Source organism: Flavobacterium lipolyticum (assembly GCF_020905335.1).
In the GTDB taxonomy this organism is placed as follows: domain Bacteria; phylum Bacteroidota; class Bacteroidia; order Flavobacteriales; family Flavobacteriaceae; genus Flavobacterium; species Flavobacterium lipolyticum.
This window is the reverse complement of record NZ_JAJJMN010000001.1, coordinates 1,903,161-1,960,831: the sequence shown is the minus strand read 5'-3', so window position 1 is coordinate 1,960,831 and position 57,671 is coordinate 1,903,161. Positions and strand designations below refer to the sequence as shown.

Sequence of the window (57,671 nt, the reverse complement as noted above, 5' to 3'; positions counted from 1 at the left end):
TAACAGACGCTATTATGATGACATTACTTTAAATCAGGTTTTCCAGATTGGTATTAGTTACACGTTCAAAGTAAAATAATTTAAATCATGAACAAAAGAAATTTAATAATTATCGTATTGGCCTTGTTTGCCGTAACAAGTTCACAGGCACAAGTTACCTTTAAACCTGGTCTGAGAGCAGGAGCTTCTTTTTCTACATTCTCCAATACACGTTCCGACTATAAAACTGATTTTTATATTGGAGGTTTTGGTGAAATCAAATTGACTAAAATTTACACTTTACAACCGGAAATCACGTATAGCCAGCAAGGAGCGAGTAACGTTAAAACTTTTATCAGTTATAATAATGGCAATGATGTTGTGAGTTCGAAAGATTTAGAAATTGATTATCTTTCCATTGCTGTAGTCAATAAATTTACTTTAAAAAATGGCTTTCAGTTTCAGGCTGGGCCCACTTTAGATTTTAGATTACAAGACAACTTGCTTTATGAAAAATCAGATATTGATCTGGCTTTTATAATGGGTATTGGTTATAGATTACCTTCCGGATTGACTTTTGAGGCTCGTTTCAAAAAAGGAATTGTGGATGTTCTTGATAGTGATTATTACGGCAGCAACGGTAACAATAATGATTATTGGTTTAGAGATTATAATACAAATGTTAGTTTTCAAATAGGTGTTTCTTATCCTTTTGGCAAATAAAAAAAATATGGTTTTAAAAGATTTTTACAAAGTTCTTTCCGAAGAAAAAACAGGAGATTCTAAATACACAATTTCGATTCTGATCAATGAAAAACACGACGTTTTCAAAGGTCATTTCCCGGGCAATCCGATTATGCCTGGAGTTTGCATGATTCAGATTATTAAAGAACTTACGGAGTCTATCACCAAAAGTACTTTGATCATGCAGACACTTTCCAATGTGAAATTTATGGCGCTAATCAATCCCGAAGTAAATCCGGAATTACGCTTAGAACTTGATATTGTTACAACAGAAGAAGATTTGGTTAAGGTGAAAAACACCACTTTTTTTAACGACACCGTTGCGCTGAAACTGAGCAATGTGTACAAAAAAATATAACTATGAAATTAGTATTGTCATTGTTTTTATGGGTTCATTTTGTGAGTACTCCGGATTTGTCCAGCATCAGAAAAATGTATGCCGACGTCACAAAATCAGAAGCAAACGCTAAAGAATTTTCAGAAAAACTTTCTGGTATTTCTGCCAACGATGATAAAATTCTGGTAGCCTATAAAGCGGCTTCTATTTTATTGGATTCGAAATTTAAAAACCGGTTAAAAGATAAAATGGATCGTTTTAAAGAAGGCGCAAAATTATTGGAAGCCACTATAAAAAATGATCCCAATAATATCGAAATGAGAATGATTCGGCTGAGTATTCAGGAGAACGTTCCTGGAATTACCGGCTATAGAAAAAACATTAAAGAAGACAGAAAATACCTCACCGAGCATTACGCAGAGCAAAGTGCTGCTTTAAAAGAATATCTAAAAAACTTTGTTTTACAATCAAAGAGTTTCTCTGAGAAAGAGAAACAATTTGTGAAGTAGATAAAGGAAAAAAAACTCATGATACCTACTTTACCACAGCAGGAATTACTAAACGCTACAAATTTTTGTGTGATTGTACCCACGTACAATAATCACAAAACATTGAAAAGAGTGTTGGATTCTGTTTTAGATTTCACTTCAAATGTCATTATTGTTAATGACGGTTCGACCGATGAAACTTCTGAAATTCTGAAACACTATTCGCAATACACTCAGATTCATCATCCTAAAAATCTGGGAAAAGGAAGAGCCTTACGAAATGGTTTCAGAAAAGCAATCGAATTAGATTTTGAATACGCGATTACAATTGATTCAGACGGACAGCATTTTGCTACCGATATTCCGAATTTTATTGCCGAGATTCAAAACCAACCTAATTCTTTATTGATTGGGAGCCGAAATATGACTCAGGAAAATGTTCCTAAAAAGAGCAGTTTCGGAAATAAGTTTTCTAATTTCTGGTTTAAATTTGAAACCGGAATTCAACTCGACGATACTCAATCCGGTTACCGACTGTATCCTTTGAAACTCATTCCGAAACAATTTTATACCAATAAGTTTGAATTCGAAATTGAAGTAATTGTTCGCTCTGCCTGGAAAGGTATTGTGGTTAAAAATATTCCTGTTCAAATTTTGTACGATCCTGCTGAACGTGTTTCTCATTTTCGTCCGTTTAAAGACTTTACCCGCATCAGCATATTAAATACCGTTTTGGTCATTTGGGCATTGCTGTACATCAAACCCAGAGACTTTTTTAGAAAAGCAAAAAAAAAAGGTTTTAAAAAATTCTTTTTGGAAGACATTTTAGAAAGTAGTGATTCCAATTTTAAAAAATCGGCAGCAATTGCTTTGGGAATTTTTATCGGAATTTCTCCTTTTTGGGGGTTCCAAACCATCTTGCTTTTAACTTTTGCTACCTTATTTAAGCTTAACAAAGTGATTGCTTTTTTAGCTTCAAATGTGAGTTTTCCGCCTTTCATTCCTTTTGTTATTTACGGATCTTTAAAAATGGGAAGTTACTTTGTTTCAAACGATGTTATGCTAACTGCAAATGGTTCGGTTACACTCGATGATATTCAAAAAAATGCAACACAATATATCGTGGGAAGTCTTATTTTAGCATCCGTTTTAGCGCTCTCAGCAGGTCTGGTAAGTTATTTACTTTTAACCGCTTTCAGCGCGAAGAACAAAACAAAGATTACATAATGTTTTGCCACAGATTGAAAGAATTAAACGGATTTTTTTAGCCACGAATTTCACAAATTAGCACAATTTAATTGGCGAAAATTCGTGAAATTCGTGGCGAAAAAAACTGTAAGCAAAAACAATACTAAATAAACATGCATCAATATTTCTACGCCATTCATCTATTTGTAAACCGAAGAAAATCTTTATCGGTTATTCTGGCTATTTTGATCCTTTTTGTTTTTGGCTTTTTTGCCTCTCAAATTAAATTTGAAGAGGATATCACCAAACTGATTCCCACGAATGATAAAACAGATGTCACGGCAAAAGTGCTTAAACAGCTTAATTTTGCTGATAAAACTACGGTTATTTTCAAACTCGATAAAAACGGAACCGAAGACGATCTAAAAGAAATGGCAACTGCTTTTTCAGACAGTGTCACTCAGTCCTGCAAGCCCTATGTAAGCGGTATTCAGGGAAAAATTGACGAAGAAAATATTCAGGAAACCATTGATTTCGTCTACCGCAATCTGCCTCTTTTCCTGGAAAATAAAGATTACGAAGTCCTGCAAAGTAAACTTCAAAAAGACAGTATCGCGGCGACAGTTCAGGGAAATTATAAATCAATTATCGCTCCATCCGGATTTATCACGAAAGATTTTATTTTACAGGATCCGTTAGGAATCTCCTTTATCGCTTTAAAAAAATTACAGCAATTAAATATTGGTGACGATTTTACGCTTGACAATGGTTTTGTCGTGACCAAAGACAAAAAGAAATTACTTCTTTTTATTACCTCAAATCTTCCTTCAAGCGAAACCGAACAGAATACCATTTTCGCAGCAAAACTGAAATCCATTCAGGACAATCTGAATCAGAAATTCAAAACCAAAACCTCGATTCATTATTTTGGCTCCGCCCTGATCGCAGTCGCAAATGCCAATCAAATTAAGAGTGATATCATCCTGACCACATCAATCGCGATGTTTACACTGATGCTCATTTTGATTTTGTTTTATAGAAAAGTATTGATTCCGATAATTATTTTTCTTCCTACTGTTTTTGGCGCTTTGTTTGCCATCGCCTTTTTATATTTTGTAAAAGAACAAATTTCTGCTATTTCATTAGGAATTGGTTCTATTTTATTGGGAATCACCATTGATTATTCCCTTCATATTCTCACACACTACAAGCACAACAGCGATATAAAAACCTTGTACAAAGACATTACTATGCCGGTAATCATGAGCAGTTCAACAACGGCTGTTGCCTTTTTGTGCCTGCTTTTTGTAAAATCAGATGCCTTAAATGACTTGGGGATTTTCGCTGCCGTTATCGTAATGGCTTCTGCATTTTTCTCTCTTTTAATTATTCCGCATCTCTACAAACCGAAAGGAAATAACGTAGAACACAAGAAAAATGTGATTGATAAACTGGCTCATTTTTCCTTTCACAACAACAAATTTCTGATTGGTTTTTGTGTTTTAATAGTTATTGTTTCCTGCTTTACTTATAAGAATGTGGGGTTCAACAACGATTTGTCACAACTGAATTTTATTCCGACAGAAATAAAAGCGGCTGAAAAAGATCTGGAAGAAAGCACTAGCCTAACCTCCAAAACTATCTATATCGCAGCCTACGGAAATAGTATGGAAGAGGTTTTACGAAATAACACTGCCCTGTTCTCCGATTTATCAAAAGAAAAACAAAACGGCAAAATATTGAATTTTAGTTCTGTTGGCGGTATTATGCTTTCGCAAAAGGAGCAACAGCAAAAAATCGATCGCTGGAATTCGTTTTGGGACACCAACAAAAAACAGCTTCTACAAACCCAACTAATTGCCGAAGGTTCCAAACTCGGATTTAAACCTACTACTTACACCGCTTTTTTTGAGCATTTGAATTTCAATTTCAAACCCATTTCCGCACAGGAATATTTGAAAATACAGGCTTTACAGCTGAAAGAATTTGTAACCGAAAAAAACGGATTCTTCACCATTTCTACTCTCGTAAAAGTGAGTCCTGAACAAAGAGATTCTTTCGTAAAATCAACTGAGACGAAACAAAATCTGATTGCAATTGATCGCCAACAGATGAATGAAACGTTTTTCAGTACTTTAAAAACCGATTTCAACACACTGGTAAATTATTCGTTTATAGCAGTGATTCTGATTTTATTTTTCTTTTTCCGAAGACTGGAATTGGTTATTGTAAGCTGTATTCCAATTGCTTTAACGGGAATTGTTACGGCTGGGATTATGGGTGTTTTTGGACTTCAGATGAATATATTCAGCTTGATCGTCTGTACCCTGATTTTTGGTCATGGTGTCGATTTCAGTATTTTTATGACCAGCGCCCTTCAAAAAGAATACACGACCGGGAAAAACGAAATTGCTATTTATCGAACCTCTATTATTCTTGCCGTAATCACCACTATTTTAGGAATCGGTGCAATGATTTTTGCTAAGCATCCGGCCTTGCGATCTATTTCATCAGTGTCACTAATCGGGGTTTTTGCGGCCCTTATTATTACGTTTATTTTCTATCCTATTCTTTTTAAAATATTCATTTCAAACCGTTCAAAAAAAGGAAATCCTCCGTTTGTCTTACGCACTTTTATACACGGTGTCATCTCTTTTTTCTATTACGGTATGGGCGGAATCTTGATGTCGCTTTTCAGTATCACGATTATGCCGTTGCTGCCGATTAAGGAGAAAACAAAAATGAAAGCCTTCCGATACGTGATCTCAAAATTCATGAAATCGGTATTGTATTCCAATCCGTTTATTCATAAAAAGGTCGTGAATAAATTTGGGGAAACCTTCGAAAAACCGGCCATTATTATTGCCAACCATTCTTCGTTTATTGATATTTTGGCAATGGGAATGCTGAGCCCTAAAATTATATTTTTAGTAAGCGACTGGGTGTACAACTCTCCTATTTTTGGCGGTACCGTTAGAAAAGCAGGTTTTTATCCGGTTTCGGAAGGAATTGAAGGCGGAGTGGAACATTTGCGCCAAAAAGTAAACGAAGGGTATTCGTTAATGATTTTCCCAGAAGGAACGCGTTCTGAGAGCAATCAGGTCAAACGTTTTCATAAAGGAGCCTTTTACCTGGCTGAGGAATTTAATCTGGATATTATTCCTGTGGTCATTCACGGAGCTTCAGAAGCGATTCCAAAAGGCGATTTTGTCATTCATCACAGCCATCTTACGATTTCAATTCTGGAACGAATTTCTCCGGACAACGCTTCTTTCGGAAAAAATTATGCTGAGAGAACCAAACAAATGAGTGCTTTTTTCAAAGAAGAGTACCACAAAATCCGTCAACAATTAGAAGGTCCGGACTACTTCAAAAAAATGATTTTACACAGTTTCGATTATAAAGAAATGGAAATCATCCATAACGTCAAGAGCGATTTAAAAGAGCATCTGGAAGTCTATTATCGTTTAAACAAACAGCTTTCGGCAAAAGACAGGATACTCCATTTATCCAATGATTATGGACAATTAGATGTGTTACTAAGCTTGCAGGAGCCTCAGCGAAAAATAACTTCGTTTAATTTTGACGAAGAAAAACGAGCGATTTCAAAAACCAATTATTTCCTCAAAAAAAGAAAAATCTCTTATTTAGATACGCTTGAACCGGCTTTGCAAAATCAATATGATGTTCTTTTGATTTCCGATAAAAATCAAGCCAATGATCTTGAAAAAATCATTTCTCTAACTTCTACGGTAATCTTGCTCAATCCTTCTGATTTAAAAAACACTTTGATTACATTTGATTTTGAATGTGTTTTTGAAGATAACAGTATAATTGTATTAAAGAAAAAAGGAGCATGAAAGAACATTACGATGTTGTAATTGTTGGCAGTGGATTGGGTGGATTAGTCTCTTCGATTATTCTCGCCAAAGAAGGTTATAGCGTCTGCGTACTTGAAAAAAACAATCAGTATGGTGGAAATCTCCAGACTTTTGTACGTGACAAAACCATTTTTGATACCGGAATTCATTACATCGGAGGCTTAGAAAAAGGACAAAATTTGTACAAATATTTCAACTATTTGGGCATTATGGAGCATCTTAACCTCAAAAAAATGGACGATAACGGTTTTGACATCATCTCTTTTGAAGACGATCAAAACGAATATCCTCATGCACAGGGTTACGCTAATTTTACCTCTCAATTGGAACATTTTTTTCCGGAAGAAAAAACCGGTATTGAGGAGTACTGCAAAAGAATCAAAACAATTTGCGAATCTTTTCCGCTCTACAATTTAGAATGGGAAGGTAAATACGATAATGAAATCTTAGGCTTAAACGCCAAACAGACGATCGATGAATGCACCCAAAATGAAAAACTGAAAGCTGTTCTTGCCGGTTCTAATTTTTTGTATGCCGGAATTGCCGACAAAACACCTTTTTATGTTCATGCACTTTCTGTAAATTCCTATATTCAAAGTTCGTGGCGCTGCATCAATGGCGGAAGTCAGATTACCAAGCAGCTTTTAAAACAGCTTAAAAAATATGGTGGTGAATTTTACAAATACAAAGAAGTTACCCGTTTTAATGTTGAAAATAAAAAAGTAACTTCGGTAAACATGAAGGACGGGACCAATGTTTCCGGTACTTATTTTATCTCAAACATAGAGCCTAAAACAACTCTTAAAATGACCGGTGAGGAACACTTCCGAAAATCATTTTACAGTAGAGTTCAAAGTCTTGAAGGTGTAATTTCGGCGTTTAGTCTGTACATTGTCTTTAAACCGAAAACTTTTAAATACATCAATCATAACCATTATCATTTTAAGAAAAGCAGCGAAGTCTGGACCGCTCATAACTATGATGATGATTCCTGGCCAAAAGGCTTTATGGCCTCAATGAATACCTCCAAAAAACAGGAAGAATGGGCAGAAGGAATGACTTTTATTACCTACATGAAATACGATGATGTAATCCCGTGGGCAGATACTTTTAACACTACCGTTGAAGAAAATGACCGCGGAGAGAGTTACGAAGAATTTAAATCCAGAAAGGCAACCAAATTCTTAGACGAAATCGAACTAAAATTTCCGGGGATCAAAAATTGCATTCAATCCGTTCATACTTCAACACCACTCTCCTATCGCGATTATATTGGCGGGCACAATGGCAATATGTACGGATATGTTAAGGATTCGAATAATCCGATGAAAACGCTGATTCCCTCAAAAACCAAACTGGATAATTTGTATCTTACGGGCCAAAGTATCAACATGCATGGGGTTCTCGGAGTAACTATTGGAGCCGTGGTAACCTGTTCTGAAATTGTTGGTAAAGAATATTTGGTAAACAAAATCAATCAGGCATCTGAATAAAAAGCTATGAAAAACCGAATTATATTCTTTTTATTTATCGGTTTTTTAACGATGTTGGCCTCTTGCGGAACATCAAAATCAATGCGACACCAGCCTGAGATTGCCAAATACAATGCGACAAAACCTGTTGTCACTAAACTATCGGACAGTATTTTTGTTTCCGGAAAAAATTCGCTTTTAAAAAACAGACAAGGCCTTTGGGAATTGTATGCCGAAGGCGATCCGTTAGAAATCGGACTCAACACGGGTGCTTTATCAGATTCGCTTTTAAAAAAACAAGAACGTATTTTCTTCTCTAAAATACAGGATATCGTTCCGTCAAAATTTCAGCAGAAACTCCTTCGCCATTTCCTGAAATGGTACAATCGAAAACTATATTTGAATGTTCCGGAAGAATATCAAACCGAAATTTTTGGAGTTTCACAATACACCTCTCCTGATTTTAATAACATTGCACCACGATACCAGCGCAGTCTGTACCTGCATGCTGCACACGATATTGGCCATGCCTTGCAGGATTTGGCTTTAGTGGGCTGTTCATCCTTTGCAGCATGGGGAGAAAAATCGGAAGACGGAAATTTAATCCTCGGACGCAACTTTGATTTTTATGTGAATGATGCTTTCGCAGAAAATAAAATCGTGGCGTTTATCAATCCGAAAGAAGGTCACAAATTTATGATGATTACCTGGCCCGGAATGATTGGTGCGGTTTCCGGAATGAATGAAAAAGGACTAACGGTTACCATTAATGCCGGAAAATCTGAAATTCCGTTGATTGCCAAAACACCCATTTCAATCCTTACCCGCGAAATATTACAGCACGCCAAAAACATAAACGAAGCAATTGCTATTGCCAAAAAAAGAGCCGTTTTTGTATCCGAATCAATTATGGTGGGAAGTGCCGAAGATAACAAAGCCGTTCTGATTGAAGTCACCCCTCAAAAAATGGACGTTTACGAGACTCCAAACAGCAATCAATTATTTTGTTCGAATCATTTTCAGGGAGAAGATTTAAAAAACGAAAAACGCAATCGCTTCCAAATGGCCAACAGTCATTCTGAATATCGTATGGAAAAGATGAAGGAACTTTTTTCTCAAAATCCGAAAATCGATCCTAAAATTGCCTCTGAAATTCTTCGAAATAAAGAGGGTTTAAATAATATTAGTTTGGGATATGGTAATGAAAAAGCACTTAACCAGCTGATGGCTCATCACGGTGTTATCTTTAAACCTGCTACAAAACAAGTTTGGGTATCCACAAATCCGTATCAATTAGGCGAATTTGTGTGTTATAATCTGGATACCATTTTTAAAGAAAGAAAAACAGATCGCATTGTTTCCTTACAGCAAGTAAATTTAGACATTCCGAAAGATCCTTTTTTAGAAACAATAGCCTATAAAAATTACCAAAAATTTAGAGTCGAAGACCACAAATTTGATTCGTATCTGAAAAACAAAGAAACAATAAGTCCTGAATTCATACCGAATTACCAATCGTTAAACCCTGATAATTGGGTTGTGTATTACAAAGCAGGGTTGTACTTTTATCAAAAAAAAGAGTACCGTCTTTCTCAGTCCAATTTTGAAAAAGCACTAACAAAAGAAATCACAACTGTTCCTGACAAAACAGTCATTGAAAAATATTTAAAAAAAATCAAAAGAAAATTACAATGATTCCATTAATAGAAAAAAATTCTCTAGAAGAAATTAAAATTTTTCAAGAGCAGAAGTTAGCGGAACTATTACACTATATCAGTCAAAATTCTCCTTTTTACAAACGTCTTTTCGCCGGACAAAACATTGATCTTTCGAAGATTAAAACTCTGGAAGATTTACAGCATTTACCCGTAACAACAAAAGAAGATTTACAAGAGTACAACGATGATTTTTTATGTGTTCCGCAACATCAGATTATTGATTATGCTTCTACTTCCGGAACTCTGGGTGATCCCGTTACTTTTGGTTTAACCGATTCTGATCTGGATCGTCTGGCTTATAACGAAGCCATTTCGTTTGCCTGCGCCGGAATTGCCGAAGGTGATGTAGTACAACTGATGACGACAATTGACAGAAAGTTTATGGCCGGTCTGGCTTATTTTCTGGGACTGCGAAAATTAAAAGTGGGGGTAATCCGCGTTGGTGCCGGAATTCCGGAATTGCAATGGGATTCGATTTTAAAATACAAACCGTCTTACCTGATTACCGTTCCTTCCTTTTTACTGAAATTAATCGAATATGCCGAAGCACACGGAATTGATTACAACAACTCCAGCATAAAAGGCGCCATTTGTATTGGCGAACCTTTGCGAAATCAGGATTTTTCAATGAATACCCTGTCAAACAAAATCACTGAAAAGTGGAATATTAAGTTGTTCTCCACTTATGCGTCTACCGAAATGAGCACCGCTTTTACCGAATGTGAACACGGTGTTGGCGGTCATCATCATCCGGAATTGATCATTGTAGAAGTTTTAGATGAAAATAATAGGCCTGTAAAAGAAGGTGAAATTGGCGAATTGACTTTTACCACTTTAGGTATTGAAGCTATGCCTTTACTGCGTTTTAAAACCGGAGATATTGTACAACTACACAACGGTCCTTGTGCCTGCGGAAGAAATACCTTGCGTGTTGGTCCGGTGGTTGGCCGCAAAAAACAAATGATCAAATACAAAGGTACAACACTTTATCCGCCTGCGATGAATGATGTTCTGAGTGGTTTTGACAATATCGAAAATCATATTATCGAGATCTCTACCAACGATTTAGGAACCGATGAGATCCTGATAAAAATAGCCGTGAAAAATCAGACTCCTGAATTCTTACAGGAGATCAAAGATCATTTCAGAGCCAAATTAAGAGTAACCCCAAAAATTGAATTCGCTCCAAAAGAAGCGTTGAATCCTTTGGTTTTTAACCCTATGAGCCGAAAACCTATTCGTTTTTTTGATTACCGAGTTACGGTTTAAAGTTGCTAAGATACTGAGATTCTAAGGATCTAAGTTTCTCTTTTACTATTTAATAAGAATGAAAACTCAGAACCTTAGCATCTTAGAGACTTAGAATCTTTTAAATTGAACTAAATGTTGTAATTTTGCAAAAAATATTGAAGATGGTCAAGATTGGCAACATAGAATTACCCGAATTTCCTTTATTACTCGCACCGATGGAAGATGTGAGCGATCCACCGTTTCGCAGATTGTGCAAAACGCATGGCGCTGACTTAATGTATTCTGAATTTATTTCGTCGGAAGGATTAATTCGTGATGCTATCAAAAGTCGAATGAAGCTGGATATTTTTGATTACGAACGTCCTGTTGGAATCCAGATTTTTGGTGGTGATGAAGAAGCAATGGCACTTTCGTCTAAAATTGTTTCTGCCGTAAAACCGGATTTGGTGGATATTAACTTTGGATGTCCGGTAAAAAAAGTAGTTTGCAAAGGTGCCGGAGCCGGAGTTTTAAAAGATGTCGATCTGATGGTACGTTTAACCAAAGCGGTGATCAGAAGTACCGATTTACCTGTAACGGTAAAAACGCGTTTGGGCTGGGATGACAGCTCTATTAATATTGATGAAGTAGCCGAAAGGCTTCAGGATATTGGTGTTCAGGCTCTGACGATTCACGCCAGAACCCGTGCACAAATGTATAAAGGCCATTCGGATTGGTCGCACATTGCACGTGTAAAAAACAACCCAAGAATCACCATGCCTATTTTTGGAAATGGCGATATCGACAGTCCTGAGAAAGCATTAAAATATAAAAATGAATACGGTATCGACGGGATCATGATTGGTCGCGCTGCGATTGGTTATCCGTGGATTTTTAACGAAATCAAGCACTATTTTAATACCGGGGAGCATTTACCTTCTCCTACCGTAATTGATCGTGTTGAAGCGGCCAGAAATCATTTGCAATGGTCTATGGATTGGAAAGGCGAACGCTTGGGAATTGTAGAAATGCGCCGTCATTACACCAATTATTTCAAAGGAATCCATTCGTTTAAAGAATACAAACAAAAACTAGTTACTACAGACGAACCTGAAAATCTTTTCGCTGTTATGAAAGAAATCGAACAGGTTTATGCCGGATATGAGTTTGTTTAAAAAATAAAAAAAGAGGAAGTTTCATTTACATGGCTTCCTCTTTTTGCATAAAATCATTTAATTCTCAAACTCAAGAAATGCATCATTTTCAAAATAAAAAATGAATGCATCAAACAATTGATTTATGGATGGATTTTCTAATTCTTCTTTTGCATTTTCTACCACATCTTCAATACTTGCACCATCCAATGTTTCCACCCAACCCTTTTCTTTTACTTGTTTTGGCAAATATTCATCCGAGTCTGGTGCAAAATCACGACTATCAAGTGAAAAAATTCCTAAGGTATCTAAATTCCATTCGCCAGAATTTGGAGGAAGATAAAACCATTCTAAATTCTTTTCCGGATGCGATAATACCTCTCTAATACTTATTAATTCCATACTATTTTCACTTAAAATTACACCTGAACACGTTTCCATTTTCCTTTTTTGTAAAAGAAAATCCCTGCTAAAGTAATAGCCGTTTCAGCAACCGGAATTGCAATGAAAACGCCTTTTGGTCCCATATTAAAATGTTTTGCCAGCACAAATGCTAGGGGAATCTGAAACAGCCAAAATCCAAAGAAATTAATTCCTGTTGGTGTCCAGGTATCTCCCGCCCCATTAAATGTGTTGATCAAAACCATCCCGATTCCGTAAAAAATAAATCCTACACTCATAATCTGTAATGCTTCAACAGCAATGGTTTTTACCATTTCGTCATTGGTAAAAAATGAAATGATATATTCTCCAAAACACAAGGTAATGATCATAATAGTCGCCATGAAGATGACATTGTATTTTGCTGTAGTATAAACAGATTTCTCCGCGCGCTCAATTTGTTTGGCTCCTAAATTTTGTCCTACCAAAGTCGCAGCGGCATTACTCAATCCCCAGGCCGGAAGAATAAAAAACATCATTATTCTAAGAGCGGTCTGATAACCTGCCGACCCATGATCTCCTCCCGTTGTTGCTACCAGCTGTGCCAGAAAAATCCAACTGCAGGAAGCGATCACAAACTGTAATACGCCCGGTGCTGCAATTTTTACTAAGGCATTTATCTGTTTAAAATCCGGTAAGAGGTAGGACATTTTAATTTTCAAAACTCCATTTCCGTAGAACAAATGATAAATTTGATACAGGACACCAATACTTCTTCCGGTAGTGGTGGCAATCGCAGCACCAAGTAAACCAAGTGCAGGAATTTCGGCAAAACCATTAATTAGTATCGGGCATAAAATAATATTACAAATATTGGCAATCCAAAGACTTTTCATGGCGATTGCAGCATTTCCGGCACCACGGAAGATTCCATTAATCAGAAATAAAAGTGTAATACTTAAACTGGAACCAATCATAATCTGGGTATATCTAAAACCATGTTCGGCCGCGTCTACAGATGCTCCCATTAAAAGGAGAATATCTTTGGCATAGATAATTCCAAAAATGCTTAAAAAAATACTTAACACAAATGCAATAACGATGGCCTGCATTCCTGCTTTTGCAGCAGCGACGGGATCTTTTTCTCCAATACGCCTTGCTACCACTGCAGTTGCTGCCATACTTAACCCGATGTCAATAGAATATATAATGGTTAAAACCGATTCGGTTAATCCAACCGTCTGGATTGCAAAACTGCTGTGCTCCAAATGCCCGACAAAATACAAATCGACGAGAGCAAAAACAGATTCCATCATCATTTCCAAAACCATCGGAATGGCTAATAAAATGACTGCTTTTTTAATGCTTCCTGCGGTATAATCAAAAGACTCATCTCCCTGGAGAGCCTGTTTTAAAGTCGTGTAAATTTTAGAAAATAGATTTTTCTGTATGGTAGTTTCTGTCATAATAAATTAAGATAAATGATAAAATTTGTCCAAATGCAACGATCTGAACTCAAAAAACAAACGTAAGTATCCTAATTATTCTAAAAATAAAATAGGACTAAGCAGAAACTATCATATGCTGTAGATTTTTAAGACGGTAAATATAGGTAATATTTTTCTGGTAGAAATACTAATCAAGAAGCTTTTTACTCACACGGCTGCTGGCAATTAAAGAAGCCACAAAACCAAGTGATACAATAGTTGCCATCACAATAAGTACATTTTCTAAAGTAAAAACTACCGGATAGGCCAAAGTGGGTGTCAGCATAATCAGATTGTATTCTTGTTGAAGCAATACTAAAATGATGCCCAGAACAAGACCAATTATACCTCCAAAAACACTTAACAAGGTTCCCTGAAGCAGGAATATTTTGCGTAAACTGGTGATTTCTGTTCCCAGATTAAAAAGCGTTTTCAGATTGTGCTTCTTCTCTAAAATCATCATAATTAAAGCACCCACTAAATTAAAAAGGGCTACGATAATTACTAGTGTAAAGATCAGGTACACTACAATGTTTTCGGTATTGAGCATCTTATACAAAGATTCGTTAAGCTGTGCTCTGTTTTTTATAGTGATTTTATTTTTGAATATCTTTTCAAGCTGAGATCTGATCGCAGTTTCATTGGCGTTTTCTTTCAGATTGAATTCTATTCCGGAAATCTGGTTTGTTTTATACAGCAGTAATTCCTGCGTCAGACCCAAATCTGCAAAAACATATTTTGAATCTAAATCTTCACTGATGGAGTAAATTGCAACTGGTAAAACGTCTGTTTTATTAAACGCTTCTTCCGGATTTTCGATCGCTCCTTTTCCTGGTTTAGGTGCAAATATCTGTAAAGGATTTTCGAAATCAAGAATTCCTAACGAAAAATCACGAGCAATTCCATAACCAATGACCACCTGATAGGTATCCGGTTTTAGCCATTCTCCGTTAAAAAGTTTTTTCCTGATATCGTTAACAACAATATAGTTTTTGTCAACGCCTTTTAAGTAGGTTACCAGCTGTTTGTCTTTAAACAAAAACAAAACCCGTTCTTCGATAATCTTACTGTAGGAAGCAATTCCATCAATATTTTTAAGCTGAGTTTCCTGATCCGGCGTTACAAAAAATGATTTTCCGTAAGTGCTGCTTATTTTCAGATCAGGATCTATTTCGTTGGTGAACGAAAGACTGAAAACCTTTAGTCCGCTAAAAACGGACAAAACCACAAACAAAGCCATCGTTCCAACAATAATTCCCATGCTGGCAATACGATTGATGATATTGATAGCATTGTTTTTACTTCTGCTAAAAATATAACGTTTGGCTATGTAAAGGGGGAAATTCAATTTATGATTTTCTTCTTTTTTCTAAAAGATCACGGTTTTCAATTGGGTTCTCTCTGTTAGATAATGCATTATCAATCTTTTCGATATAATCTAAAGAGTCATCAATAAAAAACACCAGGTTGGGTACACGACGCAATTGCAAACGCACGCGTTGTGACAAATCGTGTTTGATTAAAGTTGTATTTGACTTTATGCCTTCTAAAGTTTCTTGAGCTTTATCCTGAGGAAAGATGCTTAAATAAACTGTCGCTACCGATAAATCTGTAGTAACACTAACTTTGGATACTGAAATTACTAAATTAGTGATTCCGTTTTTTCGCACTTCACCTTGCAAAATATCAACCAAATCTTTTTGGATGACACCGCCTATTTTTTTCTGTCTGTTTGTTTCCATACTGCAAAAATACTATTTTTAAATTTCAATCGGTGCAATTTCAAATGAACAATAGGATGATTTTTGTATTCTCGTTCACTTTCTTTCAAAAATAACTCACCTTTTAAAGAAAATTCAGCCTGTACTCTACTTGTTTCAACATTTTGAGAAATTGTAAAACATGATAAAGGTCATTTGTTTTATGTGGATTATTTCACAATTTTAATAGAAATAATACAACACTTCCTATTATGAAAAAGAGAGAACCTATCAGTCATATTATGACTAAAAGCGTCATTACTGCAAGTGAAAGTGACGACCTTAAAAAAATCGTTGAACTTATAAAACATCACTCTATCCGACATATCCCAATCGTCAGAGGCAAAGAAGTAATTGGTATCATAAGCCGCACGGATATTAATCGCCTAACTTTTGGTGCTTTGTTCGAAGGACAGGAGGAAGCTGACGAAGCTATTTTAGAAATGCTCAGTATTTCTCAAATCATGACTTCAAAGCCAAAAACCGTTTCATCCGATACCAGTATTCGGGATTTAGCTCAAATTTTAGTTATGGAGGAATTTCACGCACTTCCTGTTGTCGACAATGGCAAACTTACCGGTATTGTAACGACAACAGATGTTATGAAATATTTACTTGAACAATACGATTAACTTTAAATAAAAAACCTTTTCACCAGTCTATTTCCGGTGAAAAGGTTTTCTATTTAAGTCCTGAATCAACTTTAATATTGTACTTTTTGGAAGCTTTTTAAAAAGGGACTATTACTTTTTTTAAAACTGCTCCAGTAGAGCAAAATAGGTATAGTAATTTTAATTTCACGGTATCAAAAAGCTCCAGGGGATCGGAATGTAAATCTTTTAACCCCTCCCTTTTTATACCAAATTTTCCGCAATCCAGTCATTTTGACAAGCAAAAAAATCTTCGCTGCGATTATACAATTTTTACCAAATTTTATCCTGATAATAGAAACAACAACCTCTGACATAGCGCTCCGCTGGAGCTCATTTGTCGTGCTTGATAATTGTGCTATACCTATTAGACTCCTCTGGAGCCCAATTCGGAATTCATCTGTGGCATCTACGGCCATTTTCAAAATTATATTTATCTAGATTAATAGAAGTAACGGATAGTCGAAAATTTAAAAGCTCCCATTCAATACTATTATCTGTTTTGCAACCATCCCTCCGGATTGTTATTCGATGTATTTTGAAGAATCAAAAACTTAATGATGGTTTTTCCGGTGTCACCACTGGTTCTCACTTTTCCTATACTTTGTTTTACATTTACTTTATCGCCTTTCTCCACAAAAACCTGACTAAGGTTTTGATAAACGGTAAAATAATCTCCATGCTGAATCATAACAGCTCTGTTGATTGGAGACAAAACAATTACACTCGATACTACTCCTTCAAATACGGCACGGGCACTTGCTCCTTGTTCTGTTGTAATCTCAACTCCTGAATTATGCACCGTTAATGTCGGATAAAGAGGGTGAGGCTGATCACCATATCCTAATGAAATAAATCCTTTTTCTACCGGCCATGGTAATTTTCCTCTGTTGGCTTTAAAGTCGGCAGCTAAAATTTTTCCTTCCGGAGTCAATGCAATTTTAGACGAGGAAACCGGAGTTTTAGATGCTGTCGAACCAGGATTTTCTTTTGCTCTTTCCAGGGCAGCTTTTCTGTTGGCTTCTGCAATGGCTTCACGGATCAAACGATCAATTTGTCTGTCGATTCTTTTGGCTTCCTGCTGTTTGCTTCTCGTATCGGCAATAATTTTGTTCTTGTCCTTTTTAATCGAATTAACTAGTTTTTGCTGCTCTTTCTTTTCCGTTTCTAAACTTTGTTTTTCTTTTTCATTTTCAGCAATAATCTTCTTCTTCACAATACGCTGACCGTTCAGTCTCGCATTATAGTCTTCCAGCTGTGCCGTTTTGGATTGAATTTCCAATCCCTGGTTTTTTCTGAAATTGGTATATTGTTTTAAATATTGTGCTCTTTTATAAGCTTGTAAAAAGCTCTCTGAAGATAAAATAAACATAGCTCTGCTTTGCTCAGATCGGCTTTTGTATGATTTAAGAATCATTTTTGAATAATCTGCCTTTAATACTTCCAGTTCTTTTTTAAGTTTATTAACCTTAACCTGATTAATATACATGTCATTACTCAAAAGTTTTTCCTGTTTTGCAGTAGTATTAATCAGCTTTTCTTTCAGCTTGATTTTATTGGACTGAATTAAATAAACATTTACTGCCGATTTTTCTTTTTTCTTTACCGATTGCAGCATCTTTTCATTATCTCTAATTTCCTGCTGAATCTGAGCTTTACGCTGTTCCAGTTTTTCTTGTTGCGAATCTTGTGCCCACATAAAAGTAGTGGCACATATAAAAATTAGGCTTAGGAGAAATTTTGGCATGTTTATATTTTCTTTTTGCAAATTTACTTAATTATAACTTTCTTATAACCACTTGGCACACTGTAAGGAAAAGAAAGTTCTTCGTTAAACGAAATCGTATTGTAATTTAAACTAATATTTGTTTTTCCTTTTGGCTGAATTGCACTGATTTCAATACTTGTTGGAAGTATTCCCTGATTGAAAACCTTACTGTCGGCATAGGAAATCTGCAGGAATCTGTTTTCTGATGGCTGCGAGATCTCTTCTTTTTGCAACAGGTATTTTTCAGGATCCAAATAGAATGATTTTTTCAGATTAGAATCTTTTTCATCTTCTAAACGAAAAAGATTATCTACTATCGTTTGTGCATATTTCCCTTTTCTCAAATCATCTAAAGCTTCACCAACCAATAGGTTCTGAACTTTACTGTAATCCAGTTCTGTTCCCAGCCATTTACTTAAACTTGTAAAATCACCTTCGTAGTAGGTACCGTTTATTTTTTCGTAGTAGCTTACTGCTGTTGGCGTAATCAAAGCTTTTGCCATAGTAATACCCAGGAAACGAACACTTACTAAAATTTGTTTGTCTTTTTCAATTTTAATCTCGGCGGTAACATTCTGACTTTGTTTATCGTCAACATATCGTGCACCGGCTTTTACGTACAGCGTTGAAAAATCTAACTTATTGTTATAATGATTCTCTATTACTTTTTTTTCTTCTTTTGGCGTAATTTCTTTTACTTCGCTGGTATTGTTCTGCACGGCAACCGCCTTTGATTTACAGGAAATCATAAAAACGGATAATACCGCTATCGCTATATATTTTTTCATTTACCGCCTTTTTTAATTTTGAATCTGTACAAATCAAAATCTGTTTAATTGTTTATAGTGTTGTTTCAGGTTGTCGAAAATAAAAATCAAGATCTTAGCATATAAGCACATCCCCCTCTTTCCTCTATTTTCTTTCCTCTATTTTTTCTTTTTCAATAATTCATTTGCCCTCAAAAAGTATTCCTCTTTTTTCTTTGCATCTCCCAATCCATTGTAAGCCTCTCCCAACTGAATATTAAAATTTGCCTCCAGTGTTTTGTCCTCTACCACATAATCGAGTCCTATTTCTAAAACGGTTTTTGCATTTTTAAATTGCTTTAACTGATTATTTCCTAAACCGGCATAGTAATAAAACTGCGGCTGACTTGGATAAACCTCAATCATGCTCATTGCTCTTTTTGTCATTGGCTCAAACTGTTTCATCTGAGCATACGCTTCAAGCAAAAGCAAATTAGTTTCACGGTCTGTCTCTGAATTGGCTTTTAAATCTTTTTCATAATATTTAATCGCATTTTCAAACTGACCTTTACTGTGATAGAATTTTCCAATTTCTTTGGCCACATCCACATTCGGATCATTATCGAAATAGGAAATGGCTTTCTCTAAATCTGACGCATACTGTGGATTTTTGTTCGTATAGATCAAAAACTCATTTAAGGTACGATGTTTTATTTTGGAATCAATTTTTGAACTTCCCAAAATTACATTCATTGCCTTAATCGCTTTATCAGCCTGATTGGAATCCAGATACCCTTTAAACAAACTTACCTGCGCCCATTCTGAAGTTGGAATTTCCTTTGCCAGCTGTTTTGCAACATTTAGCGCCTTATCTGATTCTTCTGATTTTGAATATAAAAAAATCAGATTTACATAATTTGATTCTTCTTTTGGATGCTGCTTTATCTGCTCAATCAAGTTATCAATTTCTGCATTTTGATATTTCCCCTGAGATAAGATTTGCAATCTATAGCGATCACGATCTTCTGATTTCCCATACTTATCATTCATTTCATTGATCGCCACCAACGCTTTATCAAACTGATTGGTGATCATATACAGCGAAATCAAATCATCTTTGTACTCTTCATCAAAAACCATTATTTTCTGAATGGTTTCAATCGCCAAAGGATAATTTTTGGTTTCAAAACTTACATCATAAATTCCCAGCCAATACCATTTGTTTTTAGGATCAAGCTGAGTCGCTTTTTCAAACGAATCCTGCGCGCTTCGATAATCTTTTAAGGACAGATAATTTTTCCCGAGTTCAAAATAAGCCACCGCATCATTAGGTTTTAGTTTGATACACTTTTGTAATGAAATGACGGCCTTATCATAATTTTCAATTCCTTTTTGTTTCAACGATTCATAAAAAGCATCCTGATACTCATCGGTTGCCACAGCAATATCTTCCGGCTCTGTTTGAGCCATAACCGAAATGGGATTGCCAAGCAAAACGAAAAATAAAATCGCGATAACTCCTTTTTGTATCATTTTTTAAAATTTATTTTTAAACAAAAACGAATCTATTCCAACTGATAATCTATTCTAAAACTGAATAATCTCCGATGCTAACACTGCTAAACTTACCATCATAAACCACATGATTTCCAATCATTGCATTGTCAAGCTGTGCATTTTTTATTTGAGAATAAGTTTGTATTAAACTGTTGCTAATTGTACTGTCTGTAACGTGACAACCTTTACCAATGGATACATTTGGACCAACTGTTGTGTTTTTCAACACTACATTTTCGCCAATATAACACGGTGGAATGATAGTTGAGTTTTCCAATTTCACATCGTAATCTACTAAATGCTCCCCATCATTGTGTAAAAACCCTAACATTCTTGAATTTGTTTCAACGGTAACATCCTTATTTCCGCAATCCATCCATTCATCCACACTTCCGGTTTTAAACACTTTACCGTTTGCCATCATGGCTTTAATTCCGTCGTTGATCTGATATTCTCCACCATTTTGAATATTATTATCCAAAACTCCCTGAAGTTCCTTTTTCAAATCACCTACTTCTTTAAAATAATAGATTCCAATAACTGCTAAGTCACTAACAAATTCTTTTGGTTTTTCTACTAATTCTATAATTTCATTATTAGTATTTAATTTTACGACACCAAATGCTTCCGGCTGATCCACTTGTTTCACCCAAATAACAGCATCGGCAGAAGGATCTAATTCAAAATCGGCTCTGATCAAAGTATCTGCATAAGCAATTACTGCCGGACCTGATAAAGATTCTTTGGCACACATAATCGCATGTCCAGTCCCTAAAGGTAAATCCTGACGGTAGATGGAAGCTTTGGCTCCTAAACTTCCTGCCAATTCTTCTAAACTTGCTACAAGATCATCACCAAAAAAAGCAGGATCTCCTAAAATAAAAGCAACCTCTTCAATAGGTTCTTTTAATATTTTGGCAATGTCTTCCACCAATCGGTGCACGATCGATTTACCTGCAACCGGAATTAATGGTTTTGGAACTGTTAAAGTATGTGGTCTAAGTCTTGATCCACGACCCGCCATTGGAACGATTATCTTCATTTCTTTTTATTTATTTTAATGGAAAGGTTTAAAAAACCTTCTTAGTTTGGTTCTTAATTTTAATCGTAAAGGTTATTTATACTGTAAGTTAAAACTTTTTTACCGCAAAGTTCGCAAAGCTTTTTCACAAAGATTGCTAAGTTTTTTCATTTCATTTTTAAGATCGCAATCTATTAAACTGATTACTGCGACCGTAACTGAAAACTATTTTACTCCTGTACTTCCAAATCCGCCTTCTCCTCTTGACGTTTCAGAAAGCTCGTTCACTTCTATCCATTCTGCTCTTTCGTGTTTTGCAATGATAAGTTGTGCGATTCGCTCTCCATTTTCAATTACAAATTCTTCGTTGGATAAATTTACTAAAATTACGCCTATTTCGCCTCTATAATCTGCATCGACAGTTCCGGGAGAGTTTAAAACGGTTACTCCTTTTTTCGCCGCCAGTCCGCTTCTTGGTCGTACTTGTGCCTCATAACCAATAGGCAACTCTATAAAAAGTCCGGTTTTTACAATGGTTCTTTCTAAGGGTTTTAACGTAATAGCTTCTGTTAAATTGGCACGTAAATCCATTCCTGCCGAAGCGATCGTTTCATAGTTCGGTAAAGCGTGCTGTGATTTATTGATAATTTGTATTTTCATTTTTATTTTAAAAGATTAAAAAGTACCCTTACTTTTTATTCATAATTCCTTTGATTGTTTGTTTTTCGTTATGATAAACAAAATAGACAAAGCCCAAAAACAAAGGGATTCCAACAAAATAATTTTCTCTGAATCCGTAAAAAGAGATAGCCGAAAATACAATTGAAATTCCTAAATAAGCTCCAATTTTGTTCATATCATAAGGGATGGGATAGTATCTGTTCCCTAAAATATAAGAAATCAGCATCATACTTCCGTACGCTGAAATAGTCGCAATTGCAGAACCGTAGTAACTGTACTTTGGAATTAAAACATAGTTTAAAATCAAAGTCACGATGGCTCCCACAATCGAGATATAAGCTCCAATTTGTGTTTTGTCTGTTAGTTTATACCAAACCGATAAGTTGTTGTAAATCCCTAAAAAGAAGTTTGCTAAAATGATTAACGGCACCACTTTCATGGCCTCCCAATACGATTTATTATCTAGCAATAAATATTTTAAAACGTCTGCAAATACAATAACACCTAATAAAATCAATGATCCTAAAATCACGAAGTATTTTGTAATTACGGCATAGGTCTGAGGTGCATTTTCGTTTTTCGCATGACTGAAAAAGAAGGGTTCAATCCCGAGTCTGAAGGCCGTTGCAAATAAAACCATGAACAACCCTAATTTATAACAGGCTGAATACGCTCCAACTTCAGATTTTGCAAGATTCTCCGGCAACAGATATCCCAGCAAAATTTTATCAAAATGTTCGTTAACTGCGAAAGCAAGTCCTGCCACTAAAATAGGCAAACCATATCTCATCATTTTCTTCCAAAGTACCGGATCAAATTTTCGTCCAAGTGAAAGATAGTTTGGTGAAAGCACGATGAACGTCGCTAAACTCGCCAATAAATTTGCAATGAAAATATAAGCAATCTGAAAATTTTCGACATACAAATTATCCCAAACAGAATTAGGGTTTGATGCTGCCAGTTTAGGAAGGTACATCAGGAAAAATATGTTCAGTAACAGATTGATTACAACATTACCTATTTTAATCGCCGCATAAACCATAGGCCGCTGATTGGCTCTTAACTTAGAAAAAGGGATTAAAACCAAAGCATCTAAAACCAGGATCCATACGGTGTACGTGATGTACTGCACATCTACTTCGGCCAAAGTTGCCAATGTATTTCTAAAAATTAAGGCTGCAAATAAGAAAATTATGGACGACCAAAATATTGAAATCGTAGACGTTGCTATTACATTTTTCTTGTCGTCTTCGGCACTGTAAAACCTAAAAAATGCCGTCTCCATTCCGTACGAAAGTACCACATTAAAGAAAACCATCCAGGACAAAACAATCGAAACTTCACCGTATTCTGCAGTTGGTAAAATACCGGTATACAATCTGACTAACAGAAAACTCAGCATTCGCGGCAAAACCGTCGCTAGTCCATAAATAGCCGTTTGTTTGAATAGATTTTTATATAATCCCAAAATATATGTGTGTAATAAAATTTATAAAACAAAAATAACCAATTCTTTGGTTTATTATTGATTTTGCGCTTCAATAAAAGAACTTGCCGGAATTTTAGTGAGTTAATTTTTTTTCGTCTAAAATTTTAACAAAATGAAAACCTCTTGGTCCGTACCCCTGATTGTAATAGAAACGGTGCGCAGCAAAATTTCCGGTAAATGCATCCAGAACGATACTGCTGCAATCTAAATCAATTGCTTTTTGTTCGATATAATCCGTTAGCAATTTTCCAATTCCTTTTGATCTAACGTCCGGATTTACGACAAAATTGTCTATCTCAAGATATTTCCCTGTCCATAGTTTTGTAGCCGACCAGCAACCGGTAATCCCTAAACAAACACCCTCTTCAAAAACACCGATCTGGATATAATTATGAGGAACCATTTCTGAAAGATAGGCCGTGTACTTTTCAACTGAAAGATTTGGATAAAGAAATCGCATGGTATCAATCTGATCCACCATTTCTTTGATTGTCGTGAGTTCTTTTATTTGTAGTTTCATTGTTTAAAAAAATAGATTTCAAAAATACTTATTTTTTCGTTGTCGCTTATATAATTCTCAACCCGATATAGGAAATACACGAATAACCGCTAATCTGCTTCCGGACAATGCTTTTAGACAGTCTTTCTTTTATTTCAAATTTTTTCTAGCATCCAATATGATCAAAAACCGTCATTTTAGGACTAACAACTGAAAATAACTTTAATTCTCATTGTCACACTAAAATGTTACAGTTAATTTTCATTTTACTAAGAAAGTCTTTGTTCTTAATTAAGATTATTCTTACTTTTGTAAAAATCTTAGGACAAGGATACCTATTTTCTGTTACTTGTCTAGTATATATAACATAAGTACATTACTGGCTCACCGGACTTACTTTAAAAAAAATAAAAACCATGATAACAAACATTGATGTAACAGATTTTACTCCGACATCTGAAAGAATAGGGTCAACAATTACCATATTTGCGCCCCCTCAGGAAGTTCCTCCAAATTCTCTTAGAGTTCTTAATGCTATGTTTTATCCCGTAGCAGAAGGACAACGTCATCAGCGTCCTGCAACTGCACATATAATAGATCATGAAAAGTATACAAAATTATCAATACAGCCTTCAAAATATCTTGAAGGAGGGAAGCAATATTGCTTTATTATTAGTTTGGTAAATGAACAAACAGGTGATAAGTATAATTTTCGCAGTCCGGCAGGTAAACATTTTAACCTGCTTTAAAAATGCATTTATGGCTCAAAAAACCAAGTAAAAGCGGTAGATTTCGGATAGCTATATATTTTTAAAACCAAAATAGGTCTTTTTTTTAAAAGTACTTGAATAAAAAAAAGAGTTTAAATCTAAGACTCAAACTCTTTTTATATTTTAAAAATATCTTAAATAAGCTATCCGTTCAAAGCTTCCGCTCCACCAACGATTTCTAAGATCTCGTTAGTAATAGCAGCCTGACGTGCTTTATTGTAAGTTAATTTCAATTGGTTTCTTAATTCAGTTGCGTTGTCAGTTGCTTTGTGCATTGCTGTCATACGTGCTCCGTGTTCTGAAGCAAATGAATCGCGGATTCCTTTATATAATTGTGTTTTCAATGATTTCGGAATCAAAGTCAACACGATTTCTTCTTTTGAAGGTTCAAAAATGTAATCTCCTGTAGAAACTGCAGCATCAGATTTAATTGGCGCTAACGGTAAAAACTGTTCTGTCTGAACAATTTGAGTCGCAGCATTTTTAAACTGATTGTAGATCAATTCGATTCTGTCGTACTCTCCAGTAAGGAATTTCTCTGTTAAACTATCAGCAATTCCGGCAACATTTTCAAAAGTTAAATGATCAAAAATTGCATTATGATGACCGTGTACTTTATGCGTTTTGCTTAAAACATCATTTCCTTTTTTACCAATAGCAAAAACGTCAACTTGTTTTCCTGCGTAAAATTCGGTACGATTCTTAACCTCTTTAATTACGTTAGAATTGAATGCACCACATAAACCTCTGTTTGAAGTTATGGCTACAAGCAATACTTTTTTTACTTCACGTTGAGTAGTGTAATCACCTCCAACTTCACCATCAAGTGTAGCGGAAAGATTTTGCAACAACTCCGTTAATTTCTCGGCATAAGGGCGCATCGCAGTGATTGCATCTTGTGCTTTCTTAAGCTTTGCAGCAGAAACCATTTTCATAGCCGATGTAATCTGCATCGTCGATGAAACGGAAGTAATTCTATTACGGATTTCCTTTAAATTTGCCATCTATTAATTAGAAAATGTGACAATTTGCAAATTAGATAATTAGAAAAATGCGGAACATTCACTAATTATCTAATTCACTAATTATCTAATTAGTTATATTTTGCTGAAATTTCTTTTGCTGCTTTTTCGATAACATCAGTAATGTTGTCATCTAACTTACCAGCTTTTAACGCGTTAAGCGTATCTTTATGTTTGCTGTTTAAGTAAGCTAAGAAATCAGCTTCAAATTCTTTTACTTTATTTACAGGTACGTTTCTTAATAAGTTTTTAGAACCTGCATAAATAATAGCTACTTGATTTTCAACAGGATAAGGATCATTTAAACCTTGTTTTAAGATTTCAACGTTTCTTTTTCCTTTTTCAATTACGTTTAAAGTAACTGAATCTAAGTCAGAACCAAATTTAGCGAAAGCTTCTAATTCACGGAATTGAGCTTGATCTAATTTTAAAGTTCCTGAAACTTTTTTCATTGATTTAATCTGAGCATTACCTCCAACACGAGATACAGAGATACCTACGTTGATCGCAGGACGAACTCCAGAGTTGAACAAATCTCCATCAAGGAAAATCTGACCATCTGTAATCGAAATTACGTTTGTTGGGATATATGCAGAAACGTCACCAGCCTGAGTTTCGATAATTGGTAATGCCGTTAACGAACCACCACCTTTTACGATAGACTTGATAGAATCTGGTAAATCGTTCATGTTTTTAGCAATTCCATCATCAGCAATTACTTTACAAGCACGCTCTAATAAACGAGAGTGTAAGTAAAAAACGTCTCCAGGGTAAGCCTCACGTCCCGGTGGTCTTCTTAATAAAAGAGAAACCTCACGGTAAGCAACAGCTTGTTTAGATAAATCGTCATAAACAATTAAAGCCGGACGACCTGAATCTCTAAAATACTCTCCAATTGCAGCACCTGCGAAAGGAGCATAAACTTGCATTGGAGCTGGATCAGAAGCATTAGCTGCAACAATAACTGTATAAGCCATTGCACCTTTTTCTTCTAACATTTTAGCAATTCCTGCTACAGTTGAAGCTTTTTGCCCAATTGCAACATATATACAGAATACAGGTTTTCCTGCATCATAAAATTCTTTTTGATTTAAGATTGTATCGATACAAACAGTTGATTTACCTGTTTGACGGTCACCAATTACAAGCTCACGTTGTCCACGACCAACCGGGATCATAGCATCAACTGCTTTTACTCCTGTTTGTAATGGCTCCGTTACCGGCTGACGGAAGATAACACCAGGTGCTTTTCTTTCTAAAGGCATTTCGTATAAGTCTCCACCAATTGGTCCTTTTCCATCAATTGGAAAACCAAGAGTGTTTACTACACGTCCTACCATTTGCTCACCTACTTTAAGAGAAGCAATACGTTGCGTTCTTTTTGCTGTTGATCCTTCTTTGATTCCAGTTGATGGTCCTAAAAGTACCACACCAACGTTGTCTTCTTCAAGGTTCAATACAATAGCTTCAAGTCCGTTGTCAAATTCAACTAACTCACCATATTGTACATTCGATAGCCCGTAAATACGAGCAATACCGTCTCCAACTTGAAGTACTGTTCCTACTTCCTCTAGCGTAGCACCAGATTCAAAACCTTCTACTTGCTTTCTTAATATTGCTGAAATTTCAGCAGGTTTGATTTCCGCCATCTTAATTTATAATTTAGACACTTTTATGTGTAATAAAACTAATTACTTAACTCTCTTTTTAATACCTGCAATCTGTTTGCAACAGAAGCATTGTATTGTTGATCCCCTATTCTTAAAATAAACCCTCCAATGATAGATGGGTCTACTGTATTTTCAATTGTTATTTTTTTATCTGATAAAGTTGCCACTTTTGCCAAAACTTTAGCTTCTAAAGCGGCATCCATTGGGATTGCTGTTGTAACTTTTGCTACTTCAACACCATTACCTTCGTCAAATATTTTTTTGTATTCTAAAGCGATAGCTTCCAGAATTTCAAATCTTTTGTTTTCAAATAATAAATGAAATAACCCTTTAGTTACACCATTTACATCTGCAAAAACTTCTAAAAGAGCACTTTCTTTAACTTCAACTTTTGTAGTTGGGTTTTGAATAAAGGCACTTAATTCTTCATTACTCTCAATTGCCGTTGCAATTGACTTCATATCGTTATTGACAGCTTCGGCAACACCTTTAGAGTTTGCTAAGTCCAGAATTGCTTTTGCATAACGAATTGCTGCTCTTGTACTTGCCATAATCTTAGTTTAGCTTTACGTCACCTAACATTTTCTCTACTAATTTAGTTTGAGATTCTTTGTTAGATAATTCTTCTTTCAATAATTTTTCAGCGATGCTTAATGATAAAGTTGAAACTTGTGATTTCAATTCAGCCATAGCAGCATTCTTTTCACTTTCGATAGCAGCTTTAGCTTGCTCGATCATTTTTTGACCCGCTTCTTGTGCTTCGTTTTTAGAATCAGCAATCATTTTCTCTTTCATTTCACGAGCTTCTTTTAGCATCGCGTCACGCTCTGCACGAGCTTCATTCAAAATTCTTTGATTGTCAGCTTGTAAGTTTTCCATTTCTCTCTTTGCATTTTCTGCAGAAAGTAATGCATCTTTAATACCTTCTTCTCTTGCTGTAATAGATTCCATAATTGGTTTCCAGGCAAACTTTACTAAAAGTAAAATCAAAACCAACAAGATTAGTGCTTGCCAAAAGAATAAACCGAATGAAAAATCGTTAATTAACTTATCCATTTTATAACTATATTAAATATTTAATTTCTTTTTTTAAAAGTAACAACACCTTTAACCAACCGTTAAAGATGTTGTTAGTTCTTTCTTTATTATTTTCCTAAGATCAAAGCAGCAAATGCTAAACCTTCTAATAAAGCCGCGATAATAATCATCGCAGTTTGAATTTTACCAGCAGCTTCTGGCTGACGAGCAATAGCGTCCATAGCAGATCCACCGATTTTACCTAGACCTAAACCAGCACCGATTACTACTAAACCTGCACCTACTAAAGTTGGAATTGTTCCCATAAGTATTTATATATATAAAATTAAACTTCTAAATTAAATAATAACATTATCATCGTGTCCGTGTCCATGATCATGGTCGTGATCTGCAACAGCCATACCTATAAATAATGACGATAACATTGTGAAAATAAACGCTTGCAAAAATGCAACTAAAACTTCAATTACCGAAATAAATAATGTTAGTCCTAAAGAGATTGGCAAATCTGCTGCTAAATTTTTACCTACGAAAATCATCGCGATCAAACTCATAATTACTACGTGACCTGCAGTAATATTTGCATACAAACGAATTAATAATGCAAATGGTTTTGTTAATGTACCTAAAACTTCGATCGGAGCTAAAATAATTTTCATCGGAACTGGTACTCCTGGCATCCAGAAAATGTGTCCCCAATAATCTTTGTTAGCACTAAACTGAGTAATGATAAAAGTAAACGCAGCTAAACAAACTGTGATTGCAATATTTCCTGTAACGTTAATTCCAAGTGGAGTCATACCTAATAAGTTTAACAACCATACAAAGAAAAACACCGTTAAAAGGTAACCCATAAATTTTCTGTATTTTTTCTCTCCAATATTTGGAACAGCGATCTCATCTCTGATGAAAATAATAAGCGGTTCTAATACTCTTCCGAAACCAGTTGGGATTGGTCCTTTTTTATAAGACTTCGCTAATCCGGTAAACATTAAAAATAATAATACCGAAACAAAAAGCATTGACACTACATTTTTTGTAATCGAAAAATCTAATGGTTTTTCGTTTTCAGGATGTCCGTGGTCATTAAAAGTAATAGTTCCCGCAGCATCTGTTTTGTAAATTTTACCGTGAACTAATTTGTAGAAGTTTCCGTCAACTTCAGCAACTGCTTCACCGTGGTGTAATTTTGAAGAAGAGAAAATTTTCAAACCTCCGTCAATAAGAATTACAGGTAATGGAAAACCGTAATGTTTATTTTCTTTTTCATCTGAGAAGAAAACAAAATCATGAGAATCTTGTAAGTGATGATCAATAAAAGCGTCCACTTTTGCTTTTGGGTCAAGAGCTGCATGCTCCTCTTCCGACGGCGCGTTATGTGAAATTACTTTTTCTTCATGAGCGGCTTCAGCATGTACATGCGTTGAGTCATTCTCTGAATTTGCAAAACTCATTACTGGAGAACAAGCTACTAAAGCTGCAAGAATAAATTTGAGCGGTTTGTTTGAAATCACCATATCTGTTAAAAATCTTATTTTTTACGTTTCTAAAATTTGGTGCAAAGGTACATTTTTTATTAATATTCAAAAGGATATGAAAAATTATTTTTGAACCTTCTTTTGCATAATCCCCATTTTAATGCTTTTCATTTAATAATCGGACAGTTAAAAGCGTCTGAAATAACAAAAACAAAATAAATGTTATAAAAAAATTGATTTTTTCAACCATCATCTCGCCACTTTTGTTTTCCAAAATCGGTCTTAAAATTAAATAGGCCAATAACATTTGGCTGGCGGTCCCGAACAGGAAAGCCATTCCGACAATTTCAAAATTCTTCTTTTTTACTACTAATAATATAAGGTATAAAAATGCCGACAGTGCGAAAAAAATCAAATACAAAAAGGCTGTACTATAATAAAAGTTTTGGGTATTAATTTCTAAAACTGAAAAAAGTGCTTTGTGCAATAAGTAAGCCGCCAAAGCAAAAAAGAATAAATATAAAATGGGTTTGTAATTTTTTAAAAGCATTTGATTTTTTTTTGCAAAGATGCAATATTTATTTCAAGCCGTTTAAAAGATGATTTACTTTGTTTTATTGATTTCGTTAACTTGACGAATTACATTGTACAAAGCCAATCCAACTCCAATCATGACAAAAATGGTGTTGTAATCTAATTTTGGACTGGGATGATTTTCATCCAGCCAGGTACCAAAATAGGAAAATAAAAAAATAATAATCCCCATTTGAACGGGAATATTAATGAGCGGAAGCCACTTGTTCCTTTTGTTTTTGTTCGGTTCCTTTTCCATCTTTTAGGGTTACATCTTTAGTATGAGCTAACATGGTACAGGTAGCGGTAAAATTTGCGCCTGGTTCAATAGACAGTTTTCCTATGGCAACTTCTCCATGAATCTGTGCCGATGCTTTTATATTAAGGACTTCTAAAACTTTAATTTTTCCCTGAAATACGCCTTCAATATCAGCATTATTACAAACAATTTCGCCTTTTACAATGCCGGAGGCTCCTATAACCAGTTTGCCCTGCGAAGTAAAATTTCCTATCAATTCTCCGTCCAGTCTAAAATCGTCTTTAGCAACAATGTCTCCTACAATAGAGGTTCCTTCAACTATTCGATTCGTTTTTCCTAAAAGTTCTGTTCCGTTTTTTTTTACTTTATCAAACATGATTATGGTGTTTTGGGGGCTAAGTAGGTATCGAGGTTTTTCTTAATTTGAATCAATTTGTAATTATCACTCGATATGATAATTGCGGGATTCGGTATTTTATACTTTTTATCATCTCTAAAAACTCCTGAAATATCTCTGGCGTATGCCTCTGATTTTAAACCGTGAATCACCACAAAACTTTCAGTTCTATTGTATTTATCAAAAGAAGTTGTCAATCTCTCATAATTTTCAACTAATAAAAAGACTCTGATCGCTTCTTCAATCTTTTGACGGGTTTTAGTGTCGTTATTAGCAACTACATATACAATTTTCCAGTTTTTACTGTCAACTGAAGTAAAATCAAGTTTTTCTAAAACTGGTATTTGCTTTTCTAAAATCTCGCGCGCATTTTTTCCTTCATCACTGTTTGGATAATTATCGGCAACTGATTCTAAACCTTTTTTGTATGCGGTTAAACCATTTACTTTTCCTAAGGTATTGGCTTTTAACAATTCATACTTAGAAACAATTTCATCACCTGAATATTGATTGATCAGATTGTCAATATTATCCAAGACGGTATCAAACTGCTCCTCCTGAAACAATTTATACCATTTTTGGTACTCTTTATCCGGTGATGCTAAATCGCCCGCATTGGTATTGTTCAAAATTTGAGCGTATCGTGAAGTCGGATAATTGTTTGTAATATCTGATTTTATCCTTTCGGCGCGGGCAGGATTTGTAATTTGATATATTTTGTACAAGTTATACATCGCCGGTAAAATCAATTTTTCTTCCGGCTTATTTTTTAATAATTGTTCCAGTTTGTCACTCGCCAGATTGTATTCCTTAAATTTTTCTTTGTAAATAAGTCCTAATTGATAGTACGCAAAATTGCGTTCTACACCAATACTATCGATTGCAGCTTGTGTTTGAGGGAGCTGTTTTTCGTAGAAATCTGTAGTATATTTTTCAATAACTATAGAATCTTTGAGAGTATTTGCCGCATTTTTATTTAAAGTATCATTTAATGCGGCATTATTGGCTGATTTCGCAGCGGCCAATCTCCAGTTGCCTTCTAAAACTCTATTACCCCATAATTTCTTAAACTGTAATTTTCCGTAAGCAACTGTGGTAGGATTGTAAAAATAAAAAGTACTGGTACCGGTACTTGCCGTTTCATTTCCTGGCGGCGGATTAAATGCTCCTATTCCGGGATTAGCCGTTCCAACTGACTGAGGATTAACCGCTGTTGGTCCTCCATTAGCATTTGTATTACGATCGATATTGGCCAGTTTTTCCTTTTCTTTTTCTTCTAAAATTCGTTTCTCCTCGTCTTTTTCTTTGAGAACAGCGATATAATCATTAAAATAATTTTTTCTGTCAGTCGGAGACAAACCATATACTTTTATGATACTATCGTTACGTTTTGCAATTGCTTCGTACTTGATAACGTTGTCCAGATTTTTTCTGTTTTTTTCAATAAAAGCAAACTCTCTGGATTTAGGATCTAATTTTACTAACGTACTGTCATAATATTTGGCAGCGATAGTGTAGTTGGTATTCTTAAAATACATGTCGCCAATATTTCTATAAGTCGACGCTACCAAGTAAGGGTCTTTTGATTTTCTTCCCAATGACCTGTTGTAGAAAACCAAAGCATCCTGTTGCTCCTCATTTTTATCAAAGAAGACTCCCATTTCATAAAATAAAACATCCAAATAAGGTCTGTTTTCACGATCTGCCACTAACTTATTGTACATTTCTAAAAACAAATCCTGATCTCCATTTTTATAATCAAACATTTGCGCCTTTTTTGCATAGGCATGCATCATGTATTTTCGATCCGCTTTTCTGTTCATGTCAATTACACCGTCATAGTAATAGAAGGCGCTGTCTCTTATTCCGGCTTCCTGATACATCTGACCTAAGATAAAACGGTAACGTGCACGGTCTTCATTTATTCTGGTAAACTCCTCAGCGATTTTAAGTTTAGCAACCGCACTGTCCTTTTTTTCCAAATTTAAATACGCTTCTGCCAATAAAGCATTCGCATCCGAAAATGTCTGCTTGTTCAGATCTGTATTTTTTAAGAGCAGATTGATATTTTTTACCGCAATGGCATCATTACCTAAACGCATATTGGTTTTCTCGCGCCAGATTTTCGCAGTATAAATATTACTGCTGTTTGGGTATTTGTACAAAATATAATTGAATGCCTCCAAAGCCGGAATAAACCTCTGATCGTAGTATCTGGCTTTCCCAAGCATTAAATATGCTTCGTCTATTTGTGAATTTCGCTCTCTTCCTCCAATATTCATGGAATGCTTCTGAATCGCTTTTGTAGCCTTGGTCTCCGCTTTTTCGAAATCAGCATTTTTGGGTTTATCCCCTTGTGAAAAATTCTCATCAAACTGCATCTTTTCGATCGGAAGCATTTTCCAGAAGTTATCCTGATTATTCGCATGAACAGCCTTTAATCCTTTGTCAAGACCAATTCCGCCATTGTACAGAATGTTATATTTTGTACTTAGCGCATGGGAATTTCTGGCCAAAAAATTATTTTTCTTGGTAGAACAGGCTATCAAAAAGAATAAAAAAACAATAAAAAAACTATATTTAAGAATATTCTTTTTCAATAGAAAAGAGTTTATATCAATTAACTTCTAAAAAGGATTTTTAGTATATTGACTTGTAAAAATACGCTTCTTTTTGAAATATAGAAACTTATACTGCAAAAAACAACTCCAGTTCTTGTAAGGTTTCTTTTGAAGTTTGAATATCTTTTACAATTTCTCCTTTATTTAAGGCTACTATTCGGTCACAAACCTCTACGGTATGCTGCAAATCATGACTGGAAACCAGCACAGTAACGTTTGGATTATCTGCCAAATCTTTAATAATCTTTTTTAATCGGCTTACCGTTGTCGGATCCAGATTTGCAAAAGGTTCATCTAAAATAACAACTTCAGGGTTACCGATAAGTGTAGCAATGATACCTACTTTCTTCTGATTTCCCTTAGATAAATCTCTCAAATATTTTTTGTTGTTCAGGATTTCTCCGTTAAAAAACTCTTCATGCTGCTGTAATAAGGCATCAATATCGGCTTTGTTCTGGTGACGTAAATCCCCAATAAAATAAAAATATTCCTCAGGAGTTAAATACCCAATCAAAAAACTTTCATCGAGAAAAGATCCTGTGAAGGATTTCCAGTGCTCGTTTGCATTCACCTGAATATTGTTGTTTACTATATTTCCGGTTGAAGGCTGAATCAAATCGAGTAACAAGCTGAAAAAAGTGGTTTTTCCTGCCCCGTTATTTCCTACTAATCCGAAGCTCTGCCCTTTTGGAATTTCAAGATTGTTTATGTTTAAAACTGTTGTATCGTTATATTTTTTTGAAAGTTGGTTTACTTGTATCATTTTTGAAAGTTTAATTGTTGATTTGATTAATCGTTAATTTAATTGATTTCCAATTATATGCTATCAATTTTCTAATTGACACATTTTCTAATTAACTAATTAGTTTTTTTGTTTATAAGCGCTTATAGTGCTGTACTTCTCTATTTTATATCTTTTTTCGATCAGTGAAAATACTTTTTCTTTAAAAGCAAAACCTAAAACTCCGGCACCGGCTACAAGTGCTAATCCTATGGTTTTATTCCCTAAATACAATCCGATTCCATAAAGTCCTAAAGGCACTAATATCTTTGGTAATGTCAGTAGCATTGCATTAACATTAAACGCTTTTTTATCTCCAAAGGCCCCTCCCGCCGAACTCAAATCAATTGGCGTTTTTGTAAAAGCACCGCCCAAAAGTACCAGATGCGAATTGACTCCTATATTGTAAATTGCTCCAACAACAACCGTTAAATAAATTTGCCATCCAAAGAAAAGATAAAAAGACGCCAGTATTGTAGAGATGAAAGTAGCAATAACAATCAGCCACCATTTTGACGTTATGTATCCGCGATACGGAATATTCTGCGTCATCATTAATTGGTAATACGAACTATCCCAACTCGGTACAAATTGTCCGAAGACAAATAAGAATCCACCAGAAACAAATATTCCGGCAAAGATGGTCATCACCTCGGGCTGTTGTTTGTTTCCGAAAAAGATAAGTCCGTAAAACAAAAAGATAAAACTCATTACCAGAGTCGTTTTTGATCTTTTGTTTCTCTTAATCAATTTGATATCGTTTTTAAGAAAGGTTCCTAAAGTCCCGAATTGATTCAGCCACGAAAGGTTTTCAGTGGTAGCGATATCTTCTTTTTGCGAAAGTCCTGCATCTAAAAACAAATTATTCTTGAAATATTTGAAGGTAAACAGATAGAGTCCTATCAGAATCAAAGCAGGAATCAAAAACAATCCTTTTGTTGCATAAAAACCTTGGAAAATTGGCGTTGTAAAACTGGTAATATCAAAGAGTTTATAATACTGAGCGGCTCCTAAAGCGATAATTGCTCCAACAAAAACGACAAACAACTTGTCGATATTACTTAGAATAATATTCAAAAAATTGTTGATATAAATTAAGGAGAATGCCGCTAAAAACCAGAAGATAACTCCCAAAAGATCATACCCTTCTAAAACTAACACTATTGAAAAAGGAATAAAAAACAGTGCATGAACCCAATTGAAAAAAGACAATGCTGTTTTGCCTAATGAAAAATGAACAATGGTCGATTTTCTGAACGGTAGAATCAATAATGGTTTAATATTCAAAACCGGAATTGCCTGCATCAATAAACGAACTACCAGATCGAAAAGAAAATAATAAATCAAAAATTGGTTGATTGTCACCAGAGGCTCCAGTTTCATTTTTTTTAAAATATAGAATGCTCCTATTCCAGCTCCAACAAAAAGCAAGGAAAAATAGACCATTAAAAAACCTAATAAAACTTTCATCACGACACTTGTGCCAAATGATGCAGATCTAACAAAGGCTTTCCATTCCAGATAAATAAACTTTTTAATCATGGTTATTTGTTTTGAGTTTTCTAGTATGTGATCAAATGTAAGAAAACGTTACAAAAAAAGTTAAAAATAATCGTTTAGTGCCTGTCAATTAACTGTCGTTTGCTACTTTTGCATAAAAAATACAATCATGCCTTCATTCTTAAAACTAATAATTAAAGAGGTAAAACGCGAAACTGCCGATGCTGTTTCTGTACTTTTTAATGTTCCCGAAGAACTAAAATCAGACTATAAATTTATAGCCGGACAATACATAAATTTAAAACTAACTCTTGATAACCAAGAGATTCGTCGTGCTTATTCTATTTGTTCTGCACCGGAAAGCAGCGAATTACGCATTGCTGTAAAAGCAGTAAAAAATGGTTTGTTTTCTCAATTTGCCAATACGAAACTTAAGGCTGGAGATGTTCTTGAAGTAGGTCATCCGGAAGGAAAATTTACTTTTGAGCCAGATGCTGAAAGACAAAAAAACTATGCGGCTTTTGTGGCCGGAAGCGGAATTACTCCGGTACTTTCTATTATTAAATCGGTTTTAAAAAGTGAGCCAAAAAGTTCATTTGTATTGGTTTATGGAAACAAAACTCCTGAAGATACTATTTTCCATCAGGAACTACACGATTTACAATTACAGTATGTAGGCCGTTTTTTCATCCATTATGTTTTTAGTCAGGCTAAGGCTGAAAATGCTTTGTTTGGAAGAATTGATAAATCGGCAGTAAATTTTGTACTGAATAACAAACACAAAGAATTACAATTTGACAAATTTTTCTTGTGTGGTCCTGAAGAAATGATCGATACGGTTTCGGCAATTTTAAAGGAAAAGAATGTAAAAGAATCCGCAATTAAATTTGAACTTTTTACTTCTTCTACTCAGGAAAATAAAATCAATACTTCCTTAGAAGGGCATACAAAAATTACGGTTTTGGTTGATGATGACGAAGTTACATTCGAAATGTCTCAAAAGCAAACCATCCTTGATGCCGCTTTAAAACAAGGAATCGACGCGCCATACTCTTGTCAGGGAGGAATTTGCAGCAGCTGTCTGGCTCGTGTAACTTCCGGAAGTGCTGAAATGACTAAAAACTCGATTTTAACGGATAGCGAAATTGCTGAAGGTTTAATTTTAACCTGCCAGGCACATCCTACTTCAGAGTCTATTTATGTAGATTATGATGATGTTTAATCGTTAAAATCTCAAAATATTCAAATTCCAAATCCCAAACTTACAATTGGGATTTGGAATTTTTTTTGTTTTATAATTATTAGCAATCTTTGTAAAATTTGAATTTGGAACTTAAAATTTACGTTATGAAATCTGTACAGGAAATTTTTAAAAATAAAGAATATCTTCTAGAAGAACCTGAAGTTGAAAAACTTGTGGAATATTGTGAAGAACTTCAGGATGAACTTATAGAATTTAAATTTCAGAAGACAAACAATAAAGAACTCGCCATGCTGGATATGCTTAAAGAAGTTATAAAAGGCTGCGATGCTGTCGAAAAAGAACAAATGGAACATGAACGATTTGGTTATGAAGCACCAAATTATCAAGTCACAATTTCGAATCTAAAAAGTTATATTTATAGCAGATGCCGGGATGAAAAAATTTGGCTCTAATTACAATTACAATAAAAGCATTTTTTCGATAAAATATTGCTGAATTTTTATTATATTAGAGGTAAAATTATAGCAATCACAATCTCATATGTTTTTGTGTAGATATGTAGGGCTAAATCGAATTTGTCAACACGTTTAAATCTTAAATATTATGACAATACATCACTTACTTCGTTTATCATTTATAGCACTTTTTGTAATAACAGCTCTTTTTTGTATCTACTTTATAATTAAGAAACAACAAAATAAAAAAGGTCCCAAATTGCTTACCAAAGAAAAATATAGTGCAACAATGATTGGTAAAATGACTGAAATAAATGTTTCTGAGAAGAATACTTTTAATATCTGGCCCTACATAAGCAAATTAAAAGCGGCTAAAATACTATCGAATAAAATTAAAGAGTCACAATTGGTGCACAAAATCTACAGAAATTCAACGGAAGATTTTGAGCACATTTTATTGTCTACAGAAAAAGAAAATCATTTTGTTGTAATCGTTGCTAATAAAAACAAAAAGAAAACAGTTGGCTACTTTCTTTATGATTTAAATGGATTATATGCTTAATTGAATCTTCTTGACTATATCTTTGGGCGAAATCGATCTCATAGCGTCTTCATAACCTTCAACGATTTTGTTTCCATAAACAGATGTTGGTAATTTAGGATATTGATTTCTGTCTGAAATCAAAGCATTTTCCATTGTTTGTCCGAATGGTAAAAATCCCGCATACGGATGTGTAGCACCCCAAAGTGTAATGACTTTTACTCCCAGCATTGCCGCAATATGTGCATTTCCGGAATCCATAGAAAGCATTACGTCTAAATTACTAATGAGTTGTAATTCCTGTTGAAATTTAATTTTTCCAGCCACATTAACTACATTTTCAAAGGATTGTGCAAACGAATCCAGGATTTCAATTTCTTTCTTTCCTCCACCAAAAAGTAAAATGGTATACGTTTTATTTTCCGCCAATTTTGCAATTACTTCCTGCATTAAATCTTGTGGATATACTTTGGAATTGTATTGTGCGAAGGGTGCAATCCCAATTAATTTTTGGTTTTGATCGCCAATAATTTCTAAAATATCCGGGCTTAATTTTGCTTTTTGCGGGAATTCAGGATTTGATATGTCTAAAGGAAAACCAAGTTTTTCAAATACTTTTGCATGCCTTTCAAACATGGTTGGCAATTGTGCAAAAATTTTATTCTCGGCACGGGTTAATTCTTTTTTACCTTCACGTCCTTTGTCCACTGTGGCTCTTTTTTTTCCGCTTAAAGCAAAAAGGAGACTTACAATTTTGGATCTCAGAACATTATGAAGGTCTGCAAAAGCATCGATTTTGAGTTTTTTTACATCACTGTATAATCTAAGTAGCCCTGCAAATCCTTTGTGACGCTGCTTTTCATCAAAAGCAAAAAACTCAAGATTCGGGATTCCTTCAAAAAATGGTTTAAAAAACGGTCGTGAAATAACGGTGATTTTAACCGTTGGATACTGCTTCACAAAAGTGCGTAAAACAGGAACCGTCATGGCTACATCTCCCATTGCGGATAGTCTCATGACGGCTATATGCTTTATTGTATTGGACAACTCTGCCAAATTATTTTTTATTTTGATATAAAACAGGATTCAATTCATCGTCATTGTACATTTTCATTTGTTTGTACACTTTCATGAATTTATCTCCATTTTCAATGTCAGTCAATAAATCATCAATTGCAGTCGATAAGTCACTTCTTTGTTCTAAAAGTACATTTAATTTCTCCTGACATTTATCTCTGTGCTCTTGTGAAGCTTCAGCACGAGTAGCTTCTTCATGCATGTGATAAATTTTTAACGCTAAAATAGACAATCTATCAAAAGCCCAAGCAGGACTTTCGGAATTGATTTTTGCACCATCTTTTACTTTTACATCGCTGTATTTTTGCAAAAAGTAGCTGTCAATGTATTCCACCATATCTGTACGTTCCTGGTTTGAGGCATCAATTCTTCTTTTCAGAGTCAAAGCCGCTACCGGATCAATTTGCGGATCACGGATAATATCCTCAAAATGCCATTGAACAGTGTCAATCCAGTTTTTTAAATACAATAAATGCTCAAACTTATCCTTTGGGTAAGGATTGTTTATAGGTTGATCAACATTATCAAATTGGTGATAATCTTTGATGCTTTGTTCGAAAACAGAATATGCTAATTTTGAAAACATGTCTTTATTTATTAGAGACACAAAGATACTTTTTATACTTTTATGGTGTGAAGAAAACGATTAATTTTTCGTTATTGCACTACAATCTATCCATAATTCTAAAAATTCAGTATGAAAATTCATTATATCTCCAAAAATAACAGCGTATTAAATCACTTTTTAGGCCAAATCAGAAATGTTAATGTTCAGAACGACAGCATGCGTTTCCGAAGAAATATTGAACGAATTGGCGAAATTATGGCTTATGAACTGAGTAAGGATCTGGCTTATAAAAATGTTGAAATTCAAACTCCGCTTGGCATTAAAAATACGACTGAAATAGAGAGTGATTTAGTTTTATGTTCCATTTTAAGAGCTGGTTTACCGTTGCATAACGGTTTTTTAAATTACTTTGACCATGCGGAGAATAGTTTTGTTTCGGCTTGCCGATACCATCCAAATAACGATGCCGAATTCGAAATTCGGGTTGAATACCAAGCTGTTTCAAACATAAACGACAAGACTGTTTTACTTCTTGATCCAATGTTGGCAACGGGTCAGTCGATTGTTGCTGTTCACGAAAAGCTAATTCAAAATGCCACTCCAAAAGAGATTCATATTGTTGTAGTTATTGCTGCGCCAGAAGGTGTTGCTTTTCTGGAAGAAAATCTTCCGGAAAACTGTCATTTATGGGTCGCTTCTTTAGACGAAAAGCTAAATGAAAAAAATTATATCGTTCCGGGTCTTGGCGATGCCGGAGATCTTGCTTATGGAAGTAAATTATAATTGAGAAAAAAATGTAAATAAACTGCACAAAATCAATACATAAAAAACAATTTCGTTATTGAGTTTTTGCTGCATATACTCTACATGACTTGCTGCCATGATCGTCAAAGGCGCAACACTAAAAAAGAGCAAATCGTTACTTTTATCCGGCGATAGAATATAAACAAAGGCTGCAATAAAGAAACAAGCTACTACTTTTTTGTATGAAGAATGCACTATTTGTGGTCGATTTGATAATGTGGTCAGCATCGAAACTACAAAAAATAAGGCTACGGCCACATAGATTGAAAGTGCTCCATTTTCATAATTGCTCTTAAAATAATCAATATTAAAATCGATTACGGCACGTTCCTGAAAAAAATCTGTGATGTCGATATGGAAAATTAAAGAGACCAATAAAAAGATTATGGACACTGCCACAAGTGCTATAAAAGGTAAAATCCAGTTTCTATAATCTCTGGAAACATGGAAAACTATCGAGATAAAAACTAAAATCAGGAAAAGAATACACCAAAATTGAAACAAAGAAGCTATTAAAATCCAAAATGATGCATCAAATATTTTTTCTTTAGAAGCTTTCAACGACTGTAGCGAAATCAATCTTCGAAGTGCCAGAAGTATAAAAAAGTTACCATATATTACATTGGAATTGTTGAATATTGTGGGGAAAAACAATAGAAACAATAAGTAAAAAAATATCGCGTATCCATTGTCTTTACTGAGTCCGTTCTTTTTTACGATAAAATTTATCAGGAAAAATGAGGCCAAAATAAAGCACAACAAGCTCACTTTTTGGAATGCCAAAAAATAAGATGTTATCCAGGAAGGTTCCTGAATTTGAAACAAAAAAAAGAAAACCAGTATTAAAATTACGACCAATGAATAATTTAATGGTGTAGATTTTTTAAAAACACTTGTTATCATAAGGATATTTTATACTTTTGTGATTGTAAATATAATACTTGTTTAAAAAGGAAAACCAACAAGTTGAAAAAAGATTCTGCTAACAGACTTCTGGTTTCAATGCGTTACACAACAATAAATAACATATAATTTTATAAAATTATGACAGCTTTTTTTGAAGGAATACAGTACTTATTCGTTAACATTTTATTCGCACCGCTTGATTTTTTACGTCGTTTGGAACTTGTTACATGGTTTGGTGCTAATACTATCAACTGGATTTTTATGATCATCTGTTCATGCGCAATCGTTTATTGGATTAAACAATTACGCATTTTTGATGATGCCGGAACAGAAAACCAAGATACTACGGCTCACTCTTTTTTAAAGTAAGTCGAAGCCGATATCTTTTCTAAAATACATCTTATCAAAGCTTAGTTTATCTATGTTTTGATAAGATTTTTTTATGGCCTGTTGGAAATCGTCTCCATAAGAAGTTACCGTTAATACTCGTCCTCCATTACTCACGATACTATCGTTTTCTAATTTTGTACCTGCATGAAAAACAATAGAATCTTCAATATTTTCTAAACCGCTAATTACTTTTCCTTTTTCAAATTCTTCAGGATATCCACCAGAAACCACCATAATGGTAGTTGCACTTCTTGGATCAACTTTTAATTCGAATGTATCTAATTTTTGATTGGCTACCGAAAGAAACAATTCCACTAAATCAGATTCTAATCTCGGTACTACCACTTCAGTCTCAGGATCTCCCATTCTTACGTTGTACTCAATTACAATCGGTTCATTTTTTACATTGATCAAACCAATAAATACGAATCCTTTATACTCAATTCCATCCTTCTGAAATCCTTCGATAGTTGGTTTTACGATACGTGTTTCAATTTTTTCCATCAAAACAGCGTCAACATAAGGAACCGGAGAAACAGCTCCCATTCCACCTGTATTTAAACCTGTATCGCCTTCACCAATACGTTTGTAATCTTTTGCTGTTGGAAGGATTTTATAGCTTTTCCCATCAGTCAAAACAAAACAGCTTAATTCAATTCCGTCCAAAAATTCTTCGATTACCACTTTTGAACTCGCTGCTCCGAATTTTTCGTGAACCAGCATGTTTCTCAATTCTGTTTTAGCTTCTTCTAAATCCTGAATAATCAAAACTCCCTTTCCTGCAGCCAAACCATCAGCCTTTAAAACGTATGGAGGTTGTAATGTTTCTAAAAAAGCACATCCGTTCTCTACCGTTTCAGCCGTAAAACTGTCGTAAGCAGCAGTTGGAATATTATGTTTCATTAAAAACTCTTTAGCAAACTCTTTACTTCCTTCTAACTGAGCTCCCAATTTTGATGGCCCAATAACCGGAATATGTTGTAAGCTCTCATCGTTTTTAAAATAATCGTAAATCCCTTTAACCAAAGGATCTTCCGGGCCTACGACTACCATTTTTACATTCTCCTGAATTACAAATGCTTTGATTGCATCAAAATCTGTTGGAGACATTGCAACATTTGTAGCAATTGCCGACGTTCCAGCATTTCCAGGTGCAACAAAAAGTTTTTCGCAAAGCGGACTCTGAGTCATTTTCCAGGCAAAAGCATGTTCTCTTCCGCCCGATCCCAATAGTAAAATTGTCATGGTGTAGTTGTATTTAGTTGTGGTGCAAAAATAATTGCTTTTACACGTAAAAAATAATTAAATCTTAAAAAGTTATTGATTGTTCTCTGTTAGTAATTTGATAGTATTATTTTTGACGAAAATTAGCTCTTCAAATGATTTCTCTTTTCGATATTTCGCTGCAATTAAATGGTTTTCCGATAAAGAAAGCCAAAACGCAATTGGATGAAATCCGAAATTTATCGGAAGAACAGTATACACATTTTCTTCAGAACAGAAAAGAAGAAATCGTAGCTTTTCATTTGAAAAACAATTCTTTCTATCAGGAATTGGCTGGAGGCAATACTAAATTGGAATGGGAAAATTTACCCATCCTTAACAAACAAAATTTACAAAAACCACTGGAAGAAAGGCTTTCAAAAGGCTACACCTTAAAAAATGTGTACCTCAACAAAACTTCCGGATCCAGTGGAACTCCTTTTGTTTTTGCCAAAGATAAACATTGCCATTCCCTGACCTGGACTTCCATTTTTATGCGTTTTGGCTGGTACGATATCGATTTTAATCGCTCGTATCAGGCTCGATTCTATGGTATTCCGATGAATTTTACCGGATATTATAAAGAACGAATTAAAGATTTTCTGACTCATCGTTTCCGATTTCCGGTTTTCGATCTATCTGATGGCGTTCTGGAAAAGTTTTTGCAAAAATTCAAAACTAAAAAATTTGATTATATCAACGGTTACACGAGTTCGATTGTTTTATTTGCTAAGTATTTAGAGCAAAAAAATCTTATCTTAAAAGAAGTTTGTCCCTCTTTAAAAGCTTGTTTTGTTACTTCGGAAATGCTTTTCGAATCCGATAAAAAACTTTTAGAAAAACAATTCGGAATTCCAGTTATCAATGAATACGGCGCTTCAGAACTCGATTTGATTGCTTTTGAAAACTTAAAAGGCGAATGGCAGGTCAATTCAGAAACACTTTTTGTAGAAATTTTAGATGAAAACAATCAGATTCTTCCCTATGGAAAAGAAGGCAGGATTGTGATTACATCTTTGTTCAATAAGGCACATCCCTTTATCAGATATGATATTGGCGATATCGGAATTCTGGATGAAAAAAGTACTCCGCAGAAACCCATTCTAAAAAAACTTATTGGAAGGACCAATGATATTGCTCTCTTACCAAGCGGAAAAAAAGCACCGGGCTTAACCTTTTATTATGTAACCAAAAGCATTATTGAAGACGATGGAAACGTTAAAGAATTTATCATCAAACAAATGCAATTAGATTCTTTTGAAATCGAGTATGTAAGTGATATTGAATTAAATGCATCTCAAATTGAAAAAATAGAAAAGGCAATTACGGTATATTTAGAACCTAATCTAACTTTCAGCTTTACCCGAAAAACAGTTTTAAACAGAAGTAAAAGTGGAAAATTAAAACAATTCAAATCTTACCTTTAAATATAAATAAAATCTTACATTTGTTTTTTTTTAATGTAAACTTATGGAAGATCAATCTTTACTTTCTGAAGAAACTATTTCTAACAAAATATATTATATCCGCAATCAAAAAGTGATGTTGGATAGTGATTTGGCGCTACTTTATGATGTGGAAACAAAAAGATTAAATGAACAGGTAAAAAGAAATTTATCTCGCTTTCCTAAAGATTTCATGTTTCAACTTACTGAAAACGAATTTGAAAACTTGAAGTCGCAAATTGCGACTTCAAGTTGGGGCGGAAGCAGAAAATTACCTTTTGTTTTCACTGAACATGGGGTAATGATGTTATCTAGCGTTCTAAAAAGCGATAAAGCCATTCAAACCAATATTCAGATCATGCGCATTTTCACCAAAGTGAGAGAAATGCTGCTGGATACAGCTGAAATTAAAGTGGATATTCTTCAGATTCAAAAGAAGTTAGAAAATCAGGATAAAAATATCGAATTGGTTTTTTCCTATTTAGATGAATTAACGGAGAAAAAAGAAGACGGAAATGAAAGAGTGAAAATTAGTTATAAAAAATAAGCAAATTCACAGTTCATTATTTAAGAAATTATTCCATTCTGATTAAATTCCAATTTAAACTTTACTTTTGCCGAAAGAATGTTTTTAGAAAGAATCTAATAGTCCCATGAAAATCACCCTAATCGCAGGTGCAAGACCTAATTTTATAAAAATAGCACCCCTTATTAATGCTATAAAAGACAAGCAAAATCAAGGTTTTGATGTTTCCTTTCGTTTGGTTCACACAGGGCAGCATTACGATAAAAACTTAAGTGATACCTTTTTCGAAGAATTAAATATTCCAAAACCAAATGTAAATCTGGAAGTAAAAAGCGGCTCTCAGGCCGAACAAACTGCCGCAATTATGATTGCTTTTGAGAAAGAATTACTTCAAAATCCAACTGATTTAGTTTTGGTTGTTGGCGACGTAAACTCGACGATGGCTTGTTCGATTGTGGCTAAAAAATGTCATACAAGAGTAGCACACGTTGAAGCGGGAATTCGTTCCGGAGATTTAACAATGCCGGAAGAAATCAATAGAATGCTGACAGACAGCATTACGGATTACTTTTTTACGACCTCCAAATCCGCCTCAGAAAATTTATTAAAACTAGGATCAAATCCTGAAAACGTGCATTTTGTAGGAAATGTTATGATCGATACTTTATACCAAAACATCAATAGAATTTCGGCTCCGGATTTTTGGGAAGAACATCAGCTTAGTGAAAAAAACTACATTGTTCTAACCTTACATCGTCCGGGAAATGTAGATGAAGTTTCTTCTCTTATTGCTTTACTACATGGAATTGATGATTTGGCAAATAACAAAAAAATATTGTTTCCTATTCATCCCAGAACACAGGCTATCTTAAGTGAAAGCTCAGCTAAGTTTAAAAATATCCTCTTTGTTGCTCCACAAAGCTACCTGAATTTCATGTATTTAATACAAAACAGTTTTGCCGTTATTACGGATAGCGGTGGTATTTCTGAGGAAACAACTGTAATGGGAATTCCTTGTTTTACCATGCGAAATAATACTGAGCGTCCTGAAACCGAGACCATTGGTTCAAATACTATTGTTGGAACGTCATTAGAAAATTTACAAAAAGTATACGGTTCATTTTTAAAAAATGGTCCCAAGAAAAGTGGTGTTCCGGATTTATGGGATGGAAAAGCATCTGAACGAATTATTTCAATTTTATTGGCTAAAAAATAATGAAGGATATTCTAATCATATCAAACTATTATCCACCCGAAAAAGGTGCAGCGGCCAATAGAATAGAACAACTGGCTTTAAAATTGGATCAAAATGGTTATGAAGTTTCGGTAATTTCTCCTCTTCCAAATTATCCAAAAGGCGAATTATTTCCGGAATACAAAGGCCGGTTTTCTGTTACCGAAAAAATCCAGAATATTACCTTAAAACGACTTTGGATCTATCCGAGTAATAGTTCGAACATCTTTAAACGAATTGTCTCGACATTGTCGTTTTCCAGCACTTTGTTTTTTTATTTATTGTTTGCCAAAACACCTAAAAAAGTAATTGTACAATCTCCTCCACTATTACTTTCGTTTGTTTCTGTTTTTGTGCTTTGGATTAAGAGTAAAACAATCCTTTTGAATGTTTCAGATCTTTGGCCAACTGCCGCTATCGAACTGCAAGTATTAAAGAAAAACAGTATTTCACACCGGATTTTGCTTTTTATTGAACGTTTTATTTACCAAAAAGCAACGCATATTTTTGGGCAATCTAATGAAATCATTACCCATATTCATTCCGTCTTTCCCGAAAAAAAATGTTTTCTATATCGTAATTATCCGGATCATTTTGTGGAAGATCTCCTCGAAGAAAAAGACAATTCAAGTGAACCTATTAAACTATTCTACGCCGGATTACTAGGTGTTGCTCAAGGGGTTTTTGAACTTATTCAGCAATTGAATTTAGAAAATGACAACATCGAACTGCATATTTTTGGTGATGGTGCCGAGAAAACTCAAATTGTGAATTACCTCAACCAAAATCCAACTAAAAAAATTGTTTTTCACGGAATGTTAGAACGAAACGTTTTGCATGAAACTTTGAAAAATTTAGATATTGCCCTTGTTCCGCTCAAGACAAGAATCTACGGATCTGTTCCGTCCAAAATATTTGAATATAGTGCTTTAGGATTTCCTATACTTTACTATGGAGGTGGCGAAGGTGAAAATATTGTAGAAGAGAATACCCTTGGTTGGGTAGTCCCTGTTGAAGATTTCCAACAATTAAATACAACTTTAGGAACAATCTCGACACTAGGTAAAGCAGAAATACAGAAGATGAAAAAGGCTATTTTTCTTCATGCCAAAAGTCATTTTAATTTGGACCAGCAAATGAAGGAACTCATCGAAAAGAATGCTTTTTAAGTAACTTAATAAAAAACGGGCAATTATTCTGGAAATAATTGCCCGTTTAAATTTTCTTATTTGATATAGTTCGAAAAATCTTTGTGTTCTTCCTTTGAAAGCTCTTCTTTTGAAAGTGATCTGAAATAGTCATACGTAATTTTCATTCCTTCAGAACGGCTTACTTTTGCTTCCCAACCCAATAACTCTTTCGCTTTTGTGGTGTCTGGCTGGCGTTGTAACGGATCATTTATAGGTAATGGATGGTAGACTACCTTTTGATTCGTTCCTGTTAATTTAATGATCTCTTCTGCAAAATCCTTAATTGTAATTTCATCCGGATTTCCAATATTTACGGGATATACATAATCTGAATGCAAAAGTCTGAAAATACCTTCGACCTGATCGTCTACATAGCAGAAAGAACGCGTTTGCATTCCGTCTCCAAAAATGGTTAAATCTTCCCCGCGCAATGCCTGTCCGATAAAGGCCGGAATTACACGCCCGTCGTTCAGACGCATTCTTGGACCATAGGTGTTAAAAATACGCACGATTCTGGTTTCTACCCCATGAAAAGTATGGTAGGCCATAGTAATCGATTCCTGAAAGCGTTTGGCTTCATCATAAACTCCACGCGGTCCAATGGTGTTTACGTTTCCATAGTACTCTTCGGTTTGTGGGTGAACCAGAGGATCTCCGTAAACTTCGGATGTTGATGCAATTAAAATTCTTGCTTTTTTCACACGAGCTAATCCCAATAAATTATGTGTCCCAAGAGATCCAACTTTTAAGGTCTGAATCGGAATTTTTAAATAATCAATCGGACTTGCCGGCGAGGCAAAATGTAGTATATAATCTAAATCACCTGGAATGTGCACAAACTTGGTGATATCGTGGTGGTAAAATTCGAAATGTTCTAACTTGAATAAATGCTCTATGTTTTTAAGATCTCCGGTAATCAAATTATCCATTCCGATAACATAATATCCTTCTTTGATAAAACGATCACATAAATGCGATCCCAGAAATCCCGCCGCTCCTGTAATAAGTATTCTTTTCATAGTAATTATTTATACCTCGCAAATGTAACTGATTTAGCATTCTTAAAAAAAGTACCTAAGATTAATCTGCTATGTTTTATAAAAATAGGAAGTAAAATTTCTTTTCAAACCATTAAAATTTTTCTGCTAGCTTCTCCTTACCAAAAGCTCTCATTTCACTTTCAAAACGTTGCTTCGAGAACTTCATCGCATGTTCACGGATTACTTTCGGGTTAAATTCTATCTTTTCAAAGTCAATCACAGCTTCTTTTATACTTTGTGATGATTGTTCCTGAAAAAAAACTCCTGTCCTATTTTCAACAACTGTTTCTAAAGTGCCGCCTTTTGCTAAAGCGATAACCGGAGTACCACAGGCCTGTGCTTCAACCGGAATAATTCCAAAATCTTCTTCGGCGGCAAAAACAAACGCTTTTGCCTTTTGCATGTAGTTTTTTAAACTATTGGCTTCTACAAATCCAACAAACTCAATATTACTTTTAGCAATTGTCTGAAGTTTTTGAAATTCCGGTCCGTCCCCGGCAACAATTAATTTTAGATGTGGTAATTCATTAAAAGCTTCTACTATTAATTGTGTTTTTTTATAAGAAACTAAACGCGAAGCTGTAAAATAATAATTATCCTTCTGTTCTTCTAAACTAAAAAATTCAACATCGACGGGAGGATAAATGACTGTTGATTCACGGTTGTAAATTTTCTTTATTCTTTCTGCTATATAGTTAGAATTGGCAATAAAATAATCGACATTTTCAGAGTTTGAGACATCCCATTTTCTTATTTTCTGCAAAACATATTTTGCGTAAAATCCCTTTAAACCTTTATCTAAGCCTGAATCTTTTAAGTACTGATCCTGCAAATCCCATGCATATCGCATAGGCGAATGACAATAACAAATATGAAGCTGATCTTTTCGGGTCCGAACTCCTTTCGCTACAGCTGATGAAGAACTAATTATTAAGTCGTAATCACTCAAATCAAACCGCTCTATGGCTATTGGAAATAACTGTAAAAATTTACGATGGTTTTTCTTTACCGTTGGTAATTTTTGAATAAAACTGGTTTTCACTTTTTTTCCATTCAAAATAAACTTTCGGTCTTCATCCTTTAAAAAATCAATCAGTGCGAAGTGATCAAAATCATCCCAAATTGAATTTATGGAATGTATTACTTTTTCAGCACCTCCATTTACATAATACCAATCGCTAATTAATGCTTTTTTCATTTAAATTGTTCTTTTGAAAAAATAATAAAGAATTAAAAAATCCAAAAAAGATAACTCCATCGTGTCTGCTTAAAATATTCTCAAAAGAAAAATTAAGGAAAATAAAAAATACAAATGAAATATAAATCCCTAATTTATGATGAAATGCTCGTTTTAAAAGAAGATACTGTGAAAATAAAAATAAAACAAGCCCTAAAATTCCCGAAGACAAAATTATGTTTAAATATTCATTGTGCGAATTATAGCTGGTAACTTTATAAGTATCTGTATTTCTATATTTTTCATCATAACAAGATTGCAATTTGGCATCAACATCTCCTACTCCATAACCTACAATTGGTTCTGCTTTTGAGATTTCATAACCACAAAAATAAATTCCGTTTCTAATCTGTTCATTACTAATATTAGGATAATTGTCTTCATATTTCCCTTCTGGAAAAGAGAGTTTGTAATTTTTTAGTTTTTCAAATCTTTCTCCTATTCGATCTACTTTAAAGACTAAAATAAACGTCAAACTAATTAACAAGACACTGGCAATTGTAACTTGTATTACGTTCTTAAACAAACAAAAAAAGCAAACTATAATGGTTGCCACAAAAGGCATTCTGGATCCGATGATGTATTGCCAATAGAAAAAATATCCTACCATAAATAAAAATATGAAAATGATAAAATACTTTTTTGATTCAATTCTAATTTTATACACTAAAATAATTATCGCAAAACCAATCCACATTGCCAAATAAGTTCCATGTACTTCTATTTTGCTTTCGATAAGTTGTCTAAAATCCCAAAACTTTAAACTTGAATTGTATAATTCATGAAACAACGTTATATGCAAGAAAAACAAAATTAAGCCCACAGCCAAGCAATAAACATTTGTAATTACTTGAAATTTCTTAGCATTCAAAAGATCTGTATTATTAAACAGGAAAATTGCAGGAAATAAAACAGAAGGTAAAAGTCGTATTATAAATTTAGTCCCTGTCTTAATATCAATGGTATAAAACAATGAAAAAACAAAAATTAGAAATAGAGAGGAGAATAATAAAAGCTCTATTGTTTTTTCTTTGCTCCAGAATTTTTTTCCTTCGAAAATAAAATAAGACAATGAAAATAAAAATCCACCAAACATTAAAATGCTTTCCACTCCTTTTGGTAAAATAGGAAAGAGTGCTACTGCTATTAAAAAAAAATAGACGACCGATTTGTTATATTGTAAAATTAACTGCTTCATTCTAACTTTTTGAAAGCATTTAGATGCTTTTTAATCGATTTTTCCCACGTAAATTTCTCTAACTGTTTATGTGCCTCAGCGGACAAAAATTTACCTTTTGATGAGTCTACAATAGTATCCTGTATCAATTTTCCCAATCCAACATCGTCCTTTGGATCAAAATAAACGACCGCTTCTCCACCTATTTCCGGTAAACTTGCTGCATTTGAACTTAACACTTTTGTTCCAGTTGCAAGTGCCTCAAGAATGGGTAACCCAAAACCTTCATAGAGTGAAGGAAATACAAATAGATTTGCATTATGATAGATATGCGGAATCTCAGAATCATTTACATAACCCGTAAATGTAATATCTTTTTGTAGATTATTATTCTTTATAAAACTATGAATATCATTATCTTGAGTCAAAAATCCATCTTTCTTACCTATAAAAACCAATTTATACTTTAATCTAAACTCTTCTGATAAAGCGTTATAAGCTTTTAATAAAACAATTAAATTTTTATGTGGTTTTATATTTCCAACATATAGAATATAATTGTCTGGAAGTTTAAAATCATGCTTTGCTTCTGAATTTTCGAATAATAGTTTATTTACACCACAATATACCACATCTATTTTTTGAGAATCAGCTTTGGTATATTTCAAAATTTCGGTTTTTGAAAACTCTGAAACTGTAAAAATTAAACTTGCTTTTTTAACTGCATTTTGAAATAAAATCCTCGCATATTTTCTCTTCAACTGTGAAATTGAAGCTTCACTTGTTAAATGATATACATCATGAATTGTTGTTACTGTTTTTTGAGCTTTTACTGGTAAAAGCGGCGTATTAAAATGTGGACACCATAAAACATCGCAACTCGGAATTATTTTTGGGTATTGAAACTGTTCTTTAAGAGAATAAACTTTAGCATTAAATTCGATTATTTTTATCTTTTTACTCCACTCAAAATATTCAATTTCTTTGGTATTACCCAAAACTAAAACCTCATCAAAGTTCTGTAAAATTCCAGGGATTACGTTCTTTAAATACGTTCCAATGCCAGAAGCATTTATTAAACGAATATCAATTACTAATTTCATCTATATAATTATTTTGATAGGCTAAAATAATAGCCAACAGTACCCATGGATATAAAAAATAAATCTGTACTCCAAAACAATAAATAAGAAGAAACCCTATTACAAGAACTATTCCCTTATTCATCCTTTTTATTTCGTAATAAATACCATAAACAATAAATATAAAAATGAAAAAACCCAAAATTCCCATCTCTACAATAATATCAACAATTCCTCCAAATCCATGCGCATCAATATCTATAGATTTCTTAGGAGGTTTCGGAAAAAAAGTTCGGTACTCTGCATTATTTCTTAATAATGGATAATTTCCAAGTCCTATTCCAAAAACTGCATTTTGTTCTACCATATTTGGAACAATATAAACACCTGAAATCCTTCCTAAAATTAAATTAATATCTTTCGGCCGTTCTTTAATCGATTGCTTTACCCTGTTTAATTCTGTAACATACATAGAGCTTACATTCATAAACAAAAAATAGAATCCTGCTAAAAAAACAAATATTAATGGAAAAATAACCAATCTTAATTTGTTTTTTAAAATCTCAAAATTAAATAAGGCAATCCAAATAACAGAAAATAAAATTCCCGCCTTAGATCTGGCAAAAAAGGCAATAATTATAAATAAAAAAAACTGCTTAAAAAACCGATACCTGGACTTTTTCTGAAAAAAAGAAAGTATAAAAATAAAAGAAAGCATTAATCCAAAAGGCCCTCCTTCGTTGTAAAGACCTCTCAACCTATCATTATCATAAATGACAATACTACTATATATGGGTAGTACCCCTATTTTGACTAATATATAAAGAAAAAAAAAGAAAGCAGTAATTAGAATATTCCAATTCACTAAATAATCAATTATTTTTTTAGATTGATCTTCATTATTTTTAAACAATCGAAATGTAATAATGGACAAACTAATACATGATACTAATTCAAGATATCGTGCAATCGTAATAACATAAGGTGCTTTAAATTTCGATGGTCCAAGGACATCAAAATGATGTGTTGAAGTAATTATAAGCCCTAATATCGCCTCAATAGTAAAAAAAACAAAAAAGTAAAATATAAACTTATTAATAGGTTTTTTTAAAAGAAATGGAGCTACTAATAACAATAAAAGTTCAGAAAATTTTACAAATCCTAATTTAACATCTGGTGTCTGAATACAAAACGTAATCAAACAAACTGTTAAAATCAGTCTAAGATTGTTTTTGTTTATTTTCACTTTCTACTAAAATCGATTTATAAATTGAATATCTATTTTTTTACTTTTTAAGTTTAACCTCAACATTATAAGCTGGCGCTAAATTACGAAAGAATGTTTCTTCATATATTTTTCTAGTTGTATCGTTGATATTCACCCAAATAAAAAAAGGCCAATTTAAAGGGTTTTTGCGCATAAACGTTATTTTTGAATACAACATTTCGCTAAACTTAAAATCAAAATAATAATTACGTTCATATCGAATGTTATCAATAAAAAAACTAAAGGTTCTAAATGAAAACATTTTTTTATGCGTAGGATCTATAAAATTGTTACTGGATGTAAAATGGGGAACTCTAATTTCTACAATTCCTCCTGGCTTTAAAATTCGATGAATTTCTTTTAAAACCTTTATATACTCTACATGTTCTAAAACATCATTACATAAAATATATTCAAAAAAATTATCTTCAAACGGAAGTTTATTATTTTCGATATCACAAACTACATCAACACCGGGTAATTGCGAAATATCTAAATTAACGAATCCTTTTTTAATATCATTTCCACAACCAATATTGAGCTTATTTATCATTTTTAAAAAAATTAAGTTTTGGGAATTGAAATACTAAAATTATCCATAAAGATATTGAAATAAACATCTCCGTAATGTAAATTCCAGTAGCCATACCATAGATTCCGAACTTTTTTGATAATATTCCATTGACTACAACATTCAATAATACAGAAAATATCATAATAAATGTTACTTTTTTTTGTTTATTAAAAACCATAAATGTCATATACGGAACCATATTTATAGCCACTACAAAAGGAATCCAGGCACTGTAAATTAAAAATTTACTACACGGCAATCTGTTGGTTTTTAAAAAATAGGAAACAATCAGATCTGAAAAACCAGTTAAAAATACCCCAGCAATAATCATTGAAATTAGTAAGAATAAAAATAACTTCTGAGCTAATAATTTATAATCTAAGAGACTTTTGGCTGCTAATTCACAAGCTTTTGGAAAAATACTTTGAATTACAAAAGAACCACAAAATTTAACCAATAATATAATTTTTTCAACTACACAGTAAATTCCTAATGCATATTCATTTACAAATAGCCCCAAAATCATAGGGTTCAAATAAGCATTTGCATTTATAGAAATTACTTGAATAAAAATTGCAAAACCTGCTGTGATTTCATTTTTAACGACCAAAACATTTGGTTTATAAAAATGCCATTTCATTTTAGAAAACAGAACAATAACTGAAAAAAAACAAGTTAAAAAATCAGATAGTCCAATAGTTAAATTTATTAAAAACAAATTGTTTATATCATTGAGAAAAAAGTAAATGATTAAAAAACTTATTAGTTTGAAGAGTATAAAAAAATAGAAAAAATATTTCATTTTATGCAACGCCCTGAGAATCCACAATGGATTAAAAGCCCTACCGATCAATATTAAAAATGAAGAAAAATATAAAAATGAATACTCATTTGCCTTCGGTAAAAAGGTGTATATAACGAGTGAAAATAAGACAGCTACTATAAATAGAATTACTTTGGTATAACCTATGGTAAAAAAATGTCTGTTTACAAATTCTTTATTTCTCTCATTTAATGTAATTTCCCTTGTCGCATTAATGTTAAAACCGTAATCTGTAATTGAAGCAATAAAAATAAAAATAGACTGAAATAAAATGACTAATCCAAAACCTTCGAGCCCACATTTTTTAATAATTATGGGAGAAATCAACAATGGATAAATAAAATTGACGAAATTAATCGAAAACAAAAAAAAGGAAGAATTGATATGCCTTTTATTTGCAACAATAGTTTCCGAAAATTTACTTTTAACCATTTTTTTAGTGTTGATTCTAAAGGCTTTTTTGAAACTGTTTTTTATAAAATGCCTTAAAAAGATAAATAAAAACGAAGATTAAAATAAATAAAACGGGAAGTATAAATTTTAACTTTCCGAAGACAGATTTTGTATTTTTTATATTTAGAGTAGCGTTAATGTCTTTAATCGTTTTATCAGAACTTACTAATTTTAGCCTATTTTTTCCCTGTTCAATAACCAAATACTGTTTTGTTTTAATAATATCATTTAATTGTGTATTCTCATTATAATATACCAATTTATCATTTCTGCCAGTATTTTTTACTGTGCTGGAGAACCCTTTCAAAACATGGTCTATCTGAGCAATAATGGTATCATTTTGAGCAATTTGCTGTTCTAAATTCTTGAATCCTATTTTTTGAATCGAACTAAAATATTCCGAATTATTTAAGTATTTTAATAACGGCTCTATAACTTCTTTATCATCTACTAATTCTTTAGAAATAAATGAAATCGTATGAAAAGTATAGTTTTTACTTGTAACGTTGTCTACTAATACTTTATTGATATCACCATCTTCGGCCATTAATTTTATAAGATCAAAATTTTGTTCTTTATCTTCTACAAATTTAAAAGCATCCGAGATTGGTTTAATTTCAATTTTTGAAATTATTTTTGGCTTTGAGATTCCAACAATATTTTTTAAGAAAACAGTATCTCCGGAAGCAATCTTTGCATCAATTAAGTCAATTTTTGCATATAAATAATCTACACTTCCAAAATTTGGTGCAACTATAATTTTATTATCATACGATTCTCGATTGGCATCAAAATACCATCCCGCCAAAAAACCTAACAAAATGAGTACTGCTGCCAAAATCCAGTTTCGAATAAAAAACTGAATAGCCCTAAAAATAGAGGTATCAATTCTCTGAAAAAAATGGTTTACTTTTTTTGAAATTAAGGCTAAGTCAATCTCCTGATCCTCTTGATTTTGGGATACTTTTGTACTCATTTATAAGTTTTATTTTACGTTGAAAATCTGCTCTAAAATTTTAATGGTAATCAAATACGTTGGTTTTACACCGGTTGTACCTAATCCACCTGAAGCTAATGTGCTACCTGTTTCCAATGGGTTATCTGATGCATAATAAGCATAGCGAACTTTAATATCATGTGGCACACTTTTTCTGATTTTTGAAGCAGACTGAATCGCTTTCTGATAATAAGAACCTTCCATTTCAAGACCAATTACACCCCAGGTAGATTCGTGGAAAAATTTCAACAAATCTCTGTTCTGCAATGATGTTCCTAAAACAGTAACCATAGCTCCTTCAAAAACAGCAATATCATTTCCTTCAAACATGGCTCCTGTTAATTCATTTTCAAAGAAATAATTATCCGCAGTTCCTTCATTTATGTGTGCAGTAGGAATCATAATATCTCCTTTTCCACCTTCCAGAATTCCGGCTTTACCCATTATCGAAACCGATTTTACGTTCAATAAGGTATCTTTTTTATACGGTTTCAAAAGTTCATCAATCGTTTCATACGCCTGTTCTCCAAATGCATAATCCATTACAATAATAACCGGTTTTTCTTCTTCTAATTTTGCTTTTGGGAAGGCTGTTTTTCCCCAGTCAATTTTAGCCGTATCAAAAATCTGAACATCGATATTCGTTCCAGAGCTATCCGGCAGCGAAATCATTCCGTTTTTTAACGCCAGCTCTTCTACAACTCCTCTAATTTCTTTGGCACCTGATTTACTTAACTCTTCATAAATATAAAAATCAGACTTCTCCTTGAATTTTGTTTTCAACAACGGTGTTGCAAAAATTGAATTCATCACACTGTGCATATTTGCACTAATCACATGAATTGGACGTTTTAACAGATTGTTTGCCTTAAGAACTTCCTTGATGTTCGTTGCCCAGATTTCACCGTGAATATGGTGCCCTAAACGTTCTCTTAAAACTGGACTAAAAGTAATAGTACGTTTATTATTGTCAATCACTTCTTCAATCGCCAGTTTTCCTAACCAGTAAATAACGTGAAGGAAACGATCTGGAGCATTCTCTGATCCAAAAGCGTCATAAATGTCTAAAACTTCTTCAA

Annotated in this window: 56 protein-coding genes (2 of these 56 cut by a window edge); 21 read left to right on the top strand and 35 right to left on the bottom strand. The window is 33.8% G+C overall.

The window, feature by feature from the left end:
• The 10 genes from LNQ34_RS08655 to dusB form a co-directional block, all read left to right on the top strand.
• Window positions 1–79: the 3' portion of a porin family protein gene (locus LNQ34_RS08655; RefSeq protein WP_202700952.1), read on the top strand. The gene continues 554 nt to the left of window position 1, outside the view; the window shows 79 of its 633 coding nt (coding positions 555–633); its start codon lies beyond the left edge, outside the window; it ends in the stop codon at window positions 77–79.
• An 8-nt stretch (window positions 80–87) separates the two neighbouring features.
• A complete protein-coding gene (locus LNQ34_RS08650; RefSeq protein WP_229999269.1) occupies window positions 88–702 on the top strand; it encodes an outer membrane beta-barrel protein in 615 nt (204 codons plus the stop codon).
• A 7-nt stretch (window positions 703–709) separates the two neighbouring features.
• On the top strand, window positions 710–1,081 hold the full coding sequence (locus LNQ34_RS08645; RefSeq protein ID WP_229999267.1) for an ApeI family dehydratase: 372 nt from the start codon (window positions 710–712) through the stop codon (window positions 1,079–1,081).
• 2 nt (window positions 1,082–1,083) lie between these two features.
• The gene (locus LNQ34_RS08640; protein WP_229999265.1) at window positions 1,084–1,569 is read left to right on the top strand and encodes a hypothetical protein; all 486 of its coding nucleotides are present in this window, start codon (window positions 1,084–1,086) and stop codon (window positions 1,567–1,569) included.
• A gap of 18 nt (window positions 1,570–1,587) precedes the next feature.
• Window positions 1,588–2,775 (top strand): DUF2062 domain-containing protein, encoded by a 1,188-nt coding sequence (locus LNQ34_RS08635; protein WP_202700948.1) that lies wholly within the window; start codon window positions 1,588–1,590, stop codon window positions 2,773–2,775.
• Window positions 2,776–2,909: 134 nt separating this feature from the next.
• Window positions 2,910–6,596 (top strand): MMPL family transporter, encoded by a 3,687-nt coding sequence (locus LNQ34_RS08630; RefSeq protein ID WP_229999263.1) that lies wholly within the window; start codon window positions 2,910–2,912, stop codon window positions 6,594–6,596.
• Window positions 6,593–8,110 (top strand): phytoene desaturase family protein, encoded by a 1,518-nt coding sequence (locus LNQ34_RS08625; protein ID WP_229999261.1) that lies wholly within the window; start codon window positions 6,593–6,595, stop codon window positions 8,108–8,110. Before LNQ34_RS08630 ends, LNQ34_RS08625 begins: the two co-directional genes overlap by 4 nt.
• Window positions 8,111–8,116: 6 nt before the next feature.
• Window positions 8,117–9,784, top strand: coding sequence for a C45 family autoproteolytic acyltransferase/hydrolase (locus LNQ34_RS08620; RefSeq protein WP_229999260.1), 1,668 nt, complete (start codon window positions 8,117–8,119; stop codon window positions 9,782–9,784).
• Window positions 9,781–11,076, top strand: a complete 1,296-nt coding sequence (gene flxY / locus LNQ34_RS08615; RefSeq protein WP_229999258.1) for a flexirubin biosynthesis putative acyl-CoA ligase FlxY — start codon at window positions 9,781–9,783, stop codon at window positions 11,074–11,076. Before LNQ34_RS08620 ends, flxY begins: the two co-directional genes overlap by 4 nt.
• Before the next feature lie 143 nt (window positions 11,077–11,219).
• On the top strand, window positions 11,220–12,212 hold the full coding sequence (gene dusB, locus LNQ34_RS08610) for a tRNA dihydrouridine synthase DusB (RefSeq protein ID WP_017496887.1): 993 nt from the start codon (window positions 11,220–11,222) through the stop codon (window positions 12,210–12,212).
• Between the two features lie 57 nt (window positions 12,213–12,269).
• On the opposite strand, the gene LNQ34_RS08605 is transcribed toward dusB, so the two are convergent.
• The 4 genes from LNQ34_RS08605 to rbfA all read right to left on the bottom strand — a co-directional run bounded on the left by LNQ34_RS08605 (window position 12,270) and on the right by rbfA (window position 15,801).
• Window positions 12,270–12,593, bottom strand: a complete 324-nt coding sequence (locus LNQ34_RS08605; RefSeq protein ID WP_229999256.1) for a DUF7716 domain-containing protein — start codon at window positions 12,591–12,593, stop codon at window positions 12,270–12,272.
• Between the two features lie 17 nt (window positions 12,594–12,610).
• A complete protein-coding gene (locus LNQ34_RS08600) occupies window positions 12,611–14,038 on the bottom strand; it encodes an MATE family efflux transporter (RefSeq protein ID WP_229999254.1) in 1,428 nt (475 codons plus the stop codon).
• A 169-nt stretch (window positions 14,039–14,207) separates the two neighbouring features.
• A complete protein-coding gene (locus LNQ34_RS08595; protein ID WP_202700940.1) occupies window positions 14,208–15,407 on the bottom strand; it encodes an ABC transporter permease in 1,200 nt (399 codons plus the stop codon).
• Between the two features lies 1 nt (window position 15,408).
• On the bottom strand, window positions 15,409–15,801 hold the full coding sequence (rbfA, locus tag LNQ34_RS08590; protein WP_017496883.1) for a 30S ribosome-binding factor RbfA: 393 nt from the start codon (window positions 15,799–15,801) through the stop codon (window positions 15,409–15,411).
• 260 nt (window positions 15,802–16,061) lie between these two features.
• Here rbfA and LNQ34_RS08585 point away from each other — a divergent pair, with 260 nt between their 5' ends.
• Window positions 16,062–16,451, top strand: coding sequence for a CBS domain-containing protein (locus LNQ34_RS08585; protein WP_346432359.1), 390 nt, complete (start codon window positions 16,062–16,064; stop codon window positions 16,449–16,451).
• A 511-nt stretch (window positions 16,452–16,962) separates the two neighbouring features.
• Here LNQ34_RS08585 and LNQ34_RS08580 read toward each other — a convergent pair.
• The 7 genes from LNQ34_RS08580 to LNQ34_RS08550 all read right to left on the bottom strand — a co-directional run bounded on the left by LNQ34_RS08580 (window position 16,963) and on the right by LNQ34_RS08550 (window position 24,251).
• Entirely contained in the window at window positions 16,963–18,216 is a 1,254-nt protein-coding gene (locus LNQ34_RS08580; RefSeq protein ID WP_202700938.1) for a murein hydrolase activator EnvC family protein, read from the bottom strand.
• Window positions 18,217–18,239: 23 nt separating this feature from the next.
• Window positions 18,240–19,025, bottom strand: coding sequence for a lipoprotein insertase outer membrane protein LolB1 (gene lolB1, locus LNQ34_RS08575; protein WP_017496879.1), 786 nt, complete (start codon window positions 19,023–19,025; stop codon window positions 18,240–18,242).
• 138 nt (window positions 19,026–19,163) lie between these two features.
• A complete protein-coding gene (locus tag LNQ34_RS08570; RefSeq protein WP_229999249.1) occupies window positions 19,164–20,516 on the bottom strand; it encodes a tetratricopeptide repeat protein in 1,353 nt (450 codons plus the stop codon).
• A gap of 49 nt (window positions 20,517–20,565) precedes the next feature.
• Complete coding sequence (locus tag LNQ34_RS08565; RefSeq protein WP_202700924.1) at window positions 20,566–21,582, bottom strand: sugar phosphate nucleotidyltransferase; 1,017 nt, start codon at window positions 21,580–21,582, stop codon at window positions 20,566–20,568.
• A 204-nt stretch (window positions 21,583–21,786) separates the two neighbouring features.
• Window positions 21,787–22,221 (bottom strand): dUTP diphosphatase, encoded by a 435-nt coding sequence (gene dut, locus LNQ34_RS08560; protein ID WP_202700922.1) that lies wholly within the window; start codon window positions 22,219–22,221, stop codon window positions 21,787–21,789.
• Window positions 22,222–22,249: 28 nt separating this feature from the next.
• On the bottom strand, window positions 22,250–23,710 hold the full coding sequence (locus LNQ34_RS08555) for a lipopolysaccharide biosynthesis protein (protein WP_229999248.1): 1,461 nt from the start codon (window positions 23,708–23,710) through the stop codon (window positions 22,250–22,252).
• A gap of 94 nt (window positions 23,711–23,804) precedes the next feature.
• Window positions 23,805–24,251 carry a GNAT family N-acetyltransferase gene (locus LNQ34_RS08550; protein WP_202700918.1) on the bottom strand — a complete coding sequence of 149 codons (447 nt, stop codon included), beginning with the start codon at window positions 24,249–24,251 and terminating at the stop codon, window positions 23,805–23,807.
• A gap of 395 nt (window positions 24,252–24,646) precedes the next feature.
• Here LNQ34_RS08550 and LNQ34_RS08545 point away from each other — a divergent pair, with 395 nt between their 5' ends.
• Window positions 24,647–24,979, top strand: a complete 333-nt coding sequence (locus tag LNQ34_RS08545) for a hypothetical protein (protein WP_202700917.1) — start codon at window positions 24,647–24,649, stop codon at window positions 24,977–24,979.
• A gap of 164 nt (window positions 24,980–25,143) precedes the next feature.
• Here the strand turns inward: LNQ34_RS08545 and atpG are convergent, their stop codons facing one another.
• The 11 genes from atpG to LNQ34_RS08490 all read right to left on the bottom strand — a co-directional run bounded on the left by atpG (window position 25,144) and on the right by LNQ34_RS08490 (window position 36,381).
• Window positions 25,144–26,004, bottom strand: a complete 861-nt coding sequence (atpG, locus tag LNQ34_RS08540; RefSeq protein WP_202700916.1) for an ATP synthase F1 subunit gamma — start codon at window positions 26,002–26,004, stop codon at window positions 25,144–25,146.
• Window positions 26,005–26,093: 89 nt separating this feature from the next.
• Window positions 26,094–27,671 carry a F0F1 ATP synthase subunit alpha gene (gene atpA / locus LNQ34_RS08535; RefSeq protein ID WP_017496872.1) on the bottom strand — a complete coding sequence of 526 codons (1,578 nt, stop codon included), beginning with the start codon at window positions 27,669–27,671 and terminating at the stop codon, window positions 26,094–26,096.
• Between the two features lie 38 nt (window positions 27,672–27,709).
• Window positions 27,710–28,243: an ATP synthase F1 subunit delta gene (gene atpH, locus LNQ34_RS08530; protein WP_017496871.1), complete on the bottom strand. Its 534-nt coding sequence runs from the start codon at window positions 28,241–28,243 to the stop codon at window positions 27,710–27,712.
• 4 nt (window positions 28,244–28,247) lie between these two features.
• On the bottom strand, window positions 28,248–28,748 hold the full coding sequence (locus tag LNQ34_RS08525) for a F0F1 ATP synthase subunit B (RefSeq protein WP_017496870.1): 501 nt from the start codon (window positions 28,746–28,748) through the stop codon (window positions 28,248–28,250).
• Window positions 28,749–28,837: 89 nt separating this feature from the next.
• A complete protein-coding gene (gene atpE, locus LNQ34_RS08520; RefSeq protein WP_008465835.1) occupies window positions 28,838–29,035 on the bottom strand; it encodes an ATP synthase F0 subunit C in 198 nt (65 codons plus the stop codon).
• A 33-nt stretch (window positions 29,036–29,068) separates the two neighbouring features.
• The gene (gene atpB, locus LNQ34_RS08515; RefSeq protein ID WP_202700914.1) at window positions 29,069–30,247 is read right to left on the bottom strand and encodes a F0F1 ATP synthase subunit A; all 1,179 of its coding nucleotides are present in this window, start codon (window positions 30,245–30,247) and stop codon (window positions 29,069–29,071) included.
• 565 nt (window positions 30,248–30,812) lie between these two features.
• Window positions 30,813–31,040 carry an AtpZ/AtpI family protein gene (locus LNQ34_RS08510; protein WP_202700912.1) on the bottom strand — a complete coding sequence of 76 codons (228 nt, stop codon included), beginning with the start codon at window positions 31,038–31,040 and terminating at the stop codon, window positions 30,813–30,815.
• On the bottom strand, window positions 30,988–31,416 hold the full coding sequence (locus LNQ34_RS08505) for a bactofilin family protein (RefSeq protein WP_202700910.1): 429 nt from the start codon (window positions 31,414–31,416) through the stop codon (window positions 30,988–30,990). Before LNQ34_RS08505 ends, LNQ34_RS08510 begins: the two co-directional genes overlap by 53 nt.
• 2 nt (window positions 31,417–31,418) lie before the next feature.
• Entirely contained in the window at window positions 31,419–34,037 is a 2,619-nt protein-coding gene (gene porW / locus LNQ34_RS08500) for a type IX secretion system periplasmic lipoprotein PorW/SprE (RefSeq protein ID WP_229999247.1), read from the bottom strand.
• An 88-nt stretch (window positions 34,038–34,125) separates the two neighbouring features.
• Window positions 34,126–34,821 carry an ABC transporter ATP-binding protein gene (locus LNQ34_RS08495; RefSeq protein ID WP_202700906.1) on the bottom strand — a complete coding sequence of 232 codons (696 nt, stop codon included), beginning with the start codon at window positions 34,819–34,821 and terminating at the stop codon, window positions 34,126–34,128.
• A 99-nt stretch (window positions 34,822–34,920) separates the two neighbouring features.
• Window positions 34,921–36,381, bottom strand: coding sequence for a DUF5687 family protein (locus tag LNQ34_RS08490; RefSeq protein WP_229999245.1), 1,461 nt, complete (start codon window positions 36,379–36,381; stop codon window positions 34,921–34,923).
• A 127-nt stretch (window positions 36,382–36,508) separates the two neighbouring features.
• Between LNQ34_RS08490 and LNQ34_RS08485 the strand changes: the two genes are divergently transcribed.
• The 3 genes from LNQ34_RS08485 to LNQ34_RS08475 all read left to right on the top strand — a co-directional run bounded on the left by LNQ34_RS08485 (window position 36,509) and on the right by LNQ34_RS08475 (window position 38,560).
• Entirely contained in the window at window positions 36,509–37,561 is a 1,053-nt protein-coding gene (locus tag LNQ34_RS08485; protein ID WP_202700902.1) for a ferredoxin--NADP reductase, read from the top strand.
• Window positions 37,562–37,686: 125 nt separating this feature from the next.
• The gene (locus LNQ34_RS08480) at window positions 37,687–37,995 is read left to right on the top strand and encodes a hypothetical protein (protein ID WP_202700900.1); all 309 of its coding nucleotides are present in this window, start codon (window positions 37,687–37,689) and stop codon (window positions 37,993–37,995) included.
• Between the two features lie 151 nt (window positions 37,996–38,146).
• Window positions 38,147–38,560 (top strand): hypothetical protein, encoded by a 414-nt coding sequence (locus LNQ34_RS08475; RefSeq protein ID WP_229999244.1) that lies wholly within the window; start codon window positions 38,147–38,149, stop codon window positions 38,558–38,560.
• On the opposite strand, the gene LNQ34_RS08470 is transcribed toward LNQ34_RS08475, so the two are convergent.
• Together LNQ34_RS08470 and LNQ34_RS08465 are read right to left on the bottom strand one after the other, a co-directional pair.
• A complete protein-coding gene (locus tag LNQ34_RS08470; RefSeq protein ID WP_229999242.1) occupies window positions 38,549–39,556 on the bottom strand; it encodes a glycosyltransferase family 9 protein in 1,008 nt (335 codons plus the stop codon). The genes LNQ34_RS08475 and LNQ34_RS08470 overlap by 12 nt on opposite strands.
• Before the next feature lie 40 nt (window positions 39,557–39,596).
• Window positions 39,597–40,202: a DUF4254 domain-containing protein gene (locus tag LNQ34_RS08465; protein ID WP_202700896.1), complete on the bottom strand. Its 606-nt coding sequence runs from the start codon at window positions 40,200–40,202 to the stop codon at window positions 39,597–39,599.
• Window positions 40,203–40,313: 111 nt separating this feature from the next.
• Here LNQ34_RS08465 and upp point away from each other — a divergent pair, with 111 nt between their 5' ends.
• Window positions 40,314–40,967 (top strand): uracil phosphoribosyltransferase, encoded by a 654-nt coding sequence (gene upp, locus LNQ34_RS08460; RefSeq protein ID WP_017496857.1) that lies wholly within the window; start codon window positions 40,314–40,316, stop codon window positions 40,965–40,967.
• Here the strand turns inward: upp and LNQ34_RS08455 are convergent.
• A complete protein-coding gene (locus tag LNQ34_RS08455) occupies window positions 40,962–41,891 on the bottom strand; it encodes a DUF6427 family protein (RefSeq protein WP_202700895.1) in 930 nt (309 codons plus the stop codon). The genes upp and LNQ34_RS08455 overlap by 6 nt on opposite strands.
• Before the next feature lie 141 nt (window positions 41,892–42,032).
• On the opposite strand from LNQ34_RS08455, the gene LNQ34_RS08450 reads away from it, so the two are divergent.
• Window positions 42,033–42,263: a DUF6341 family protein gene (locus LNQ34_RS08450; RefSeq protein WP_017496855.1), complete on the top strand. Its 231-nt coding sequence runs from the start codon at window positions 42,033–42,035 to the stop codon at window positions 42,261–42,263.
• Here the strand turns inward: LNQ34_RS08450 and purD are convergent.
• The gene (gene purD, locus LNQ34_RS08445) at window positions 42,255–43,529 is read right to left on the bottom strand and encodes a phosphoribosylamine--glycine ligase (protein ID WP_202700894.1); all 1,275 of its coding nucleotides are present in this window, start codon (window positions 43,527–43,529) and stop codon (window positions 42,255–42,257) included. The two genes, LNQ34_RS08450 and purD, sit on opposite strands and share 9 nt — an antisense overlap.
• A gap of 134 nt (window positions 43,530–43,663) precedes the next feature.
• Here purD and LNQ34_RS08440 point away from each other — a divergent pair, with 134 nt between their 5' ends.
• The 4 genes from LNQ34_RS08440 to LNQ34_RS08425 all read left to right on the top strand — a co-directional run bounded on the left by LNQ34_RS08440 (window position 43,664) and on the right by LNQ34_RS08425 (window position 47,921).
• Window positions 43,664–44,974: a phenylacetate--CoA ligase family protein gene (locus tag LNQ34_RS08440; RefSeq protein ID WP_229999241.1), complete on the top strand. Its 1,311-nt coding sequence runs from the start codon at window positions 43,664–43,666 to the stop codon at window positions 44,972–44,974.
• 43 nt (window positions 44,975–45,017) lie between these two features.
• On the top strand, window positions 45,018–45,539 hold the full coding sequence (locus LNQ34_RS08435) for an ORF6N domain-containing protein (protein WP_202700892.1): 522 nt from the start codon (window positions 45,018–45,020) through the stop codon (window positions 45,537–45,539).
• A gap of 106 nt (window positions 45,540–45,645) precedes the next feature.
• The gene (gene wecB / locus LNQ34_RS08430) at window positions 45,646–46,734 is read left to right on the top strand and encodes a non-hydrolyzing UDP-N-acetylglucosamine 2-epimerase (RefSeq protein ID WP_202700891.1); all 1,089 of its coding nucleotides are present in this window, start codon (window positions 45,646–45,648) and stop codon (window positions 46,732–46,734) included.
• Window positions 46,734–47,921, top strand: coding sequence for a glycosyltransferase family 4 protein (locus tag LNQ34_RS08425; protein WP_229999239.1), 1,188 nt, complete (start codon window positions 46,734–46,736; stop codon window positions 47,919–47,921). The genes wecB and LNQ34_RS08425 overlap by 1 nt, the downstream gene beginning before the upstream one ends.
• Before the next feature lie 56 nt (window positions 47,922–47,977).
• Here the strand turns inward: LNQ34_RS08425 and LNQ34_RS08420 are convergent, their stop codons facing one another.
• The 9 genes from LNQ34_RS08420 to LNQ34_RS08380 form a co-directional block, all read right to left on the bottom strand.
• Window positions 47,978–48,961, bottom strand: coding sequence for a UDP-glucuronic acid decarboxylase family protein (locus tag LNQ34_RS08420; RefSeq protein WP_042564890.1), 984 nt, complete (start codon window positions 48,959–48,961; stop codon window positions 47,978–47,980).
• A gap of 112 nt (window positions 48,962–49,073) precedes the next feature.
• A complete protein-coding gene (locus tag LNQ34_RS08415; RefSeq protein WP_202700889.1) occupies window positions 49,074–50,180 on the bottom strand; it encodes a glycosyltransferase in 1,107 nt (368 codons plus the stop codon).
• Window positions 50,161–51,417 (bottom strand): O-antigen ligase family protein, encoded by a 1,257-nt coding sequence (locus LNQ34_RS08410; protein WP_229999238.1) that lies wholly within the window; start codon window positions 51,415–51,417, stop codon window positions 50,161–50,163. Before LNQ34_RS08410 ends, LNQ34_RS08415 begins: the two co-directional genes overlap by 20 nt.
• Entirely contained in the window at window positions 51,414–52,499 is a 1,086-nt protein-coding gene (locus tag LNQ34_RS08405; RefSeq protein WP_229999236.1) for a glycosyltransferase family 4 protein, read from the bottom strand. Before LNQ34_RS08405 ends, LNQ34_RS08410 begins: the two co-directional genes overlap by 4 nt.
• The gene (locus LNQ34_RS08400) at window positions 52,483–53,724 is read right to left on the bottom strand and encodes an O-antigen ligase family protein (protein WP_229999234.1); all 1,242 of its coding nucleotides are present in this window, start codon (window positions 53,722–53,724) and stop codon (window positions 52,483–52,485) included. Before LNQ34_RS08400 ends, LNQ34_RS08405 begins: the two co-directional genes overlap by 17 nt.
• A gap of 40 nt (window positions 53,725–53,764) precedes the next feature.
• Window positions 53,765–54,298, bottom strand: a complete 534-nt coding sequence (locus tag LNQ34_RS08395) for a class I SAM-dependent methyltransferase (RefSeq protein WP_229999232.1) — start codon at window positions 54,296–54,298, stop codon at window positions 53,765–53,767.
• The gene (locus LNQ34_RS08390) at window positions 54,288–55,574 is read right to left on the bottom strand and encodes an oligosaccharide flippase family protein (protein WP_229999229.1); all 1,287 of its coding nucleotides are present in this window, start codon (window positions 55,572–55,574) and stop codon (window positions 54,288–54,290) included. Before LNQ34_RS08390 ends, LNQ34_RS08395 begins: the two co-directional genes overlap by 11 nt.
• A 16-nt stretch (window positions 55,575–55,590) precedes the next feature.
• On the bottom strand, window positions 55,591–56,571 hold the full coding sequence (locus LNQ34_RS08385) for a hypothetical protein (RefSeq protein WP_229999227.1): 981 nt from the start codon (window positions 56,569–56,571) through the stop codon (window positions 55,591–55,593).
• A 9-nt stretch (window positions 56,572–56,580) separates the two neighbouring features.
• Window positions 56,581–57,671: the 3' portion of a DUF6909 family protein gene (locus LNQ34_RS08380; RefSeq protein WP_202703978.1), read on the bottom strand. Its footprint extends 589 nt past the window's final position; 1,091 of the gene's 1,680 nt are visible here — the last part of the coding sequence; its start codon lies off the right edge, out of view; its stop codon occupies window positions 56,581–56,583.

Excerpts from the sequence above, each read along its gene's own strand:
- LNQ34_RS08480 (WP_202700900.1), top strand. The coding sequence starts at position 37,687 with ATGAAATCTGTACAGGAAATTTTTAAAAATAAAGAATATCTTCTAGAA.
- LNQ34_RS08565 (WP_202700924.1), bottom strand. The coding sequence starts at position 21,582 with ATGAAGATAATCGTTCCAATGGCGGGTCGTGGATCAAGACTTAGACCA.
- LNQ34_RS08635 (WP_202700948.1), top strand. The coding sequence starts at position 1,588 with ATGATACCTACTTTACCACAGCAGGAATTACTAAACGCTACAAATTTT.
- dusB (WP_017496887.1), top strand. The coding sequence starts at position 11,220 with ATGGTCAAGATTGGCAACATAGAATTACCCGAATTTCCTTTATTACTC.
- upp (WP_017496857.1), top strand. The coding sequence starts at position 40,314 with ATGAAAATTCATTATATCTCCAAAAATAACAGCGTATTAAATCACTTT.
- atpH (WP_017496871.1), bottom strand. The coding sequence starts at position 28,243 with ATGGCAAGTACAAGAGCAGCAATTCGTTATGCAAAAGCAATTCTGGAC.
- LNQ34_RS08620 (WP_229999260.1), top strand. The coding sequence starts at position 8,117 with ATGAAAAACCGAATTATATTCTTTTTATTTATCGGTTTTTTAACGATG.
- LNQ34_RS08490 (WP_229999245.1), bottom strand. The coding sequence starts at position 36,381 with ATGATTAAAAAGTTTATTTATCTGGAATGGAAAGCCTTTGTTAGATCT.
- LNQ34_RS08415 (WP_202700889.1), bottom strand. The coding sequence starts at position 50,180 with ATGAAAAAAGCATTAATTAGCGATTGGTATTATGTAAATGGAGGTGCT.
- LNQ34_RS08385 (WP_229999227.1), bottom strand. The coding sequence starts at position 56,571 with ATGAGTACAAAAGTATCCCAAAATCAAGAGGATCAGGAGATTGACTTA.
- LNQ34_RS08405 (WP_229999236.1), bottom strand. The coding sequence starts at position 52,499 with ATGAAATTAGTAATTGATATTCGTTTAATAAATGCTTCTGGCATTGGA.
- atpB (WP_202700914.1), bottom strand. The coding sequence starts at position 30,247 with ATGGTGATTTCAAACAAACCGCTCAAATTTATTCTTGCAGCTTTAGTA.
- LNQ34_RS08625 (WP_229999261.1), top strand. The coding sequence starts at position 6,593 with ATGAAAGAACATTACGATGTTGTAATTGTTGGCAGTGGATTGGGTGGA.
- atpE (WP_008465835.1), bottom strand. The coding sequence starts at position 29,035 with ATGGGAACAATTCCAACTTTAGTAGGTGCAGGTTTAGTAGTAATCGGT.
- atpG (WP_202700916.1), bottom strand. The coding sequence starts at position 26,004 with ATGGCAAATTTAAAGGAAATCCGTAATAGAATTACTTCCGTTTCATCG.
- dut (WP_202700922.1), bottom strand. The coding sequence starts at position 22,221 with ATGAAAATACAAATTATCAATAAATCACAGCACGCTTTACCGAACTAT.
- LNQ34_RS08390 (WP_229999229.1), bottom strand. The coding sequence starts at position 55,574 with ATGGTTAAAAGTAAATTTTCGGAAACTATTGTTGCAAATAAAAGGCAT.
- LNQ34_RS08435 (WP_202700892.1), top strand. The coding sequence starts at position 45,018 with ATGGAAGATCAATCTTTACTTTCTGAAGAAACTATTTCTAACAAAATA.
- LNQ34_RS08585 (WP_346432359.1), top strand. The coding sequence starts at position 16,062 with ATGACTAAAAGCGTCATTACTGCAAGTGAAAGTGACGACCTTAAAAAA.
- LNQ34_RS08440 (WP_229999241.1), top strand. The coding sequence starts at position 43,664 with ATGATTTCTCTTTTCGATATTTCGCTGCAATTAAATGGTTTTCCGATA.
- LNQ34_RS08425 (WP_229999239.1), top strand. The coding sequence starts at position 46,734 with ATGAAGGATATTCTAATCATATCAAACTATTATCCACCCGAAAAAGGT.
- LNQ34_RS08475 (WP_229999244.1), top strand. The coding sequence starts at position 38,147 with ATGACAATACATCACTTACTTCGTTTATCATTTATAGCACTTTTTGTA.
- LNQ34_RS08510 (WP_202700912.1), bottom strand. The coding sequence starts at position 31,040 with ATGGAAAAGGAACCGAACAAAAACAAAAGGAACAAGTGGCTTCCGCTC.
- LNQ34_RS08470 (WP_229999242.1), bottom strand. The coding sequence starts at position 39,556 with ATGAGACTATCCGCAATGGGAGATGTAGCCATGACGGTTCCTGTTTTA.
- purD (WP_202700894.1), bottom strand. The coding sequence starts at position 43,529 with ATGACAATTTTACTATTGGGATCGGGCGGAAGAGAACATGCTTTTGCC.
- wecB (WP_202700891.1), top strand. The coding sequence starts at position 45,646 with ATGAAAATCACCCTAATCGCAGGTGCAAGACCTAATTTTATAAAAATA.
- LNQ34_RS08395 (WP_229999232.1), bottom strand. The coding sequence starts at position 54,298 with ATGATAAATAAGCTCAATATTGGTTGTGGAAATGATATTAAAAAAGGA.
- LNQ34_RS08455 (WP_202700895.1), bottom strand. The coding sequence starts at position 41,891 with ATGATAACAAGTGTTTTTAAAAAATCTACACCATTAAATTATTCATTG.
- LNQ34_RS08630 (WP_229999263.1), top strand. The coding sequence starts at position 2,910 with ATGCATCAATATTTCTACGCCATTCATCTATTTGTAAACCGAAGAAAA.
- LNQ34_RS08645 (WP_229999267.1), top strand. The coding sequence starts at position 710 with ATGGTTTTAAAAGATTTTTACAAAGTTCTTTCCGAAGAAAAAACAGGA.
- LNQ34_RS08465 (WP_202700896.1), bottom strand. The coding sequence starts at position 40,202 with ATGTTTTCAAAATTAGCATATTCTGTTTTCGAACAAAGCATCAAAGAT.
- LNQ34_RS08545 (WP_202700917.1), top strand. The coding sequence starts at position 24,647 with ATGATAACAAACATTGATGTAACAGATTTTACTCCGACATCTGAAAGA.
- atpA (WP_017496872.1), bottom strand. The coding sequence starts at position 27,671 with ATGGCGGAAATCAAACCTGCTGAAATTTCAGCAATATTAAGAAAGCAA.
- LNQ34_RS08640 (WP_229999265.1), top strand. The coding sequence starts at position 1,084 with ATGAAATTAGTATTGTCATTGTTTTTATGGGTTCATTTTGTGAGTACT.
- LNQ34_RS08600 (WP_229999254.1), bottom strand. The coding sequence starts at position 14,038 with ATGACAGAAACTACCATACAGAAAAATCTATTTTCTAAAATTTACACG.
- flxY (WP_229999258.1), top strand. The coding sequence starts at position 9,781 with ATGATTCCATTAATAGAAAAAAATTCTCTAGAAGAAATTAAAATTTTT.
- LNQ34_RS08505 (WP_202700910.1), bottom strand. The coding sequence starts at position 31,416 with ATGTTTGATAAAGTAAAAAAAAACGGAACAGAACTTTTAGGAAAAACG.
- LNQ34_RS08570 (WP_229999249.1), bottom strand. The coding sequence starts at position 20,516 with ATGATACAAAAAGGAGTTATCGCGATTTTATTTTTCGTTTTGCTTGGC.
- lolB1 (WP_017496879.1), bottom strand. The coding sequence starts at position 19,025 with ATGAAAAAATATATAGCGATAGCGGTATTATCCGTTTTTATGATTTCC.
- rbfA (WP_017496883.1), bottom strand. The coding sequence starts at position 15,801 with ATGGAAACAAACAGACAGAAAAAAATAGGCGGTGTCATCCAAAAAGAT.
- LNQ34_RS08580 (WP_202700938.1), bottom strand. The coding sequence starts at position 18,216 with ATGCCAAAATTTCTCCTAAGCCTAATTTTTATATGTGCCACTACTTTT.
- LNQ34_RS08605 (WP_229999256.1), bottom strand. The coding sequence starts at position 12,593 with ATGGAATTAATAAGTATTAGAGAGGTATTATCGCATCCGGAAAAGAAT.
- LNQ34_RS08495 (WP_202700906.1), bottom strand. The coding sequence starts at position 34,821 with ATGATACAAGTAAACCAACTTTCAAAAAAATATAACGATACAACAGTT.
- LNQ34_RS08485 (WP_202700902.1), top strand. The coding sequence starts at position 36,509 with ATGCCTTCATTCTTAAAACTAATAATTAAAGAGGTAAAACGCGAAACT.
- LNQ34_RS08525 (WP_017496870.1), bottom strand. The coding sequence starts at position 28,748 with ATGGATAAGTTAATTAACGATTTTTCATTCGGTTTATTCTTTTGGCAA.
- LNQ34_RS08420 (WP_042564890.1), bottom strand. The coding sequence starts at position 48,961 with ATGAAAAGAATACTTATTACAGGAGCGGCGGGATTTCTGGGATCGCAT.
- LNQ34_RS08410 (WP_229999238.1), bottom strand. The coding sequence starts at position 51,417 with ATGAAGCAGTTAATTTTACAATATAACAAATCGGTCGTCTATTTTTTT.
- LNQ34_RS08650 (WP_229999269.1), top strand. The coding sequence starts at position 88 with ATGAACAAAAGAAATTTAATAATTATCGTATTGGCCTTGTTTGCCGTA.
- LNQ34_RS08450 (WP_017496855.1), top strand. The coding sequence starts at position 42,033 with ATGACAGCTTTTTTTGAAGGAATACAGTACTTATTCGTTAACATTTTA.
- LNQ34_RS08550 (WP_202700918.1), bottom strand. The coding sequence starts at position 24,251 with ATGAAACTACAAATAAAAGAACTCACGACAATCAAAGAAATGGTGGAT.